Origin of the sequence: Chryseomicrobium imtechense, assembly GCF_041475995.1 — a bacterium.
In the GTDB taxonomy this organism is placed as follows: Bacteria; Bacillota; Bacilli; order Bacillales_A; family Planococcaceae; genus Chryseomicrobium; species Chryseomicrobium aureum.
Window position 1 is genome coordinate 56301 of sequence record NZ_JBGOBM010000007.1, and the last position, 57671, is coordinate 113971.

Consider the following 57671-nt stretch of genomic DNA (forward strand, 5'->3'; position numbering starts at 1 on the left):
GTGAGCTGGCTAAAGGATTTTATTATTTATTCTCTTGTTTCTCTTGTTTTTTCTTTAAATAAGCTTCGCGAATTTGATCAAGCTTCTCTTTTTTATTCGAAACAGCTGGCTTCTTACCATCTTGATATTTCGCTGCCAGTGCTTTGCTTTTCTCATCTAATTGATATTTTCCCATTTTGGTCACCTACTTTTATCTTAAAAAGAAATTACTGTATCGTTCTAGTAAACCATCTCTTGCTTGAAAAGTACAGGATGATTATCGAAATACAGAGTCAATCTTGTCTCTATCGTAATCTAATATCCAATCATTATAAGTTTCGTATATATGTAGGAGCGCCTCTTTGTTCTTAGCGATTACATCACAGCCTCTAGAATCATAAATGTGAAAAATTGTGTCATTAGTTTGATTGATAAAGAATACATCATGAAATGTATTTGGCTTAATTCCTAAATAATGATTACCAATAGCTTTTAGTAGATTCACAAACTTTATATCGTTTAGAGTGCACTCAAGATAAAAGCGATTTGTAGTAAGGTTTTCTTCGAAAACATCAAATTCTTCAGCATATACATATGGAATTGTTTGAGATTGAAGTTTGCTTAAAACAGCTTTCGACTTTATGTAGTGATTAAATACCCTTGGGACTCTTCTTCTTAATGGTACTCCAGCATAATGGGCATTCACCAAAACCAGTAATTCATCATGATTTGAGTGAAGACTTTTCATTAAAGAGATTGCGCGTGAGTATACACGATTCATATACATCTTATCGTCATCTTCTTCTGGATCGCCCAATTCAAAACGAATTCCTACAGGCCAGTTGTAAAACAGCGGAACTTTAAGTTCTAAGCTAGAAAAGTTTGTATCCAAGTAGTCATTTAGCATATTTGTATACCTCCCTCATCTCATAATCAATATGCAAAAAGTGAATTCCGAACAAGGTCATATCATGCGTTGCCGTTAAATATCCGTTTGTTTCTTCTATAACAAAATGCTCATGGAGAGGAAGTCGAAAAACATAGTTGCCAATCGCTAAATACGTTCCCGCGTCCCCTTCCCCTTTGCTTGTTAAATGCAGCTTTTCATCGAGAACGGACAACTTCAAAATTCCGTGCATGGACGACAGCGGCAAAGGCAAAGCGATATTCATATATGTGTCACCGTTTGATTGATGTTTTGAATAGATTGCGACAAAAACTGTCTCACTGCCAATCGTTCGTTTCCACACTCGCGGCTTTATTCTCCCGTCAATTGATTCATCCACCAGTCGAATTTCACCAGTCATTTCTAGTTGTGACGAAGAAAATGGGAGATTCAGCTGGCCCACCCTTCTACTCACAAATTGATAAAGAAACGCGAGTGGCTTGAACCATGTCGCCCATTTTACAGACGCAAGTAATTGAAAATCTTCTGTTCGTTCATAAAAGTCGCGAATACTAGTCGGTAAACTTCGTACATCTACATACTCATCTAGTTGATCGACTAGCCCTGGATGAGCCGCTCCGACTTCTCCGAGCTTCCCACGAACCTTACTCACTGGAAAATCGAATGGCTTCTGCTTCGATTGTGGAACGTGCATTGCCCACCCAAGTACGGTAAATGAACCAAACACGAAACAATTTAATAATCCGTGAAACGCCAACATGTCTGGAATCGTCACAATCGCTGTGCCAGTCACATTGCCATATGCGTATAAGAATGAACCTAAAATGGTGATGCAGAGCGTCAAAAATGGCAGGCGTACCAAAAGTGCCTGCAGAGATGGAAACTTCAAGAGAAATGTATAGTACGTCAAAGCATAAATCGCAGCCACATAAAGCGAGACAGAAATAATCTCAATGATGTGTGAAAACGTAATTCCGATCGCCACCGTCATCGGACCCGTCGCAATTACAAGCGCACTAATTTTATATAGCCTCGTCATTTGGATGCGTCCTAGTAACCCAACGGAAATGCTTAGTAGAAAAGCAGAGTAATGAAAATGAATGGCGGTGAGCCAATTGGTGATAGCACTAAACCCTGTATCAAATCCTGCTATATAGGCAAGGAACCACATGCCTCCGATTGCGAGGTAAACAAGTCCAGCATCGATCATCAGTTCCGCTGTGTTGGTGAACCCTCGTTTCAAAAATCGGTCGATCCCTTTCCAGGCAATTCTCAAAGTACCTACCAAATAAAGTAGCGCACAAATCAAACTGACAGTTGTACCAGGATCAAACAGCAGAACCGTTACGGCTACCATTCCAATAACGAGTAGAACCTTGTCTAGTTTAGTGAGAGTCACGACCAGTTGCACGAATGCCGGAACGAAAACTAATTGGGCCACCGTCAAATAATAGAGATATCCCGCTTGATCACTAAACAACAAACCAACGAGAAGTAAACTTCCTCCGACTACTACTAGAGGATTAATGAGCGCTTTCTGTAAATTCACCAGCATACATCATGATCCTTCCTACCAAGCTGTTATAAATCGATACATGAATGGTGTACACGTCTCGCACATCATCGTACCCTTCTAGTACGGTCACTCGTCCTTCAAATCGTTGAGGAATGGGCATTTCTTTTTTCCCGAACACGAGCTTTTGTTTCCCAGACGTGATTAGAAGAGAACCGTCTTCTGTGACTCGAAACAGAAGGTCAGAATAAAAGAGTGAGATATCCCCAAGGTAGTCTTTGACAACTTTATTTTCAAGGTCTACGGTCATTTTGGCGTTAAACTTGCGTGTCGTTTGTGGGAAGAAGAACGTTCTTTCCCAGCTGATCTCGACTTCTCCACGTTCATTGAGAAAGCTTTTGTTGGTGATAGTAAAAGGAATGTCTTTCCCGCTCTCCGGAAATAAAAAGTTAAGGGTTGCAGCAAACCGGTAAAACGGAGACAGCAGTAGTCTGCCACTTTGAATTTCCCGCATCACTCCTTCTGCAGAAAACGTCTGGTATAAAGGAAGTGCATAGCGATGCTGTAGTTTCGGATGCAGCTTTTGAAAGTCGTCACCGAGTAGAGTCGAATAAATCGTCAAACGCCTTCGCCTCTCTTTCGTTTACAACTTTTCGCAGATGGCAATTGTGCTGTTAAAAGCAAGCCAATTATTGAGACAATCCACAGAGCCCCGTTTAAAGTGATGACATTGAAGGGCGCGGTGGCTACAGATGGTTCTGCTAGGATGGCGCTAAGAGTTAGAAACGGAAATAGTACTACTTGAAGTTGAAGTAGTCGCTTTTGAAACTTTGGAACAAGCCAAAAACACGCGAGCAGAATTTCCGCTAGTCCGACCCAAACAATGGCGGTCGTTGCTTGGTTCATTGTCAATGGGGACAAAGCCATCAGCATATCAATTTCAAGAGGATGCTGCAGTAAAACTTTCGGAACGAGTCCTTGATAGAACCAAACGAACGCAAACAGAAAACAGATCGCATAAAACGCAAAAAATCGCCGGTACTGTGTTTTGGGGCTTTCCCCTACTTCAATCCAGCGCTTCAAGACATCGAAGCTTAAGGCAGTTCCCCAGCCCATGAGTGGTCGAAACACTCGATCAAACAGCTTTCCAAGTTTCCCGAACCGCACCTGATAATCGTACTGTGTTAAAAAAGTCGTCCCGTTTTCGTGCGGAATGTACTTCCAGTAGCCTTTCCCCTCAGCAATCGGAGAAATCATTTGCTCAGTACCAAAGTGAAGAGCCGACGTTTTCTCCCCACTCGCTTTTTCATGTGTTCCTTTGCTCTTACCCCACCCTATCACTTCAAGTCCAGGCATCACTTTTGTCGAATAGGTAAAGGTCTGCACGTCTTCATTCGGTAGCTTGTCGTTGTATGTAATGGATGTAAAACGCAAATCCCATTGCTCGTGCAACTTCGGATCTTGACTATATTCCCAGACTTTTTCTATATCTTCTTGAATTTCAATCTCGACGTAGATTGGTTTTGCTGGCATGGGGTTCACATCGTTTCTTGGATAGTTGATTTTAGGGAGTAAGAGATATTCCGTAATTCTGAATTAAATCTTTAAACGCTGGTCTATGATTTCCGTTTCGCCCAACTACCGCTTCTGCAGTTACTAACGAATTTAAAACCGCTTCTTCTGTGGCTTCACCAATAGCTCTGAATGCCAAGTCCAAATCCTCTTCATGGACTTGCGGGACAGCCATTAGTTTTTCGGGTTGGTAATGTGGAATTTTTGTTGCTGTGGAAAACCCTATAACTATTTCTCCGCTTCCATGCGTGATGATTGAACCTGTACGTGAAAGTCCGGTCACCGATCTTTTGATCATCCGATTTAGTTGTCTTTCGGAAACAGGTAGGTCAGTGGCCACGATAATCATAATGGAACCTTTGTCTTCTTCTTTATACGAATCTTCTATTGCTGCTTTCAGTTCCTGTCCAACAGCCTTGCCTTTTATCAGTAAGTCAGATAATATTCCAAAGTTTGATAAGACTAAGACGCCCATCGTGTACGTTCCATGACTCATGTTCATTATACGGGAAGCAGATCCTATCCCTCCCTTTAACGAATAACAGAGCATTCCAGTTCCCGCACCAACCGTCCCCTCTTCAAATTCAGAAGATGCATTTTCAAGTGCTTGACGAACATGTTCCGGTTTCACTGATTTGGCTCGTATGTCATTTAAAAACATATCATTGCATTCACCGATGACAGGATTTACTGTGCCGGTAGTCTTTCCAATCTCCGGATTTCTTTCTAGCATGTAGTCTATGAGTGTATCTGCAGCTACTCCAATACTTAATGTGTTCGTGAGCAAAATAGGCGTCTCTAACGTGCCCAATTCTGTAAGTTGAATGGTGCCCATTGTTTTCCCGAAACCATTAATCACATGACTTGAAGCTATTAATTTATTTTCAAAGATATTTTCTTGGTGAGGAATGATTGCCGTTACACCAGTTTGTACATTTTTGTCACTGAGTGTCACGTGCCCGACCGAAACGCCTGTTACATCGGTTATTTTATTTAGTGGGCCTGTCTCCAGTTGGCCAATTATTACGCCATAATCTCTGATTCGTTTTTGAGGTAGCATTTTATCTTCCTTTCTATACCATTCTTTAGTAAGTAGCGTATATGAAAAAAAGACAGCTAACAAGAGGTAGCCTCTTGCTAGATGTCCTTCTTTTTTATAAACCATTTATCACAGCCTAACAACAGGCCTACTGAAAACTTGAGATGGTGAGATTTGAACCTGCTTTCAGAAACTTTAACACTTGAGCTCACAATTCTGAAGTTAGAATTCGACTAATGTGGGTAAGGTGAGGCAAGCCTAAAGTTTATGAAGAAGTATAACAATAAGCTAATAAGTATCTTACAAATTAATAAAGTTTAAATTTCTCCAATTTTCAAACTATTATAAAGTAAGTATTTTTATATAACTTTATGTATAGGGTAAGACGCCTAAATATATACTCTTAAATTTATTTCGATAAATAGAGTTTGATTCAGATTTTAATTGTTGATTGAATTCTAATTAAAAGCAATTATAATGATTTGCATAATAATTAAATAATCATTTTAATATGACCAATTCAAGTCATTAAGGCGTTGCATAAATTCTTCACCAATATCAGGTTCAATACTTTTAATAAAATATACCTTACCATACAAATATTCCTTGAAAAATGACTTGTCAAAATTTCGAGTATATTTTAGATGATTAGATATTCCATATTTTTCACAAAAATAAATCTCTTTCTCAACATCTTTTTTAAATTTCCTTCTAATCTTGACTTTATTATTGACTAATAAACCAGTTACATATTGGGGTTGATTACTAAATTGAAACCTTTCTTTTTTCAGGTTGATTTCAAATTCATTGAAGGCAATTATTTTCTTTATCTTATCAACCAATGATTTGATATCTTCTATATTATTTGTAGAAAATGTTATATCATCAGCATATCTTGAATACATCATTTGATTTTTCTTTGCAAAACTCGATAATTCTTTATCCATATTTATACAAATAATATTTGAAAGCATTGGGCTAGTTGGTGCTCCTTGAGGCAGTCGATTTTTATATGTCATTAGCCTTGTTAGTGCATACGAAATTTCAGAACTATAGCCATTATTATAAAATAAAAAAAATACTCTGGTAGAGGTGATCGAGGGGAAAAAATCTTCTAAATCAATGTTATATACTAATTTTTTATTCACATGAATTGATGCATTATCCAAAATCCCCACAAACTGTTTAAATCCATAGCAATGATCACTAATACTGAAATTCAACAGTACATTATCTAGAATCCATCTTTGAATTTTCTTTAAATTTAAACTGGGAGAATCAATGGTTCTATATCCACCTGTTTTTTTAGATATTTTATAGCTTGTATATAGGCTCTCAGATTTAAAGACATAATAATTTACTATAGATGGATCTATACCCATTAGTTTTGCTAAATGCTTTACATCAAAAATTATAGGCAATTTATTATTATACAAACCTCTAGCATAGTTTGTGCATCTGGAGATATATTTTTCAGAATACCCTTTTGATCTCATAGTTTTTTCTAAATCTATTATATACTTCATATTAGTCTCCTAAAAACTCTAGCTTCTACTCTATAATGATTTAATCACTTAAATCATTATTTAATTTGTTTAATAAAACATAGTATCGCTTGTCGATACTAGCGATTTCGTTAATTTGAAATCGCTAGCAACAAAAAAGTGATCTCCTTTTTTGTTGCTATGCTATAAAATAACATTTATTATGACATGGGACTCCCATTCATTCTAGAAGCTAGATACCAATATTATACTTTATTTGTACTTACTATTAAACCTTTTCGGAATATAAATCTCAGACATTTCAATTTTATCCCCATTAAATATATCTACTTCTTCCATTTCATCAAACTTTACATCCGCAAGTGAATATTCATTAATCTTTTTTAAACCTTTATCAGTGAGTTTTAAATAACCATCAATATATAAATAGCCTTTTCCCAATAACATATTTATTATTTCATCTAATTGATCGTTTTGAACTCCAAAAAAACGCAGTAACTCATTATAAGAATAACTTGCATCTGCTGTATTGAAGTAATGTAACATCAAAGTCAATTTATAATCATTCATTATTATATTGTCGCTTTCTATTTCTATAATTTTGTTGTTTACGTTTTGGTTGTGAAAAACGTTTAAATAAACTCTCCCAAGGAATCTGTCCTTTATACCAAAAATTACTCACGGTATTATTAGGAATATTATGAGAAAATAGAACCAATAATTCAGACATCTCATAACCTAAAATGAATCGAGAATTAGTTCCCCACAATCTCTTTTCAATTTTAACTAATCTTTGATACTCCATTTCTGACAATACATTTATCTCTGAAATCTTGCTTACTTTATGACAATATCTTATGTCAAATTTAATATCACTGTATTTCTTTTTTAATTCTTCAATTTTTATTAAGGCCCTATCTGTAACTAAGATGAATAAAAATATTAATTCTTTGCCTTCAAAATACTTATCATTATTTTCTAAATACTTTTCAACTGTACCTGCTGTCCCAACAACATCATCAACAATTATAATGCTTTCAAATTCTTCCGCATATCTTAAATCAGTGTTTAAAGTATCTTCGTAAGGTAAAAAGTCTTCTTCCAATTCCATTTTCTTTTCAAAATTAATAATTCTAATCAAAGATATTAATTCATTAGCACCACAATATCTACCGTTATTTGGTATTAACGGTAGTATTACAGATTCCTTTAAGCCATTGTAATCCTTTTTAATACTCACTAATTGTTCTTCTAAAAGGTCTTTCATTTCCTTCTTCGAGTAAAATTTCAAATTCATAAATATCTTTTCTAATATTATTTTCTCTTGCTTAGTTTTTGCATTCTTAATCCAGTTTCCATATCTAATATCAATTTCTTTAAAATAAAATTCATCATTATATTTTTTTTTCAACTCTTTAATATGTTCGTCTATAGACATAGTTAACACCCCAACTTAATCCATAATATTGAATCTATTGTACACTATTTATGATTAATTTCTAAAACTTTATTTTTTGAAATTTGATACCACTAGTGTCGCATAAATTAGTTGAGAAAATTCAATTTTCTTTTATTCGTTGAAAAAATTAAAAACGAACAGACATACCGAAAAAGGTAGTTAACATCCATTTTTTTACTATAAACTGTGGCATTTGCAGTTAGAAGCTATTCACCCTTACGGGATTGATCCCCCTTTGATCTTTCGTAGCCAGATGTAGGCGGATTTCCAAGGTGCCGCTCGTAGCCATCGACTGATCTGTAGGTAACTCCTTGGACTGTTCGTCTCAAGCTGTGCGAGAACATGGAGGCAATAGACAATCATGGCGATATACACCTGGTTATGCACAGCCTGTTCGCTCTGTCCGTAGAACTTTTTGATGTTCAGGTGCTGTTTCATCCACTTGAAGAACAGTTCGATGGCCCACCGTGACCTATAGAGTTCCGCTAGCTCGTCTGCGTCTATATCAAAGCGATTGGTGATTAGTTCCAATGGATTCCCCTTGGAATCCAAGACTTTGATGCGTCGAAACACATTCTCTGCTCGATTTTGCGCCGTACCGATCAAGATCATCTCATCAGACAAGACCTCGGAAGCCTCTAGACACTCTAACGGTTGTATCACACGTGTGACAGCGTTCTTCCGTAGACGTGATACGAAGAAGAACCCTTCATCTGTCATGCGGTCGAACCGTTCATAGTCCAGATAACCACGATCAAAGACGTACATGCATTCTCTATCATCGACGAGGACTTCTAACTGGCCACGGTCGTGCTCCTTTGCGTTAGTGAGCACTGCCTTGTCGGGATATGAACAACCTTTTTCTAAGAATACCAGCCGCAGATGGAGCTTGACGCCTGACTTGGTCTTTCTGAACTCTGCCCATCGATGACGATTCAGATTCAGTGGCAATGTGGTCGAATCAATGATCTTTAGAGGCGTCGTCGCCTTTTGGCGAATTTCAAAATGACTCATCTTATGGATTTTCGTGACCAAGTCGAGGAAGAGTACCTGAAACACATGCGTGGGAATCTCGCTCAATCGACGTCCTAGTTGCGAGAAGCTGATCGACTCTAGAGCCGTTGCTCGTTGAAGGTCGTCTGAGAACAGCGTGTCGCTTAGAGCCCGGAGGCTCTCTGTCTCATTGAGCTGTGCGAATACAAGCAGTTTGAGAAACGATTCGAAATGTAGCTTCTTTGTATAGTGATTTAACTGATGGGCCTCGACCAGTCCTTCAATTTTTCCAGAAGAAATTGGCGAGAGCCATTGTTCAAATGATGTTTTCCGTGTAAACTTATCCATGCGATTGTCCTTTATTTTGGATTTGGATGGTTTACTACCCGAATCCATTATAGAGGATTTTTTTACGTTTAAATAAATTTACAGACAATTCCGCTTATCGGACAAGACCTACTCATTTTAATGCGACACTAGTGATTTGATACTATTAAGTAAAATTATTTAATACTACAAAAATAGAGATACTTAAAATCCAAAATAATATATATTATTTTATTAATATTTGAGTATTGGAAAATATTGTTTCAATATTAAATAATTTGATTCAATTTATAATAACGTTATTAAGAATATTTAGATATAATCATCTAACATTATTAATATTTTTTAATAAAGTACAAGTGTTGTGATAGGCATGGGATTATAACAATGGTTAATCCAATATAGTGTATCTGTATTTCCGATCGTGTGGATTGGGACTTCTAATTTCATTATCCACATAAAAATGTTGCTTTTCTTAAAGTGAGATTAGCTTTTTGGCAACTGGAGACTGAAGTAGATTTAGGCGGACCCTGTCACAGCCACAATTCTAGATCGGCAGCTGAAGAGCCACACTTCTTCGACTTCGTCTCGAACTGAGTCTCATCACCTGCCAGAATTGAGTCTAAAACAGGCACCTCACTCCCAGGTCTTTTCTTCTGGAGGAGTTTTTAGAGACAAAGAAAAAGCCTCCTAATCTCAATGAGATTAGAAGGCTTTTGTGGAAGATAATACTTCCGGTTATAAACCATTGAACCATGCCACACAAGCAAGATTCGAATGGAGACGGCGGGATTTGAACCCGCGTCCAGAAACTCCAACACTTGAGCTTCTACGCGTGTAGCTTACCTATTCAAGTTCGTCCGATCCTCTGCCGATAAGCAGGCGTTAGATGGACTAGTCCGGAAATCTCTTGCAACTGACTCAGACTGCACCAGTTACCGTATCCCACTAAAAGTGAGCTCTACATAGCCACATGGGCGATGGATACATAGAGCAGATTCACGCTATTAAGCAGCGAATGCTAAGTTGTTGTTTGTTTTGCCTGTTATTATAAGTTCCGTTGTTACAGAGCCGAGCCTCTGACGCGCCACCCAAGCTTGAACCATTCCTGTCGAATCCATAACGTCCCCGATATGGAAAAAGTGAACTTGGTTGTTCTACACTTAGTATATATCAAAGAAGGTCAAACTTCAACCAATTTACTGGTTACGCGCTTTGAAAGCACGTTCGATCTCACGTTTAGCTTCCTTCTTCTTCATATCACTCCGCTTATCGTAATCTTTCTTCCCTTTCCCTAAACCGATCAGCACTTTTGCATAGCCGTTTTTGACATACATTTTGAGAGGAACGATTGTGTAGCCGTCCCGCTTCGTTTTGCCAATCAGCTCACTGATTTGTTTTTTGTGAAGAAGAAGTTTACGCACACGCAGTGGATCATGGTTGAAACGGTTCCCTTGTTCATACGGACTGATGTGCATGTTCGAGATCCATGCTTCATTGTTGCGAATGCGAATGAAAGCATCTTTTAACTGCACACGGCCGTTTCGAATCGATTTGATTTCAGTACCTTGCAACACAAGTCCTGCTTCCAACGTATCTTCAATGAAATAGTCATGAGAAGCTTTCTTGTTTTGTGCAAGGACCTTGTCATCGTGTTTTTTTGCCATTTGACTCACCTACTGAAAGAGGAGGCTAGACGCCTCCTTATTTTTTTCGTTTCTTTTTCTTCTTTTTGGCTACATCTTCGAAGAATCGCTTCTTTTGAGATGGTTTGCCTTTTGCTTTTGGTTTGCCACTCTTTGCGTCTTTTCCACGTTTGTCCCCGCTGCGCTCTGCTGGTTTTCCAGAACGGCTTGCATGAATGACTTTCGGCGTTTGACGACGCTCACGCCCAGCTGCTTTAATCATTCCCACGACTTCAAAGTCAATGGATGACTCTTCCACTGTAACGTTTGTGACCTTTACTTTCACTTCGTCCCCTAGTCGGAACTCGCGACCCGTTCGTTCCCCACGCATAATCATCTGACGGTCATCGAAGTTGTAATAATCGTCGGATAAGTTCGTGACGTGGATCAGGCCTTCGATTGTGTTTGGAAGCTCAACGAAGATTCCGAAGTTCGTAACAGAACTCACAATCCCTTCAAACTCTTCCCCAATCTTATCGACCATAAACTGCGCTTTCTTCAATGCTTCCACATCACGTTCTGCATCAACTGCGCGGCGCTCCATTTTCGAAGCGTGTTCGGCGATGTCGCCAAGGTTTGCTTGCCAGTGCATGATCGTCGACTGAGAAAGGTCACCCTTAATCAAATACGTACGAATCAAGCGGTGAACAATTAAATCTGGGTAACGACGAATCGGCGATGTGAAGTGTGTGTAGTACTCCGTTGACAATCCAAAGTGACCTAAGCATTCCGGGTCATACTTCGCTTGTTGTAGAGAACGCAGAAGCATCGTCGAGATGACTGGCTCTTCTGGAAGCCCTTCAATCGATTCAATGATCTCTTGCAATGCTTTCGGATGAATGTCATTGCTTGAGCCTTTTACAACCAATCCGAATGATGTTAAGAATTCGAAGAAGCGTTGTAGTTTTTCAGGCTTCGGATCTTCGTGAATACGGTACATGAACGGAACATCCATCCACTTGAAGTGTTGTGCGACAGTTTCGTTCGCTGCCAGCATGAACTCTTCAATCAATTTCTCCGCAACTGTGCGGTCACGGTTGACGATTTCAGTTGGCCAGCCGTCTTCGTTGACTAAGATTTTTGCTTCTGGGAAGTCAAAATCAATTGCTCCGCGTTCTTCACGTTTCCCGCGCAACACTGCTGCAAGTTCTGCCATCAGTTCAAACATCGGTACAAGTGACTCATAGCGTGTACGCAACTCTTGGTCGTTCTCTTCCAAAATCAAGTACACATCGCGGTACGTCATACGCTCAGCCGTGTTGATGACACTCTCAAAGATCTCGTGGTTGACGACTTGACCTTTCGAATCGATTTCCATCACACACGAAAGCGTCAAACGGTCCACTTGTGGGTTCAACGAGCAAATCCCGTTTGATAAGCGGTGTGGTAGCATCGGAATCACGCGGTCTGCTAAGTAGACACTAGTTCCACGCTCTAACGCTTCTAAATCGATTGGCGAGTGCTCTGTGACATAATGGCTGACGTCCGCAATGTGAACGGACAGCTCATAGTTGCCATTTTCAAGTTTCTTCACTCCGACTGCATCATCCAAGTCTTTTGCGTCTGCGCCGTCAATCGTGACAATGACCTCTTCACGTAAATCGCGTCGTCCTTCGATGTCTGCTGGGTCTACTGTGTCGCCCGTTGACTCTGCTTGCTCGAGCACGTCTTCTGGGAACTCCGTTGGAATGCCGTGCTTATGGATGATTGATAAAATATCGACACCTGGATCATTTTTATGCCCAAGGATTTGTGATACTTTCCCGGCTGCTGAGTTTCTGCCTGAAGGCCAGTCTGTAATTTCTACGATGACTTTGTGTCCATCTGCAGCACCGAGTGTATCGCCTTTTGCGACGAAAATATCCATCGGTAGTTTTTTATCGTCCGGAATGACGAATCCAAACCCTTTGTTGTCTTGGAACGTTCCGACGATGCGGTCAAGACCACGTTTTGTGATTTTAATGATGGCTCCTTCACGACGGTCCCCCGATGAAGCCGATGACACGCGTACGAGTACCATATCTCCGTTAAACGCACCGTTGATTTCAGTCGGTGGAATGAAAATGTCATCCATGCCTTCCTCTTCCGGCGCAACGAATCCAAATCCACGTGCGTGTCCAATGAATTTCCCTGCAATCAAGTTCATTCGTTCCGGCACACCGTAGCGGTTCGAGCGTGAACGAACGATTTTGCCATTCTCTTCTAAACGTACAAGCGTCTTCACAAATTCTTTGAAGTCATGTGCATCATCCAATTGAAAATGCGCTTCTAATTCTTTCGTTGTGAGTGGCTTGTAACTATCGTCTCGCATCAACTCAACGAGCGCTTGTTCTAGTTGTTGTGTATCCATTTCTGTCCCTCCTTTGTCTTACTATTTCCTAAAAGACCCTGCCTTACTCGTGCCAATCCAATTTATTTAAAAAGGCAAGAATGTCTTCGTGCAGTTGTTCTTTTTCTGGGCCAAGTGTGATCACGTGACCTGATTGTTCATACCATTTGATTTGTTTGTCTGTCGATTCCGCCGTATCGTGAATGATGGTTGCAGAGTTCGTATCAATGACGTCATCCAATCGTCCTTGCGCGACAAATAGAGGCGCATAGACGTGATCGACGATACCCCGAACATCTTGGATCAACTGCTGAAGTTCCGGAAGAGTCTGCATCGGCGTTTGACGAATCGCTTCGATTTCTTGTTCGATGACATCCGCTTCTTTGCCTTCATACTTTTTGTATTCGCGAGCGTAGCCAAGAACTCCTTCAAACATCAGTTCTGTCGTTTTCATTGTCATCGGCGCACACATCGTGACGACACCTTTGACGGGCATTTCTGATGCGACTTTCAATGAAAAGACGCCACCTAGAGAAAGCCCTGCAACGGCAATCTCCTCATAGCCCTTCTCTTTCAATTCATTGTAGGCACCAATGACGTCTTGCCACCAATCGGCTGGACCCGTCGCAATGAGTTCTTCTGGCGGCACTCCGTGGCCTTTGTAGTGCGGCGCAATGGATGTGTAGCCATTCTTTTCTAGGAACCGTCCAAGCATTCGCACGTCAGATGAGTTCCCTGTGAATCCGTGAAGCAATAACACGGCACGTTTTCCCGCTTCAAAGAAAAACGGCTTTGGCGTTGAAATACGCATCTTGTTCCCTCCAAAAGTGAGTTGCGTTACGGGGCTGCTTTCCGAGGGCGCGGCGTGAGCCTCCTCGTCGCAGGCTCCTGCGGGGTCTCACGTTCCGACTTTACTCCCACTGGAGTCAGCCCCTTCACTCCACTCAATTTTTTCTAGAAATCCCGGAGGTCAGGTTGTCATTTCCCAGGGTGTAAGAGTTTTATCGAGACCCGGCAACGAAGCCGAAAGTGCTCTTCTTTCGGCTTACGTGGGGAGGCTCGGTGAAACTCTCCCTAGGACAATGACGACCTGACCGGAGGGATTTCCCCAAACTTGCAAAAAACGCCCAACCACACTACTTGTGGTCAGGCGATTAAAGAACATTTATAGTTTCATAACAGCAATCGTTAAAGCAAAGAATAGTACGGAAAGTACAATAGTTGCACGATGTAGGACTAATTCCATCCCACGTGCTTTTTGTTTTCCAAACAGTTGCTCTGCTCCACCAGAGATGGCTCCAGATAACCCGGCACTTTTCCCTGATTGCAATAACACAACTACGATCAATGCTAGCGATACGATGACAAGTAATGTCAATAGAAAGGCTTGCATTCACTCCACCTCCTGATAAGAACATACACAACAAGATTAATTTTATCAGACTTCTCAGGTAGTGACAAGCTGACCCGTATTATTTTTTCAAATTATAGAACGTTTCACGGCCTAAATATTCAGCTGTAGAATCCAACATATCTTCGATGCGAAGAAGTTGATTGTACTTCGCTACACGGTCTGAACGTGAAGGAGCACCTGTTTTGATTTGACCTGCGTTTGTCGCAACTGCGATGTCTGCAATTGTCACATCTTCAGATTCACCTGAACGGTGAGAGATGACTGCTGTGTAACCTGCGCGTTTTGCCATTTCGATTGCTTCAAACGTTTCCGTTAAAGTACCGATTTGGTTTACTTTGATTAGAATTGAGTTCGCGATGCCTTTTTCAATTCCATCTTTTAATTTCTTCGTGTTTGTTACGAATAGATCGTCTCCAACAAGCTGAACGTTTTTACCGATACGCTCTGTTAGAAGTTTGAATCCGTCCCAGTCGTTCTCATCAAGACCATCTTCGATTGAAACGATTGGGTACTTGTTGCAAAGCTCTTCGTAGAAATCAACCATCTCAGCAGATGTTTTCACAACACCTTCACCAGATAAGTGGTACTTGCCATCTTCTTTGTTGAACAACTCAGAAGCTGCAACGTCCATAGCAAGAAGAACTTCTTCGCCTGGCTTGTAACCTGCTTTTTCAATAGCTTCCATGATGGTTACAAGTGCTTCTTCATTTGATTTCAAGTTTGGTGCAAAACCGCCCTCGTCACCAACAGCTGTGTTCAAGCCGCGCTCTTTTAGAACCGCTTTTAGGCTGTGGAAGATTTCAGCGCCCATGCGTAGTGCTTGGCGGAATGACTCAGCGCCAACAGGCATGACCATGAATTCTTGGATGTCGACATTGTTGTCTGCGTGCTCTCCACCATTTAAGATGTTCATCATCGGTACTGGAAGTTGCTTCGCGTTGAAGCCTCCAAGGTACTGATAAAGTGGCATGTCTAGGTAGTCCGCTGCAGCGTGTGCAACAGCCATTGAAACACCAAGAATAGCGTTTGCACCCAGGTTGCCTTTATTTTCTGTTCCATCTAATTCGATTAACGCTTGGTCAATTGCTACTTGATCAAGAACTGTATAGTTTTCTTCTAATTCTTCAGCGATTACTGTGTTTACGTGTTCTACGGCTTTTTGAACACCTTTACCTAAATAACGGCTCTTGTCGCCATCACGCAGTTCTACTGCTTCGTATTCTCCAGTAGATGCGCCTGAAGGAACGATAGCGCGGCCAAATGCACCGCTTTCCGTAAATACTTCTACTTCAATTGTTGGGTTACCACGTGAATCAAGGACCTCACGAGCAAATACGTCTGTAATAATTGGCATTATCGTCTCTCCATTTCAAGTAAAGTTTTTCCTGTCATTTCAACAGGTTGTTCAATCCCCATTAAGTCTAGCATAGTTGGGGCTAAATCGGCTAAAATTCCACCGTCACGAAGCGTTATTTCGCTTCGCGTAACAATGACTGGCACGGGGTTTGTCGTATGCGCCGTCATTGGATTTCCTTCAAGTGTAGTGACTTCATCGGCATTCCCATGGTCCGCTGTAATAATCGCTTCTCCACCTTTTGCAAGGATGGCATCGACTACACGCCCTAGACATTCGTCTACTACTTCGATTGCTTTGATTGTCGGCTCTAGCATGCCGCTATGACCAACCATGTCCGGGTTCGCAAAGTTTAAGAGAATCGCGTCGAACTGATCGTTCTCAATCGCTACCACTAAAGCATCCGTCACTTCATACGCACTCATCTCAGGCTGCAGATCGTAGGTCGCAACTTTTGGTGAGTTGATCAGAATCCGGCTCTCACCAGGGAATTCTTCGTGACGACCGCCACTCATGAAGAAGGTGACGTGTGGATATTTTTCAGTTTCGGCAATACGGACCTGCAATTTGCCGTGCGCTGAAAGAACTTCTCCCACAGTGTTTTTCAAATCTTGCTTTGCGTAGGCAATCCCGCCGATCACTTCGTCGTTGTATTCCGTGAAGGAAACGAACGGCAAGTGTTCCGGGTGATGCTCTCCGCGTGGGAAGGAATCAAATGTCGGGTTTGTAAGCGCAAACCCTAATTGAATCGCACGGTCTGGTCGGAAGTTGAAGAAGATGACACCGTCGCCTTGTTGGAACACAGCTTTTGGTGCTTCTTCCGTTCCGATAACAAATGGTTTCACAAACTCATCCACAATTTTTTCACTGTATGACGCTTCAATTCCAGCAATTGCATTCGCAAATCGAGGACCTTTCCCGTCTACAATCGCGTCGTATGCAAGTTGTACACGTTCCCAGCGACGGTCACGGTCCATTGCATAATAGCGGCCACTGATCGTTGCAAATGAGCCGTAGTTCAAGTCCATCATGATGCGCTCGGTTTCTTCGACATATGGAATCGCTGTAGCAGGCCCCACATCGCGCCCATCTAAGAATCCGTGAACAAACGTCTCGGCTACACCTTGGTCTTTTGCAAGCTTCAAGAGTGCATGCAAGTGCGTGTAGTGACTGTGCACGCCACCATCTGAAAGTAATCCCATAACATGCAAGCGACCGTTTGCTGCTTTAACTTGCGCAATCAACTTTAGTAACGCTTCGTTTGTGAAGAAATCCCCATCACGAATCGACTTATTGATGCGTGTTAAGCTTTGATATACAATACGGCCTGCTCCAATATTTAAGTGCCCGACCTCCGAGTTGCCCATCTGTCCTTCCGGAAGACCAACAGCTTCACCAGAAGCCGTTAGTTCACTGTGCGGAAAGTGGTTCCAATAGCGGTCGAAATTCGGTTTCTTTGCCTGCGCAACAGCGTTTCCAGCTGTTTCATTGCGGCAAGCAAATCCGTCCAAAATAATTAAGGCAGTTGGCTTTCTCATTTCTGAGTCGCCTCCACCAGTTGTAGGAATGAATCCGCTTCAAGACTTGCGCCGCCCACTAGTGCTCCGTCAATATCGTCTTTTCCAAGTAGTTCCTCGATGTTTGCAGGCTTCACGCTTCCGCCGTACAGAATTCGTGTTGCGTTTGCTGCTTCTTCTCCGTGAAGGTCAAGAAGTGTTTCGCGAATTGCTTGGCATACTTGGTTGGCATCATCTGCAGTTGCAGTTTTGCCTGTTCCGATCGCCCAAATTGGCTCGTAAGCAACAACTGTTTTTTCTACTTCAGATTCAGTTAAGCCTTCAAATGCTTCTGCCACCTGTTTTGATACGACAGTTTCTGTTTCGCCTGCTTCACGTTGCTCTAAACTTTCACCGACACAAACGATTGGCGTTAGTCCAAGATCAAGTGCCGCTTTTGTTTTCAAGTTAACCGTTTCATCTGTCTCGTTGAAATATTGACGACGCTCTGAGTGACCGATGACAACGTGTGTCACGCCTACATCTTTCAACATGTCCCCGCTGATTTCTCCTGTGAACGCACCTTCTTTTTCTTGGTGCATGTTTTGTGCACCGATATGAATCGAAGAGCCTTTCGCAGCCTCAACTAGAGCTGGCAATTGTAAGAATGGTGCACAGATAACCGCGTCTACTTTTGATGCATCGATTGTTGCTGAAGATGCTGCATTCCAAAAGTCATGAGCCTCTTCAACCGTTTTGAACATTTTCCAGTTTCCTGCAATGACAGGTTTACGCATAGTATTGCCTCCTATTCTTTATCGTGAAGTGCTGCAACGCCCGGAAGTTCTTTGCCTTCCATGAACTCAAGTGAAGCGCCACCGCCTGTAGAAATATGGTCCATTTTGTCTGCTACATTGAACAGTTCAACTGCTGCTGCTGAGTCTCCGCCACCGATGACAGTATACCCTGCAGTTTCCGCCATAGCCTCTGCCACAGCACGTGTTCCTTTTGAGAATGGTTCCATCTCGAACACACCCATTGGTCCGTTCCAGATGATCAATTTGCTGTCTTTTATGATGCTTGCATAATGTTCAGCCGTTTTCGGACCGATATCTAGACCCATCCAGTCTGAAGGGATCGCGTCAGACGAAACTACTTTCGTTTCTGTATCCGCTGAGAATTCTTGTGCGATCACTGCATCTTGTGGAAGGTGCAACTGAACACCTTTTTGTTTAGCTTTTTCAATAAACGAGTTGGCAAGGTCGAGCTTGTCTTCTTCAAGTAAAGAAGTCCCGATCTCGTGACCTTGTGCTTTTAAGAATGTATAGGATAGTCCTCCACCAATGATCAAGTGGTCGACTTTTTCTAACAAGTTTTCAATGACGCCGATTTTATCTTTTACTTTCGCCCCACCGATGATTGCTGTGAATGGACGTTCTGGTTCAGATAATGCTTTGCCTAACACATCAAGTTCTTTTTCAAGGAGTAGTCCAGATACTGCCGGAAGGTGCTTCGCAATACCTGCTGTCGTTGCGTGTGCACGGTGTGCTGCGCCAAACGCATCATTCACGAAAACATCTGCAAGTTTCGCAAACTGTTCTGCAAGTTCCGGATCGTTCTTTTCTTCGCCTGCGTGGAAACGAACGTTTTCAAGCAACACTACGTCGCCTTCGTTCAATTTTGCAATTTCAGCTTCAACAGATTCTCCAACAGACTCCTCAAGTTTTGTTACTGGTCGGTCTAAAAGCTCGCTCAGACGTTCTCCAACAGCTGTTAGACGAAGCTCTTCGTTCACTTCACCTTTCGGACGTCCCATATGGCTCGCTAAAATAACTTTGGCCCCTTGTTCAATTAGGTGTTGAATCGTTGGTAGCGCTGCACGAATACGTGTGTCATCTGTGATTTTGCCATCTTTCGTTGGAACGTTGAAGTCGACGCGACAGAAGACGCGTTGTCCCTTTAGTTCGACGTCTTTCATTGTTTTCTTTGCTAGCATGTGAAAACCTCCCAGGTTATGGTGTGTTCAAGTTACGGGCAAATAAAAAGAGTAAGGGTAGCCCTTACTCTCTGTTACCCTCTGCTCTTATTATAGAGGTTCAAGTGCATTCCTGCACGGGATATTAAAGACCTTTAGCAGCCATGTATACAGCAAGGTCGATACAGCGAGCTGAGTAACCAGACTCGTTGTCGTACCAAGACAATACTTTCACCATGTTGTCGCCGATTGCCATTGTTGAAGCAGCATCTACGATTGATGAATGTGTGTTGCCGTTGTAGTCAGTAGAAACTAACTCAAGTTCTTGGTACTCTAAGATACCTTTCAAATCGCCTTCAGCTGCTTCTTTTAACGCAGCATTCAGTTCTTCGATTGTTACGTTTTTGTCTAACTCAGCAACGAAGTCAACTAGTGATACGTTTGGCGTTGGTACGCGAACTGCCATTCCATCGATTTTGCCTTTTAGCATTGGAAGAACTTTTCCTACAGCTGCTGCTGCACCTGTTGAAGTTGGGATCATGTTCTCTGCTGCTGCACGTGCACGACGGTAGTCGCTGTGTGGCAAGTCAAGGATGCGTTGGTCGTTTGTGTAAGAGTGAATTGTTGTCATCATTCCACGTTTGATACCGAACTTGTCGTTCAATACTTTCGCTACTGGAGATAGACAGTTTGTTGTACATGAAGCGTTTGATACGATGTTTTCGTTTGCTGCATCGTACTCTTCATGGTTAACGCCCATTACGTAAGTTGGCATGCCGCCTTCACCTGGAGCCGATACGATAACTTTTTTCGCTCCAGCATCGATGTGCGCTTGTGCTTTTTCTGGTGAACGGAAGATACCTGTTGATTCGATTACGATGTCAACACCAATCTCGCCCCATGGAAGTGCTGAAGGATCTTTCTCAGCGTATACTTTGATTTTGCGGCCATTTACTAAGAAGCCATCTTCTTCAGCTGTTACTTCTGCATTCAAAGTACCGTGCACTGTGTCAAACTTTAGAAGGTGAGCAAGCATTGCAGCGTTTGTTAAATCGTTCACTGCTACTACTTCTACTTGATCATTTGTTAGTGCCTCGCGGAAAACTTTACGTCCAATACGTCCAAAACCGTTGATTGCTAATTTGATAGTCATTAAAAATTCCTCCTATAATGTATGTTCTTTTATAAGTTGATCGGCAGCCCCTTCGTCTGTAATCAATACAGTCTGTTTGGGTGCCTGTTGAAAATATGAGTCAAGTGCATGTGCTTTTTGTGCGCCACCTGCTACAGCAACGATATGCGGTGTCTGTTCGAGTTGCTCGAGTTGAACTCCAATCGTGCGAATGCGGTGAACGACTTCACCACGTGCATTGAAATAATAACCAAATGCTTCACTGACAGCCTGCTGTTCTTTCAAAAGCTTCAATTCTTCTGAGCTCGAACTTCTGCGGCGTGCCATTTCCGTTGCGTCACCAATGCCATGAACAAGGATTGACATTTGTTCATACAAGGCCATCATTTCTTGAACGAAAGGCTCTTGGGTCATGGCTTCGTAAGCAGATTCACTTAGTCTGTCCGGAATGTATAAAGTTTTATACGAACCATTCAGTTTCTCTGCAAACAGTGCAGCGATTGTGTTCGCTTGCAGCTGTACATCCTTTCCGATTCCTCCGCGCGCTGCAACGAATTGCAACTGCTCAATCTTTGATGATTGTGGAAGATGGTCGGCAATTTTTGCAATGGTCGTTCCACCGGTCACCGCTGTAATCATACGCGGTTTCAAGTTTGCAAAAATCCATTTGGCGGCTTCATCTGCAAGAAGCAGTTGAGCCTGTTCAGAGTCATCGCTGTTTCCAGCAACGATATGAACTTCTTCAATCCCAAGAAATCGTTTAAGGGTGGTCTCTTTTTCATGTCTTCCCGACCATTCATCCACAAGGGATTTTAGTTCAACTAGAAGTTGTTGACCTGGTGGAGTGACCTCCGCCCCTTCTCGCGATACAAGGATTAACCCTTGCGCTCGAAGTAGATCAAATTCTTTTCGAACTTCACGTTCCGAAAGTTGAAGAGCTTCAGCAAGCGTACGCCTGCCAATCCCTTTTGATAAAGCGATTGTATAGAGAATTTGATAGCGCTGTTGAAGCATGTCTTTCCATTCGGGCATCAGCTCAAGCTGGGCCTTAAGAATATCCAAATCGACACCTCCTGCTCTATCTTTATGGGAACATTTTTGTCCCGATGTTCACTTTTCGTTCCCACCTGGGCAAAAAAATAATTCCTGCTCATTCATAGTACTAGATTACCCGAAAATTATCAATCCCAAACACTTTTACTATCAAAAAAAGCATCAGACGGAATCGTCCAATGCTTCGTAAAGTGTTGCGTAATCTAAGTTTCCGTACTGGATGACTTCCCCATTGTATTCCACTACAGGAATCATAATCATGTATTTTTCATGGGCTTCATCATTTTGTTCGATATCAATTTCTTCTATTCGTATCGGAAGATCTTCTGCCACCATGTCTAGCATAGCCCGACCTTCGACACATAACGGACATTGATTCCGTGTGTAGAAAGTAATTTTTTTTACCAACTTCGACCTGCACCTCCTCCTCCAGAGCTGCCTCCGCCGAAGCCACCAAAACCTCCACTGAAACCACCGCCGGAAGATTTACCGCTTCCCATGCCAGGACCAAAGATGAACGGGCCTCCTCGGCCACCGCGACCTCGAGGACCTCCTCTTCCGCCACCAATGCCATTGTTACTAAAGATCGTCACAATGATATAAAAGATCACAACAATCATAATAATAGTGAACGGAGAGATGCCTCCTTCGTTTGATGAAGGACGCGGAGGGGCAACAGATTCTCCCGTGTAATTGTATTCAGCTGCCACTTCTTCATATAAAAGTTCATAGGTGGATTGGACAGCACCTTCGATATCACCAGCCTCTAGAAAAGGTAGTGTGTATTCATCTAAAATACGTCCAATCTTCCCGTCAGGAAGACGTCCTTCAAGCCCTTGACCGACACCGATGTAAACTGCGCGGTCCCCAACTTTCGTAGGATTCATTTCAAGTAAGAAGACGAGCCCGTTGTTTTCTTCCGGACTTCCAATTCCCCATTCGCGAATCAATTCGACCGCATAGCTATTTTCATCCTGTCCTTCTAATGATTCTACTGTGACGACAACCACTTGTGCTCCCGTACCTTGATCGAGATCAAGTCCAAGTCGTTCAATATGGCGCTCCAAGTCTTCTGGAATCACATCATAGAAATCATGTACATAGGACTTCCCTGGAATGGGATCTGGAACATCTGCTAGCACAGCCATTGAAGGAAGTAGAACTAGAAATGCTAGTACAGTTACGAGTAGTTTCTTCCTCACTCACCATCACTTCCAAAGTCGACTTCTGGTGCTTCTTCCGCACCATCTTCGGCTTCAAAATATTCACGCTCATCAAATCCGAAGACTCCTGCCAGTAATGCACCAGGCATACGATTTACTTTGCGATTGTGTTGAGATACAGATTCATTATAATCTTGACGTGCTACAGAAAGACGATTCTCCGTTCCTGCCAGTTCATCCATCAGTTGACGGAAGTTTGCATCTGATTTTAAATCTGGGTAGTTTTCAACAATCACGAGTAATCGTGAAAGCGCACCTGCTAATTCGCTATCTGCTTCTGCTTGTTCATTTGGAGAGTCTGCTCCTGCAAGACGTGCACGAGCATCCGCAATTTCTGTAAGGATTTCGCGCTCTTGATCAGCGAAACCTTTGACCGTTTCTACTAAGTTCGGAATTAAGTCTACACGTCTTTGAAGTTGTGTCTCCACTTGTGCATAGGACTGGTTGACGTTTTCATTCGAGTCAACAAACCCGTTGTAACTTGGAATTAAGAGTGCTGCTAGGACTACAAAAAATCCAATAATAATGATGACGGGAATCAGCATTTTTTTCATAAGAATCCACCTTTCGTTATCTGTTTGTAGTTTCCCCTGTTTTCATGAGAAATCAAACCTTCTCTTTTTATACGAACAACTCGCGAGTTCGTTTCAGTAAATAGAAAAAACACCGCGCAAGTGGCGGTGTTTGATGACAATTAGTCTTTTTTGCTGTCGCTGCGGTCAATGATGTGATCCACAAGACCGTATTCTTTTGCACGTTCAGCAGTCATGAAGTTATCGCGATCTGTGTCTTTTGCGATGACATCGATCGGTTGACCCGTACGATCTGCAAGAATCTGGTTCAATTTTTCACGTAAGAACAAGATGCGTTTTGCAGCAATCTCGATTTCCGTCGCTTGCCCTTGTGCGCCACCAAGTGGTTGGTGAATCATTACTTCTGCATTTGGAAGAGCGTAGCGTTTTCCTTTTGTACCAGCTGCAAGTAGGAATGCTCCCATAGAAGCTGCCATACCGATACAGATTGTCTGTACGTCTGGTTTGATGAACTGCATTGTGTCGTAAATTGCCATACCAGCCGTAATACTTCCGCCTGGGCTATTGATATAAATTGAGATATCTTTTTCTGGATCTTCTGCTTCTAGGAATAATAGTTGCGCGACGATTGAGTTCGCAACGTTGTCGTCGATTCCGCTACCTAGCATGATGATGCGGTCTTTTAAAAGACGAGAGTAAATATCGTAGGCGCGTTCCCCACGGTTTGTTTGTTCAATAACTGTTGGAATTAAGTTCATCAGTCATACCTCCGATTTTTTATGAATAACTAGCTGTATGTTTATGATACACATGAAGGTCAAGAAAGGTCAAATCTGATGCACTGCTTTTTTTGCAGTTGTCTTTTGCAGTACAGAAAGCTATAATAATAAAGTCGCTTGCCCCCGTAGTTTAATGGATATGACGTAAGATTCCGGTTCTTGAGATGGGAGTTCGATTCTCTCCGGGGGCGTATATGGACACCTGATAGCTTAGGCTTTCGGGTGTTTTTTTATGTTTTAGATGTGGAGCCGACTGTTCAGAAATTGTGCGAGAAGACAGCGTGGACTGTGAAGCGCTCTTTGCTTCATAGGCCGCGATGGCTTCTCATTCTCGGTGCCTGTCACCATTTACCAGTGGTTTCCATTTAGTGCCTGTCACCCCCCTGTCACCCCCCTATCACCCCCCTATTTGGTGCCTGTCACCCTGCCCTGAGCGACCGTTCATCGGATGAGTTGGGGATTTGTTCTACCGAAATCTTAATTTCTTCTACCGAAATGAACATTTATTGTACCGAAATCAGATTTGTTCAACCGAAGTCATATTATGGAAACCATTTCAAAACCCAAACCTAATATCTTAAGTTCCTTACTAGTAAGATCTTATGACTCTTACAATCGACAAGAGTATTCTCGGTGCCTGTCATCATTTACCAGTAGTTTCCATTTGGTGCCTGTCACTCTCCCCTCACCCTGCCCTGGTAGCTAGAAATCCCGGAGGCCAGGTCGTCATTTCCCGGGCTATCTGAGTTTTTCCGAGACCCGGCAACGAAGATGAAAGTGCTCTTCTTTCATCTTACGTGGGGAGGCTCGGTGAAACTCACCCAGGAAATGGCGATCTGGGTGGAGGGATTTCCTTTCATAGAAAAAAGCATCCGCAGTTCATCGGATGCTTGCAGTTTACTCTTCAGTTATAAATTTCGATAATGTATCAATCGCAGCTTCTTTATCAGAACCCTCTGCATATAGCACGACTTCTTCCCCGCGCCCCACAGCTAGACTCATGATACCCATGATGCTTTTTGCATTGACTTTCTTGCCGTCTTTTTCAAGGAAGATCTCACTTGCAAAGCGGTTTGCCTCTTGAACAAAAAGAGCTGCTTGGCGAGCTTGTAAGCCATTTGATAATCCTACATCCATCGTCTTTTCCATCGCAACCAATTCCTCTCTATTATATCGATTCGCCACGACGCAAAGCGTCAGCGATGTCATCTAATTTGCGCAATCGATGATTCACACCTGATTTACTTACATTCCCGGTAGACACCATTTCCCCGAGTTCTTTTAACGTGACATCTTGATACTCGACACGGAGTCGTGCGATCTCACGCAACTTATCTGGAAGTTGGTCTAAACCGATAGCGTTTTCAATAAATCGGATATTTTCAACTTGGCGAAGCGCTGCGCCAATTGTTTTATTTAAGTTGGCGGTCTCACAATTGACCAAGCGATTGACACTATTGCGCATATCGCGAATAATTCGGACATCCTCAAATTTGAGCAGAGCTTGATGTGCTCCTACCAAACTCAAAAAATCTGCAATTTTCTCTGCTTCTTTTAAGTATGCCACAAATCCTTTTTTACGTTCAATTGTTTTTGCGTTCAACTCATAGCCATTCATCAATTGCACAAGTGCATCACTGTGTTCTTTGTACAATGTGTAGATTTCTAAATGGTACGACGAAGTCTCTGGATTGTTGACAGAACCACCCGCTAGAAAAGCGCCGCGAAGATAGGAACGCTTACAACACTCGTTTTTAATCAAGTCTGCATGAATTTCGTTTGAAAACTCATAGCCATCATTCATAATGTGCAGATCTCCGAGTATCTCACGCGTGCCCTCTCGGATACGTGTGATGTAGACATTGTTCTTTTTGAGCTTCATCTTCTTACGGACAAGAAGTTCTACTTTTAAGTTGTAGACTTTTTTGATCAACGTATAAATGCGACGAGCAATCGCTGCATTTTCAGTTTGAATATCCAAACTCAAATTTTTATTGCTAAATCCGAGTGTCCCGTTCATGCGAATAATCGCAGATAGTTCGGACCGTGCACAACAGGCATCAACTTCAGATTGGGTCATTTCTTTCTTTGTTTCGGATGCAAATGACAAAATCATTTCCCCCTTTCTTCGGAAATTGTCATCTCACTTTCTATAGTTAAGCGCTTCATAAACTAGCCAAAGCGCTACTTTTTCAGCATTATGGCGAACACTGCCGTCACGGACGATTGCGATGTCTCGTTTGATAACGTTTACACCGAGCGACCGTATCTTTTCAACATCTACGACAACAGGTGCCGCATGTTCTTCTGAATACGAAGTTATAACACGGTCAGGTACATCGATATCTGAAGCAAGCACAACATCAATCAGTCCGGGTCCTGTGTGATTTATAATTGCTTGCAGGTGATGAGAAGCTTTGTACTTTTCTGTCTCACCTGCTTGCGTCATCAAATTACACATATAGACGCGTAAGGCTTTCGAATTTCGAATTTCTTGTTGAATTTCAGTTACTAGCAAATTCGGTAAAATACTTGTATATAAGGAACCCGGTCCAATGACAATCAGGTCCGCTTTACGAATCGCTTGAACGGCTTCGGGAAGGGGCTCTACATCTTCTGGTGTGATCATCACACTTCGAATGGGCTTATCTACAAGCGGTATTTTGGATTCACCTGTCACAATGGAACCATCTTCATAGACGGCATGGAGTGTCACGACTTGATTGGCAGCTGGTAAAACTTTGCCGTTAATATTTAAGACGCGACTCATCTCACTCACTGCATTCCCAAAGTCTCCTGTAATATCGGTTAAAGCGGCAAGCATCAAATTACCAAGTGCATGGCCTTCTAAATCTTTGGAGTGATTGAACCGGTACTGGAACATCGCCTCTACGAGCGGCTCAACATCCGAAAGAGCAGCAATGACATTACGCACATCTCCTGGAGGTGGAATGTCATAATCTTCACGAAGTCTGCCCGAGCTTCCGCCGTCATCTGCAACTGTAACGATTGCTGTGATGTCGACAGGCAATTTTTTTAATCCACGTAGTAAGGTGGATAGACCTGTTCCGCCGCCGAGGACGACGACTTTGATGCGTTCAGTTGGCTTCGGCAACGAATGGCCCTCCTTCTCAATTATTTTACGTCTCGATGTTTGATTACTGTTGGTGCTTCTTTTTTCAAATAGTCTCCGAAGTATTCGGCTAACGTGACAGAACGGTGCTGGCCACCTGTACAACCAAAAGCAATGACTAGCTGACTTTTTCCTTCACGCTTGTAATGCGGAATCATAAATTCAAATAGATCCGTCAACTTCTCAACGAGCTTTTTTGTTTCCGACCACTTCATGACGTAGCTGGATACTTCGTGATCACGCCCTGACATCGGACGGAGCTCTTCAATATAAAATGGATTCGGTAAGAAACGCACATCGAACACTAAGTCCGCATCAATCGGCATTCCGTGTTTGAATCCGAAAGACATCACGTTGATGATGAACGGTGAGTGGGCTTCATTTGAAAATGTCCGCTCAATCTCAGCGCGCAATTCTTTTGGTTTCAAATTTGATGTATCAATGATGTGTTGAGCTCGACCCTTTAATTCTTCAAGCATCAACCGTTCTTTATTAATCCCTTCAAGAGGAAGACCCAATTTTGCAAGAGGATGTGATCGTCTTGATTCTTTGTAACGGCTTACCAGAGTTTGGTTATCCGCCTCTAAAAATAAAATACGCGGGCTGATATTGCGGCTTTCCTGCAAATGGTTGAGTGTTTGCGAAATTGGACCAAACACTTCACCGCCACGAACATCCATTACAAGTGCGATTTTAGTCAATTGTTTATCTGAATCCACAAGCAAATCTACAAATGTTGATAAAAGGTCTGGTGGTAAATTATCGATACAGTAATACCCCATATCTTCGAAGCTTTGAATCGCGACAGATTTCCCTGCCCCTGACATACCTGTGATGATGACGATATCTGTTGATGGTTGTGGTGTTTCTTCCATCATGACGGATGCACCTCCTGAGATGTTTGTAATCGATGATCCAGCAATTCAAAATCTTCTGTATAGGTGAATGTCCCGTATTGGATTCCTGGTTGCGTAGCAGCAAACACAAGATTCATCCGGTCACCTTCAGCCATTGGTAGCGTTTGAAGCGCTTCAACGGGATGCCATTCTAAAACACCTTCATGGTTTTCTTTATACGGAACTCCGTCCAAATCAAATGCGACAAGAGTCGATAAAAGCCATTCCGAGATGACGGTCTCTCCATCTTTGATCAACATGGTGTATAGACCTTTAATATGAGGATTTACTGGCGTTGTACCGGTTTCTTCGGTAAATTCGCGAATGCCTGCTTCAAAAACAGACTCTCCATGATCCGTTTTTCCGCCCGGAGCGACATACCAGTTTCGTCGAGGTTTTTTTAATAGAAGTACTTTGCCATCTTTGATGACAAGTAGATTTACAATACGCTGCATCGGCTCTCTCCATCTTTTTCTATACTATCTTATTAGTATACTATAATTTCGAATCTCTACATAAAAAAAGAGGCTGCCCCCTCGACTTATAAAGCGAGGAAACAGCCTATCAAAGAAAACCTATATAAAAAGGGGGTCAATTTATAGTTCTTAGTATACACGACTATTGTTGCATTCTGATTACAGCAGTATTAAGAAATGATTAAGATAATTGATCTTCTAATTTCTCAATATAGTGTTGAGCAGATTGTGCAGCAATCGAACCGTCACCAGTAGCTGTAACGATTTGACGTAGCATCTTTTCACGAACATCTCCAGCAGCAAAGATTCCTGGAATTTTCGTTTGCATTTTTTCGTCCGTTACGATGTAGCCCTGGGTATTCAAGATACCTAAGTTTTCAAATGGTTTTGTAAGTGGCAGCATTCCGATGTAGATGAAAATACCATCTGCTTTGAACTCGGTTTCTTCTGCACTTTCTGTAGACACGAGTGTCACAGAGCCTACTTTTCCATTTTCCTCATTGATTTCTTTGACTGTTGTGTTCCAGATGAAGTTTACTTTGTCATTTGCAAATGCGCGGTCTTGAAGAATTTTTTGTGCGCGTAATTGATCACGACGGTGAACAATTGTCACTTTGTCAGCAAAGCGTGTTAAGAATACGCCTTCTTCTACGGCAGAATCTCCGCCGCCGACTACCACTAGTTCTTTCCCTTTGAAGAAAGCCCCGTCACATACTGCACAATAGCTGACTCCACGGCCACCTAGTTCGTTTTCTCCTGGAATGCCCATTTTTTTGTATTCAGCACCGGAAGAAATGATAACTGCCTTTGCACGGTATTCTTTCCCACCGGCTTTCACAAGTTTCGTATCTCCTTCATCAATGATGCTTTCGACATCCCCATACGCGTATTGCGCACCAAATTTCTTAGCGTGATCAAACATTTTTGTCGAAAGTTCAGGGCCGAGGATCGTCTCAAAACCTGGGTAGTTTTCTACTTCTTCAGTGTTAGCCATTTGCCCACCTGGAATACCGCGCTCTAACATTAGCGTCGATAGGTTGGCACGTGATGTATATACAGCGGCTGTCATCCCAGCAGGACCGGCACCGATAATAATAACGTCATAATTGTTCGTGATTTCTGACATGATTGTTCCTCCTACATGTAAGTAATTCTATCCTTATCTCAATCTACTTGATTTGACAGTAGCATTCAACATTTCTGCCCATTAAGCGTCGTAAAAAGGAAAGAATGCCATTAGCTCGTTCACATATTTCGTAAGCGTCGGCACAGACACCTCATAATGCTCGGCAAATTGCTTTTTCGTTGCGTCTTTCGAGCGAGAAGACGCATACATATAAGCTGTAGCTGCCGCCAGTGCTTTTGTATTTTTAAACGTATAGCCCTGTTGCAACCCGCGTTCCATCATAACAAACCACATTTCATACATGTAGGCATGTTGGTAGGTCAATGGACTGTGGTGCTGATAAAACAAATCTGCGACTTTCATCGCTTGGACAAAGGATTTTTCAGCAGGAACTTTCATCGAGAATTCATGATTCAGCGAATAGCCAACGATTAATTTTTCGAATGCCGAGAGCTTCGTTACATCAATCAGTTTTGGATGCGCCACAATCGTATGCAGATGCACAGATTTCCCCATTAAATAAAGGGCAACAGCTCGAGAGGGAGCAGAGTCACTTTGTAATTTTCCGATTAAAAAGTCATACTCATTTTCTACCCCAGAAGGGTCTTCTTCTTCCTGCACCTTCCATGGCTCAAAACCTTCTTTTGTTGGATCAAGTCGAATCAATTCTAACCACGCTTGATGCGCGCGGTCTTTGCGCCCTGAAAAATACGCAGAATGAGCGAGCCAAAAGTAAAAGCTCGGGTCTTCACCAAACCCAATCTTCTGGAGCTGGCGTAAAATGCGATAGCCTTCTTCATGTTTCCCAAGAAGCGCAAATGTCGCCCCTAGTTTGAACCGCTGGTCGATTGCAATCGGCTTAATCTTTTCGAGAACAGCAAGTACTTCTTTTAATTCTTTATACGATTGTTTGTAGTGGGCAAGAACGGCCAAGTTACAAAGTGCGTGCAAGTTTCCTTGATCGACTCGCAATACTTCGTGGAGTAGTGCTGTTGCTTGTTCTTCTTCACCGATATAGAAATACGCAAGCGCTAAGTTATTAAATGCCGGCCAGAACGTATCATTTTCTGCGACAATTGTTTCAAGTAGCACAACGGCTTCTTCAAACCGACCACGCTCCATCATCTTACGCGCTTTTTCTTGCAGGAAGACCACGTCGGAAGAAGGGCCATCTTCTGATAGATCCATCCCACCTTCGACTTCCGTGAAATCCAAAATCTCAAGTGCTTCTTCTAAGTAGACTCCGTCGTCTTCCATTTGAATATAGTTGGTTGCGTAGCGGTTCGCTTCTGCAAACATGCCAAGATGCGCATGGATTTCAGCTAAAAAGAACACGATATCGGAATCGTTCGGGTCTAAGGTATGCGCTGTATAGAGATAGTCCTGTGCTTCATCGAAACTTTCAGCCTCCATGAGTAAGATGCCATACTGCATCAAAATCATCGGGTCTTCTGGACTTAACTCTACTGCGCGTTTCAAATATTTTTGAGCCTTTGCAAATTGTTCCTTCTTCAATTCACCAAGGGCTTTTTGATAGTAATATTCACCTGTCGGGATAAAACTGACAACATTTTCTGGTTGTGATTTACGTGATTTTTTCAAGAGTGTCCTCCAAGGTTTTCATCATGAAAGAACAGGAACGCGGCAATCACGTTCCTGTTACGTTTATTCTTCAGTATAGCATAATGTGGAAAGTTTTTCGCACTCTTGATTTCACTACTTCGCAGCACGCTGTTCAAGGATTTTCAACACTTCATCAAATGGTACATGCTGGTTTTGTAGCATGACAAGTAAGTGATAGATCAGGTCAGCAGCTTCCATAGAAAGTTCTTCTGCATCATTGTTTTTTGCAGCGATGACTACTTCTGTCGCTTCTTCTCCAATTTTCTTCCCAATCTTGTCGACGCCTTTTTCAAACAGATAGGTCGTGTAGGCGCCTTCTGGTCGAGATGCGTAGCGATCTTTGATGACTTCTTCCAGTGCAGCAATCGCTTGGACAGAAGGACCAGCGTCACCTTCAAGTACCGGTTCAAAGAAGCAGCTGTCTGCACCGGTATGACACGCTGGACCATTTGGAAGTACGGCTACAACAAGAGCGTCTTGATCACAATCTGCTGAGATAGAGACGACGCGCTGCGTGTTTCCGGAGGTAGCTCCTTTGTGCCACAGCTCTTGGCGGCTTCTGCTGTAGAGCCAAGTCTCTTTTGTTTCAAGGGTTTTGTTGTACGATTCCTCGTTCATGTACGCAAGGGTCAGTACTTCTTTTGTTTTTGCATGTTGGAGGACAACTGGAATCAGTCCGTTTTCGTCAAATCGAAGGTTCATTGTACCACTTCCTTTGCTTGTGCAACTGTGAATCGTCCACTGTAAATTGCTTTTCCGACAATGACGCCTGCAATCGTCGACTCTTTTGCCGCTGCTTTCACAGCACGAATATCATCAAGTGAACTAATGCCACCTGACACGATGACGTTCAATCCTGTCTCATTTGCGAGTGTTTTGGTCGCTCCTAAGTTAGGTCCTGCGAGTGTACCGTCCATCGCAATATCAGTGAAGACGATATGTTTTGCTCCCGCTTTTGCAAATCGGTTCCCCACTTCCACAGCTGTCAGCTCAGATGTTTCTAACCAACCGTGAGTTGCGACGAAACCATCTTTAGCATCGAGCCCAAGCACGATACGGTCACCACCAAATTTCGAAAGCATCTCTTCGACAAGTTCAGGCTCTTTCACTGTAAGGCTTCCGATGATTACGCGGTCAATGCCCTTGTCTAAATAGAATGCTGCATCTTCAAGAGATCGAATCCCTCCACCGATTTGAACAGAAATCCCTAGCTCTTGTTTGATTTTCACAACTTCATCTGCATGAGGTTTTGTGCCGTCTTTTGCTCCGTCAAGATCCACTAAGTGAATCCAATCAGCACCTTGCTCTACAAATGATTTCGCCATTTCAAACGGAGAGTCTCCATATATAGTCTGTTGATCATAATCGCCTTGGTAAAGACGCACACATTTGCCATCTTTCATGTCGATAGCCGGATATAGTTGAACCATTGTTGACTTCCTCCTTACGATAGAGAGCCCTTTGTAGAAGGAACTCCTGTTACACGTGGATCGATTTGTGTCGCTTCATCTAACGCTCGTGCCAATCCTTTGAAAATCGCTTCAATCATGTGGTGCGTATTGTGTCCGTAATGCACGATGACATGGACGTTCATTCGTGATTCTAATGCAAACTTCCATAAGAATTCATGCACGAGCTCGACGTCGAACGTGCCGACTTTTTCTTTTGGGAACTCTGCTCGGAACTCTAAGTGAGGGCGGTTCGACACATCAACCACCACTTGCGCTAAAGCGTCATCCATCGGGATAAAGGCACTGCCGTAGCGCTTGATTCCTTTTTTATCACCCAGTGCTTCTAGAATGACTTGCCCGAGTACGATTGCGACATCTTCTGTCGTGTGGTGATCATCGATATGCGTATCACCTTTCGCAGTAATTTTCCCATCAAACAACCCATGGCGAACAAACAGGTCGAGCATATGATCTAAAAAGCCAACACCCGTATCAATTGTCGATTGTCCTGTCCCATCGATTGCTAGTTCTACGTTTACATACGTCTCGCTCGTCTTTCGCTCTTTTTGTGCTTTACGTGTCGTCATGTTAGTTGTCCTCCAGGTCTCTTCGTATTTCAACAGCGCGCGCATGTCCCTCTAACTGTTCCATGCGAGCTAAACGGGCTACTTTTGGGTAGTTTTCTTGCCATAGCTCTTTTGAATAATAAATAACACTCATCTTTTTTTGGAAATCTTCTACACTTAGGCCACTTGAAAAACGAGCTGTGCTGTTTGTCGGAAGCACGTGATTCGTCCCTGCAAAATAATCCCCAATCGGTTCAGATGAATAGCGACCGATGAAAATGGCTCCGGCATGTCGAATCTGCTTGCTCACTTCTTCAGCGTTACGTGTCATGATTTCTAAATGTTCCGGTGCTAGCTGATTCACTGCAGCAATGGCTTGATCCATCGACTCGACAACATAGCTCGTTCCATACGCTTCAATCGAAGCCCTAGCGATTTCTTCACGCGGAAGTGTTTGCAGTTGGCGTTCAACTTCCACTGCTACTTCGTCTGCTAGTTTGTCACTTGTTGTGATGAGAATTGAGCATGCTAACGGGTCGTGTTCCGCTTGAGCGAGAAGGTCCGCTGCGACATCTGCTGCAAACGCTGTCTCATCTGCGAGCACGGCCACTTCACTCGGACCTGCGATACTGTCGATGGACACAGTGCCGAACACTTCACGTTTTGCGAGCGCTACGAAGCGGTTCCCTGGCCCTGTGATTTTGTCGACTTTCGGAATCGATTCCGTTCCGTATGCTAAAGCTGCAATGGCTTGTGCGCCACCGACTTTGTAAATTTCATCGACACCTGCAATAGCCGCTGCCACAAGCACTCCAGTAGGAATTGTTCCGTCTGCAGAAGGTGGTGTCGTGATAACAAGCTTTTTGACACCTGCGACTTTCGCTGGAATTGCGTTCATCAGAACAGAAGACGGATAAGCTGCTGTTCCACCTGGTACGTATAGCCCCGCTGCGTCCATTGGCAAAAAGCGGTAGGCAAGATAACTTTCCGCATCTAATGGATGGACGATATCTTCACGCAATTGAAGCGTATGGAAGCGACGGATATTGTCTGCTGCTTCTTCAAGGTCTTGCTTGAGTTCTGGGTCAATGTCAGCAAGTGCTTGTTGAATTTCCTCTTGAGTAACGCGTAATGTGTTGAGTTTTGCTTTGTCCCATTTTAATGTGAACTCGAAAAGCGCTTTATCACCAGACAGTTTGACTTGTTCAATGATGTCTTGCACAATTTGGCGGTCTGCTTCTGACCCTTGATCAACTGAGCGCTGAATAGAAACCTCTTGAGACCAGTTTACTTTTTTCATTCCACTTCCGCCTCCACTGCTTCTCGAAGTCGTTTCGCCATTTCTCGAATACGCTGTTGTTTGATGCGGTAGCTGACCGGATTTGCAATGAGTCGAGATGTGATATCGACAATTTTTTCGTATTCTACAAGTCCGTTTTCTTTTAATGTTCGCCCTGTCGATACGATATCGACAATGCGATCTGCAAGTCCAATCATCGGCGCAAGCTCAATCGATCCATTCAGTTCAATGATTTCGACTTGCTCTCCTTTTTCTTTGTAAAACGAAGTCGCAATCGATGGATATTTCGTTGCAACACGTGGTGCCACATCATTCATCTTCGTATCTGGAAGGCCTGCTGTTGCCATGTAACAGTAGCTGATTTTTAAGTCTACAAGCTCCATGACACTTCGTTGTTGCTCAAGGAGCACATCTTTTCCTGCCACCCCAAGATCCGCAACACCGTGTTCCACATAGACGGGAACGTCCATCGGTTTCGCTAAAATAAACCGTAGTTTTTCTTCCGGCACTTCCACAATCAGTTTACGGGAGTCTTCCATCTCTTCAGGAAGTTGATAGCCCGCTGCTGCAAGAAGTTCCAGTGCCTCTTCAAATATACGGCCTTTTGGCATCGCAATTGTTAAAAAGTCCATTACAGTTCACCTTCTGTCAAATCCGTCACTTGATCAAAGTTCTTCTCAAAACTCTCTGTGTCTTGGACGGCTTGTTTTAATTGAATCGTTACAAATTCTCCTTGTTGCTTATACTCTGCAGCCAGGTCGAGCGCTTTTGCGTACATGCTTTGAGTCGTATACAGTAAGCGACGAGTTACGGGTTCAGTTGACGTTGGCAAGATTTCAAGAAGGTGGTCGATACGAATACTAAATCCAGTCGCACCCACTTCTGTTCCAAATTGCTTCAATAAATCATCATAGCGTCCACCATTTCCTAACGGGAAGCCACTGCCTGCACCGTACACCTCGAAAACCATTCCTGTGTAGTAGTGCATGTGACTGACGACTAACGGATCCACTTGAAACACATTTTTTAATTCCGACAGTGTTTCAATCGTTTCGATGACCGATACGAATTGTTTCGTCTCATTTGTCGCAAGTTCAGGGAAGGCTTGGAGTAGGTCTTTTAAAGAAGTACCCCCGATCGCCTCTTGGAAAAACGCATAAAATGTATTTGACTCTTTATAATCTGCAGCCCAGCGGTCGATGCTGACAAAGTTTTTTTCCACTAAAAATTCTCGAACACGCTGTTGCTCTTCAGCTGATGGAATCAATGTCTCAAGTGCTTGATTGATGAGCCCAGCATGGCCAATCGTAATGGTGAAGTCTTCAAGACCCAGTTCACGCAGTAACCCTGCGGCTAGCCGCAAGATCTCGCTGTCCGCGAGTGCCGATGTATCCCCTAAAAGCTCAAGTCCTAATTGTTCAAATTCGGCTGGACGTCCGCCCTCTCGTTGTTGCGCACGGAACACTGTCGAATTGTAAGCGAGTCGCAATGGGTTTTTTTCTTTCAACAGTTTCGCAGCTGCTACTCGTGCGATTGGTGTTGTGAGGTCTGGTCGAAGAACGAGCATCTCCCCTTGGTTATCTACGAGTTTAAAAAGGGCTGCTTCATCGAGAGCACTGATTTTCCCGATAGTTTCGAAGTATTCCAGTGACGGCGTTTGAATAAACTCATAGCCGTTTTTGGTTATATAGGACATCGCTTTTGTGCGAAGGGTTTGGTGGTGTGTGTAGAGTTTTGGAAGTGTGTCCCGCATGCCAAGCGGTTTTTCGAACGGTTGTATGATTGACATCTAGATCGCCTCACTTTAAACACTTTAGTATGCTAGAGTAGTAGAGAAATGAATTATTTATTTAGTGTACGGTATGCTATAGTATTCGTCAACTGTTGGGGCTTTTCCTTTATCTATTAGATGTGGAGAACGCCACTCTAGAAACTCCGAGGAAATTAGACGTACCCATGAAGGCGTTTTTCAGCCTTTGTGGGTGCGGCTGATTCCGGAGCGTGTTTCTGGCGTTCGCAACTCGATTCCAATTAGATGTGGAGCCGACTGTTCAGAAATTGTGCAATTTTAGACGTTGAGTTCCATTACGGGGTTGCTTTCCGTGGGCGCTGCGTGAGCTTCCTCGTCGCAGGCTCCTGCGGGATCTCACGACAGACTTTGATCCCACTGGAGTCAACCCCTTCATTCCACTCAACTTTAGTTTTAGATATGGAGAACGCTGCTCTAGAAAATTCTGATACATCGTGAGATACGCGTTGACAGAAACCCAATAAAATAGGGGTACTCAACTGCCTGTTTATGTTTCATTGAAATTACAATGGTTGACTGTTTAGTGGCAACAAATCCTGGAAGCCAGGTCGTCATTTCCCGGGCCATCAGGGTTTTCCCGAGACCCGGCAACGAAGATGAAAGTGCTCTTCTTTCATCTTACGTGGGGAGGCTCGGGGAAATCCTCCCAGGAAATGACGACCTGGGTGGAAGGATTTCCAGGTATAATTCGGTAAATTGTGACAGGCACCATATGGGAGTGGTTTCCAAATGGTGACAGGCACCCACAAAAAAGTATAAAAGAAAACCCGGCCCACTCTTGGACCAGGTTGAGTTAGTTGCGTATGATTTGCATTGGGTTTCCACCGACGAACGCTCCAGCAGGAACATCTTTGTGGACCAAAGTTGCCGCTGAGACTGTGGCACCGTCCCCGATTGTGACACCAGGTAGGATGGTCGTATTTGCGCCAATTAAGACATTGTCACCAATGATGACATCTCCGAGACGGTATTCATCAATCAAATATTCATGGGCAAGAATGGTTGTGTTGTAGCCGATTATTGAGTTCCGTCCGACTTTAATTTTCTCTGGGAACATGACGTCGACCATGACCATCAGGGCAAAAGCTGACTGTTCCCCAACTTCCATCTTCAAAAATGTCCGGTAGAGCCAATTCTTCAACTTCAGTGAAGGCGAATAGCGCGTCATTTGAATGACAATGAAGTTTTTCATGACTTTAGTTAAAGGAACCGTTTTGTAAATCTGCCAAAGCGAGTTACTTTCAGTTACAGGGTAACGCGTAGTGTTTCTCATTTGTCTTCGCCATCCACAATCGTAAGAAGTTCATCCATACTATGTAGTGTAAATTTCGGCTCAAACGCAAGTAAATAATCCAATCCCTTGATAGACCAAGCAACAGCCACTGAATCTACACCAGCTGCTCGCCCCGCCATAATATCATGGAAGTTATCCCCTACCATCAGTGCTACTTCAGGAGCTACATTCAGCTTTGACAGTGCCAATTGTACAGGTTCTGGATCTGGCTTTGCATTCTTTACGTCATCTAAGCCTATAACGGCAGAGAAATACTCACGGATAGCCATTAGATTCAAAGCGCGTTCGATCATTTCGTTTCTTTTCGTCGAAACAATCGCTAACTGGATGCCTCTGGCGTGCAGCTCTTTCACTGTATCTACCACTCCAGGAAAAGCCTGCACCATCGAATCGTGGTTCTCTACATTCCATTTCCGGTAAGCGGCAATCAAGTCGTCCACTTTTGTTGGGTCTACTTGAGTAAAGGTCTCATAAAGAGGCGGTCCTAAGAAAGGAAGGATGGATTCTCTTGAATATTTCCCTGGAAATTTCTCATCCAACACAGTTTGGAATGTTTGAATGATCAATTCATTTGTATCAATCAATGTACCATCTAAATCAAATAAAACTGCTTTGTAGTGTGACATAGCTACTGCGTCACCTCTTTCTGTTGAGTGCGTTCTGCTCTCCTCCAGACATACGCGACAGCGATTGTTAAGACGAATGCTGTAATTAAACGTATTAATAGGAGTGGCAGAATAGGAATTCCTAAAGGTATAAAGATGAGTGTATCTTCTACAATGGCGTGACACGCAACTAGGAAGATAAATACGAGTGTTGCGTCTTTTTTGCTGACCCCGTCTTCTTGCACGGCTTGAATCATAACGCCTGCACCATAAGCAAGCCCGATCACTAGACCCGCTACGAGCGTAGAGGATGCATTTGGTTGTACACCTAAAACGCGTGTGAGCGGTCCCATGCGGTCACTAAGTTTTTGCATATAGCCTTTCTCGCGTAAAAACTGAATGACAATCATGAGTGGAATAACGATGAGTGCTAATTGGAACACACCGATCGCCGCTTTTTGTAAAGCAAGGAGCACGATTTCTCCCCATCCTTCTGGAACGGCAGTTTTTGCTTGAATGACCCCATATTGAGCCGTCTCACTTCCACCTTTCCATAGCCAATTAATCAATACAGCGGAAATGATGGCAAGCCCGAAACGGACAACTAAGACGACCCAAAGTTTGACACCGACTCGCAGTGCCACACCCGTCTCAATGAAGATGTTATGGGAAAAAGATAGCATAACGGCTAATATAAATACTTCTTTAACCGTCAGCTCTAAAGATAAGATCCCTGCGATTCCTGCATACAAATTCAATGCATTCCCCAGAACAAGTGGGATGGCTGCTTCACCAGGTAAACCAATCAGACGCATGAAAGGCGCAATCAATTCTGTTACCCAAGGAAGTACCGGGGTGAACTGCAAGATAGTTAAAATAAACGTGATGGGAAAGATGATTTTCCCGAGTGTCCAAGCTGTCTTCAGTCCTGCTTGCGCACCGCGTTTCCAAATCCCCACGAGCATGGCCTTCTTTCTTAATCTTGATAGCGTACTTTCACTTTTAACACAAAACGACGATATACAAATACAATGATTGCGACAACAATCGTTACAAGGGAAACGACCTGTGCCGTTCTCAAATCTCCCACTAAATAAAGACTATCTGTACGAAGCCCTTCAATAAAGAAGCGACCAACAGAGTACCATGTTAAGTAGAACAAGAACATTTCACCGCGCAACAGATTCACTTTGCGAAGGACGATCAAAATGACGACCCCCGTCAAGTTCCAGATAGATTCATACAAAAATGTCGGATGATAATACGTTCCACGAATGTTCATCTGTTCGATGATCCAGTTCGGAATGTATAAACTTTCTAAGAAACTGCGCGTCACTTCACCACCATGCGCTTCTTGATTGATGAAGTTGCCCCAGCGCCCAACCGTTTGCCCAATTAAAATACTTGGTGCGACAATGTCGGTTACTTTCAGGAACGAATCTTTCCGCTTTCTTGTGAAGAAGTACGCTGTTAAGAACGATGCAATCAACGCACCGTGAATCGCGATTCCACCTTCCCAAATTTTAAAAGCGTCCAGTGGATTGTCTGCGTAGTTTTCCCACTTGAAAATAACGTAGTAAATACGTGCTCCGATGATTGCGAGTGGAATTGCCCACAGCAATAGATCAGTTAAATATTCTTGATGGAAGCCACGCTTGACCATCTCTTTTTGCGCTACTAAAAATGCAACGACGATTCCGAGCGCAATAATAACGCCATACCAACGAATTGACAACGGTCCGAGTTGAAACGCAACTGGATCGATGGCAAGTAAAACACTATCCCACATGCAAAGTTCCTGCTTTCTATTTAGAATTGATGACGGAATCTAGGCGGTTTGCAAAATCTTCTGCCGCGTTCATCCCCATTTTTTTCAATCTGTGATTCATGGCGGCCACTTCAATAATAACCGCTAAGTTTCTACCTGGTCGGACAGGAACCGTCAATTTCGTAATTTCCGAATCAATGATTGGCATTTTTTCTTCTTCTATCCCGAGACGATCATAATTTTTTGCCCCGTCCCATAGTTCCAGTTCAATAACGAGAGTGACTCGCTTTTGACTACGGACTGCCGAAGCCCCGAACAACGTCATAATGTCGATGATACCAAGTCCGCGAATTTCTAGCAGATGTTCAATCAATTTAGGCGCTGATCCGATCAGTACGCCCTCGCCTTCTTGACGAATCTCCACACAATCATCTGCCACGAGTCGGTGACCACGTTTGACAAGTTCTAGAGCCGTCTCACTTTTCCCGACGCCGGATTTCCCGATGATGAGAACACCAACACCGTGGATGTCGACCAACACACCATGAACGGCTGTCATCGGTGCAAGTTCCCGTTCTAAAAAGTTTGTCAGCTGACTATAAAAGCGCGTCGTCGGAATATGCGTTTTAAATACTGGCACTGATTTTTCATTAGAAGCTGCAAGAAGTTCTTCTGGCACTTCATGATTGTGCGCCACGATAATGGCAGGTGTATCTGCAGCACAGAGCTTCAGCATACGCTGCTGTTTTTCATTTGGCTCGAGTAGTTCAAAAAATGAGAGCTCGGTCTTTCCTAATAGTTGGACGCGTGAAGACGGATAATGTGTAAAATAGCCCGCCATCTCAAGTCCTGGCCGTGAGATATCAATAATCGAAATGTGTCGTCCAATTCCTTCTTCCCCACTAACGAGTGTAAGCGGAAATTGTTCGAGCAAATCTTTTGCGGTGACGTGGGCCATACGGTTCCCCCTTTTCAAAAACATATCTCTTATTGTAGCACGACTTCTCGAGGGAATTGTATCCTTCCGCCCTCCTTTTCTCTATTTATTCTGAAAAGGAGGAGAAGTCAATGTGTATAGTTTTGGACCCAGGTCATGGCCCTTTCACTGCTGGTAAGCGTTCACCGGATGGTAGATTGCGGGAGTATCATGTCAATGTAGCGATTGCAAAATTTGTTCAGCAAGAATTAGAGGGAATTGTGACATGTCACTTCACCACGAACGGAGATAGGGACGTCCCTTTATGGGAAAGGTCGCAGTTTGCCAATCAGTTGAAAGCCAGTTTGTTTGTGTCAATTCACGCAAATGCGTATGGGTCGACCTGGAACGCTGTTTCTGGAATTGAAACCTATATTGCCCCACGAGCGAGCAAGAAATCTCATCTTGTTGCTAAGGCTGTGCAGGCTCAGTTAGTGAAGAAGACGGGACGCTTGGATCGAGGTGTGAAAACAGGGAATTTCCATGTACTAACACGCACTACTATGCCAGCTATCTTGGTAGAGGTGGGTTTTATGACAAATCGAGTGGAGTGTGAGTTGTTGTTGTCGGAGGAGTACCAGCGGAAGTGTGCGAAAGGGATTGCTGCGGGGATTCGAAGTGTACTTTAGAAGAAAGGGGTGACAGGCACCATTTGGGAACTGATGGTAAATGGTGCCTGTCACCTCCATGTAGCATCCACAAAAAAAAGCCTTGCCGCGATGGCAAGGCTTTTCCTATGAATTAGCGATTCTCTGGATCATGCGTATTTGATGAATCGAATGCATCATTTAACGCTTCCGTTGTCGATGTATCTTCTGTAGAAGTCGTCGCTGCAGGAGCGGGTGCATGTGATTCTTCTGTTGTTGTATAGCGAACAACAACAGTACCTGTCTTCGCTTCCCCTGATACGTAGAGAGGTGCTTGATCGTCATCTGTTGCTTTTGTGAACGAAACTTTCTTCATCATAAATTGTTCCGAATGATTCGTCTGCGTCACATCTGCAAGTTGGACATCTAGCTGCCCTAGTTGTGTAGAGGCTTCACCTTTAAGTGGTAAGTGACGTGGAACGTATAATTCCACATTACCGGCTAACGCGGAACCTTCTAATTTACGCGGTGACTGATGCTTAGTCGTCAATACAAGATTTCCGTTGACGCTCGTCGCTTCAAGGTCACGAATTTTTCCTTCTACGTAAATACGGCCGTTCACTGCTTCTACTTCTACTGCTTCCCCGTTTACATCCTTCAATTGAACAGCACCATTGACAGTTTCAATGTCCACTTCCTCAATTTCCATGTGGTGGAGCGAAACTTTGCCGTTTGTCGTCTTCACTTTAATATGTTTCGCATCAAACGATCCAGCCGTTAAATCGCCGTTGAATAAACGAACGGTTAATTGCTCGTAGTGATGTTTCGGGACTTTCAAGGTAAGGTGAGCAGCAATCGTCTTCATATCGCTAAATACACGTAAGCGCCCATCTTCTTCTTTAAATACAAAGTCGGAGTGTAATTTTTGACGTAACTCTTCTTCCGGCATAGAACGGTATGACTTTACTGTCACATCTCCTGTAACATGCGCTTCGTCTGTCGGATAAATTTCCACTTTCCCATTTGCGATGTCTACTGTAATCGAACGAAGTGATTCCGGGTGAAGCGTATAAGAATCTTTAATCGTCACAGCGTCTCCAAATGGATTGTCGAAATCAAATTGCCGAAGCTTTTCGACCGTCCCTTGCATCATCTGCATGACACGCTCACCTACTACAGTAAAATCACGCTTTGCATCTTCAATGAAATCACGGTTACGATTCGTCGTTTCTTTTGTGTCTTGTTTGAAGCTCGTATGTGTCTGTTCTTGTTGTTTCGATAAAGCATCCAGCAGTCCCATTGCCTCTTGTGCAGTAATTTGTCCGTTTTCTAGCATATCCAATATACGTTTACGTTCATCTTGCATGGTGTGGCCTCCTCTTTCTACTGGTATTCTTTCTTCCTACAGTATCTCATACGTCTGGCAAACAAAAAAGTTTCATCCCTTGGCTTTATTTAGCTTTTGTAGCTGTCTTCACAGAAGCTTCCATACGCGCTTTGTCACGCTCAAGCACCGGTTTTAAATAACGGCCTGTATACGATTCAGGAACTTCACATATTTCTTCAGGGGTTCCAGTAGCTACAAGAGTACCACCTTTGTCTCCGCCTTCTGGACCGAGATCGATCATGTAATCTGCCGTCTTGATAACATCCAAATTATGCTCGATAACCAACACAGTTTCCCCGTTGTCTACGAGACGTTGCAATACGACAAGTAAACGAGCGATATCATCTACATGTAGTCCAGTTGTTGGTTCATCCAAAATATAGAAGCTTTTTCCTGTAGAGCGTTTATGCAATTCACTTGCAAGTTTCACACGTTGCGCTTCCCCACCAGAAAGTGTTGTTGCTGGCTGACCCAATGTCATATAGCCAAGTCCGACATCGACAATCGTTTGGAGTTTACGATGGATTTTCGGATGATTTTCAAAGAATAGAACCGCATCTTCAATTGTCATCTCTAAAATATCTGAGATGTTTTTCCCTTTGTATTTCACTTCCAAAGTCTCACGGTTGTAACGTTTTCCATGACATACTTCACACGGCACATAGACGTCTGGTAAGAAGTGCATCTCAATTTTTAAAATCCCGTCTCCGCGGCAGGCTTCACAGCGACCGCCTTTCACGTTGAAACTGAAGCGCCCTTTTTTATAGCCGCGCACTTTCGCTTCATTCGTCGCAGCAAACACATCCCGAATATCATCAAACACGCCTGTGTACGTTGCCGGATTGGAACGAGGCGTTCTCCCAATCGGAGACTGATCAATATCTATGATTTTTTCAAGTTGTTCGATTCCAGTGACTCCTTTACTCGCACCCGGTTTTGTTTTTGCACGATTAATTTTTTGTGCGAGTGATTTATAAAGGATTTCATTGATCAATGTACTCTTTCCAGACCCGGAAACGCCTGTGACTGCTGTGAATAAACCAAGTGGAATGTCGACAGAGACACCTTTCAAATTGTTTTCCGTTGCTTCATGAATCGTTAATTTCCGACCATCTGATTCTCGGCGTTCCACTGGCACGGGGATGAACTTCTTACCACTCAAATAGTGGCCCGTGAGTGATTTTTTACTCTTCATCACTTGTTTAGGAGTTCCAGCAGCAACAATCTCTCCGCCGTGCACACCAGCTCCTGGACCTATATCAATGAGATAATCCGCCGCCATCATTGTATCTTCATCATGTTCAACGACAATTAATGTGTTCCCGATATCTCGCATGCTTTGAAGCGTCCCGATGAGTCGGTCATTATCGCGTTGGTGAAGGCCGATTGATGGCTCATCTAAAATGTATAGAACACCGGTTAAACGCGAACCGATCTGTGTCGCCAAACGAATACGTTGCGCTTCTCCACCAGAAAGGGTTCCAGCAGCGCGGTTAAGCGTTAAATAATCCAGTCCCACATTGATTAAGAAACCTAGACGCTCTTCGATCTCACGTAAAATAAGGCGGGCGATCTGCATATCTTTTTCAGAAAGGTTCAAACCGTTGAAAAACGCTTGTGCTTCTTCAATCGAATACTCACTGACTTCCCCGATATGCAAGCTTTCTACTTTTACCGCTCGAGACTCTTCCTTCAAGCGGTACCCACTACATGTCGGACATGCATGTTCTGCCATATATTTTTCCATTTGCTCACGAATATAGTCGGACGATGTATCTTTGTAGCGGCGTTCAACATTTGCAAGTACTCCTTCAAAGTAAATCATGTTATCGCGCACTTGCCCGAATTCATTTACGTAGCGGAAGCGAATCTTCTCTTTCCCGGAACCGTTCATGATTTTATCCCACTGGTCTTTAGGCAAATCTTTAACCGGCTTTTTCATGGAAATTTTATAGTGTTTCGCCACAGCTTCTAATAATTTTGGATAGTAGTTCGAACTCGTCGGCTGCCAGGCAACAATTGCCCCGTCCGCTAATGATAAGGACATATCCGGAACAACTAGTTCTTGATCCACTTCTAATTTCATCCCCAACCCATCACAGTCTGGACAAGCTCCAAATGGACTGTTAAACGAGAACATACGCGGCTCTAATTCACCGATTGAGAATCCACAGTACGGGCATGCGTGATGCTCAGAAAACAATAACTCCTCTTCTCCGATGACATCGATAATGACATTCCCTTCTGCCAAACGTAGTGCCGCTTCTAATGAATCACTTAGTCGAGGTTCCACACCTTCTTTGATAACGATACGGTCAATCACGACAGAAATTGTGTGCTTTTTATTTTTGTCTAACTCAATATTGTCATCTAGATCTACCAAGTCTTCATTGATACGAACTCGGACATACCCCTGTTTTCGCAAGTCTTCAAACAATTTCACATGTGTCCCCTTACGTCCGGAAACAACAGGTGCGAGCACTTGAAGCTTCGTTCGTTCTGGATATTCCATTATGCGGTCCACCATCTGTTCGATTGTTTGAGAGGTAATTTCGATTCCGTGGTTTGGACAGATCGGTTTTCCTACTCGTGCATACAATAGGCGTAGATAATCATTGATTTCTGTTACCGTCCCTACTGTAGAGCGAGGATTACGACTCGTAGTTTTTTGATCGATTGAAATCGCGGGAGAAAGACCCTCAATCGTATCGACGTCCGGCTTATCCATCTGGCCTAAAAATTGACGCGCATAAGCAGACAGGGACTCTACATAGCGTCTCTGTCCTTCTGCATAAATCGTATCAAATGCGAGAGAAGATTTACCGGAACCCGACAATCCGGTCATCACGACCAGTTTGTCACGAGGAATGGTCAAACTCACATTTTTTAAGTTATGGGCACGTGCCCCTTCTATTCGAATCTCTTGGTGCTTCATTTAGCTTCCTCCCTCTAACTTTAATTCGAGAAGTGCATCCCGAAGCTCTGCTGCTCGCTCAAAGTTAAGTGCGCGTGCAGCATCTTTCATTTCTTTTTCAATGCTCATGATGAGCGTCTCGCGTTCTTCTTTCGTCAACTTCTTACCAGAAACAAGTTGTTGTGCGTAGCTTTCCACTTCTTCCGTCTCTTGCGTCGCACGAATTACTTCACGCACTTTTTTCGCAATCGTCGTTGGTGTGATGCCATGCTTTTCGTTGTACGCCATCTGAATCTCACGACGACGTTTGGTCTCATCGATGGCTTTTTGCATGGAATCTGTGATTTTGTCGGCATACATAATCACTTCACCATTCGAGTTACGAGCTGCACGCCCGATCGTCTGAATGAGTGAACGTTCCGAGCGCAGGAAGCCTTCTTTATCTGCATCAAGAATCGCTACTAACGAAACTTCTGGAATATCTAGACCTTCTCGTAACAAGTTGATTCCAATCAACACGTCATATGTTCCCAGTCGAAGCTCGCGAATGATTTCTATCCGCTCTAGCGTCTTGATTTCAGAGTGAAGGTATTGCACTTTAATTTGCAGCTCTTTTAAATAATCCGCAAGATCTTCTGACATCTTCTTCGTCAATGTTGTAATCAACACACGTTCGTTTCGTTCTGCTCGCACATTGATTTCATGAATCAAATCATCAATCTGTCCGGTGATCGGACGGATATGAATGACAGGATCAAGTAAACCAGTCGGACGAATAATTTGTTCAACCATTTCTGGTGTATGGTCAAGTTCATACGGGCCTGGTGTGGCCGACACATAAATTGCTTGATGAATGCGTTCTTCATACTCCTCAAACTTTAACGGACGGTTGTCGAGTGCGGAAGGTAATCGGAAACCGTGTTCGACTAACACAGATTTACGCGCTTGGTCACCGTTGTACATGCCGCGCACTTGTGGCAAGGACACGTGACTTTCATCGACAATAAGTAAGAAGTCATCTGGAAAATAATCGAGCAAAGTATACGGAGTGGCACCCGGTTCACGCAATGTCAAATGACGAGAGTAGTTTTCAATACCCGAGCAGAAGCCCATTTCACGCATCATCTCTAAATCATAGTTCGTGCGTTGTTCTAGGCGTTGCGCTTCTAGTAATTTATCTTCAGCACGTAATTTCTTCAGTTGTTCTTCAAGTTCGCGCTCAATATTTTCAATAGCAATCTTCATTTTCTCTTCACGCGTAACGAAGTGGGATGCTGGGAAAATAGCCACGTGATCTCGTTCTGCTACAATTTCACCGGTCAATGCGTCTACTTCTCGAATGCGATCAATTTCGTCTCCAAAAAACTCAACACGAATACACTTCTCATCTCGAGAAGCGGGGAAAATTTCTACCACGTCACCTCGCACACGGAATGTTCCTCGAATAAAATTCACATCGTTGCGCTCGTACTGGACATCTACAAGGCGACGCAGCAGTTGGTTGCGTTCAATCTCCATACCCGTTCGAAGAGATACAACCATTTCTTTGTATTCTTCCGGATTCCCTAAACCATAAATACACGAAACCGATGCAATGATGATGACATCTTTTCGTTCAAAAAGAGAGGATGTAGCAGAGTGGCGAAGTTTATCAATTTCATCGTTTATGCTTGAATCTTTTTCAATATACGTATCGGTTTGGGGTACATACGCTTCCGGTTGATAGTAGTCATAATAGCTGACGAAGTATTCGACTGCATTGTTTGGAAAGAATTCTTTGAACTCACTATAAAGTTGACCAGCAAGCGTTTTATTATGTGCCATCACTAAAGTGGGGCGATTAATTTCTTTGATCACGTTAGAGACCGTAAATGTTTTCCCTGTGCCTGTTGCACCGAGTAATGTCTGATGCCGTTTTCCTTCTTTGACGCCAGCGATCAGTTCTCGGATTGCGGTTATTTGATCTCCTGCTGGTTCATAAGGAGCTTGCAAGTCAAAAAGGGTCTGTTCCGCCATTTCACTACACTTCCTTCTATATAAAATCTCTCCGTATCTTCGTTTCTCTCATGATACCCTTTTTACAAAGAGTTAAAAACGAACGTATGTTTTTATAGTAGACTTTCTATAGCGATTTCGCAATCATTTACTCTTTTTGAAAACACAAAAAAACTGCCAAGTCGGCAGTTTTTTCATTCGGCTTTATGTAGCTCATTGAGTTGACCCGTATACAGCATAAATTTCTCTTGATCCCCCGCGTCGAGCGCTTCATCGATTAGCAACTCGAGTCTCTCTAGAAGTTGCTCGCGGTGAATATGGTCTAAGAACATATCCAGATAGATTTCTTGTAGCAGCGCGGCCGATGTATTCTCTGTTCCCGTGTCTGACATAGCTTTTAGAAAATCTGTGTATGAATAGTACTTGTCCATAATATTCACCTCTTTTGATTTCTATTATAGCAAGACTTTCTTTTTTTGCAATAACTTTTTAGAAAATTCAAATTAAACAAACTACATTATTTATTTTAAATAATCAATCAATAGCTATTGTCTAATTTCCAATTAACGGTATAATAGGAAGTATTCTAATGCGAAGGGGCTATACTATTTGAAAGCAAAACGAGTAGCTAAAGACACCTACTTAACTTTGGATACAGCCATGGTACGACCTGTATTCAATGAGTTTAGTATTCAGGCGGAAGTAGTCACGTTGAGTGGGACTTCTACCATTTTTGCAACAGATTGTTTTACATTAGTGCGAAACACGTGTGAGTTTTGTGGAAATTCGATTGGGAAGGCAATTAAAGATTCTCATGAATTGGTGGGGCAATATCATAAAGTTCCGATTGTTATTGAAAATATTAAAGGTGAACCCTTTGTTCTTATTCCACTTATGTCGCCACGCTCTCCCTTGAACACTTGGATTTCTCTACATGCAATTGAAATGCATAAAAAATCTACAGTTGCTGCTGGCTTTACGGACATCCACTTCACAAATGGAAAAGTTATTACGGTGAATGCGTCCTTTTCTACATTGAACCGCCAACTGGTTTTAGCAAATGCAATCCGCAGTGGATTTTTAAAAAGATTAGAAAGCAGAGAACAGTTTTTCACCCATCCTGTTCAGCTGACAACGCCTAAGTAAGTTCTTACATATTCTTCAACTTGGTTGCGGAGTCGCACATTTAAGTAGCGTCTATGCTCTTCGTAACCTTGGTGATAGAAAATAAACTCCGTAAACAATTCATCACCTTTTCCACGCACTACTTTTACTCCTTCTTTTCGAATGATTTCATGAACTTCTTTCAACTCTTGTTGTACTTGTTTATCCGCACGTTCTAAAAGTTCTAGGTAGGGCCGAGGTAATTTAAAACCAGCCTTAGCAATTATTTCTCGATCTTTCGCAAATACAGTCATTACCATAGGCAAGTAAATCAGTTTTTCCAATTGATTGACCAGCTCTTCTGATCCTACTGGCATCTTCCTCACCCCTTTAATAGAACACTTGTTCTTATTTATCTATTTTACATCGAAAAATAAAAAAAGCAACTTCTAGATGAAATTTTTCATCAGAAGCTGCTCATTTTTATTTTGTAAATTTTAAAAGGTTTAAGATTGGACGATAATTCTTTCCAGCAAGACCAATGATTTCGACAAACAGTTCAATGATTACCAACATGACCGCTACCAGAAGAAGTGCTCCCCAGATTGTAGCTTGGGAGAAAATTAAAGCTGTCACACCAAAAAGTGCAGCAATTGAGTAAATGATTAAAACCGTCTGACGATGTGTGAATCCAACGTTAAGAAGGCAGTGATGCAAATGCGATTTATCCGCTGCTGAGAGCGGTTGTTTTTCGCGAAGCCTACGAATGATTGCAAAGAATGTGTCGGATACTGGTACACCGAGCATAATGATCGGGATGATCAAAGCGAACATCGTGACACCCTTAAATCCAAGAAGTGCAAATACGGAAATCATGTAGCCTAGGAATAAAGCTCCCGTGTCTCCCATAAAAATCCGTGCAGGATAGAAATTGAATACTAAGAATCCAAGAGTGCTCGCTGCAAGAATCGCTGTTGCACTAGCAACAAAAGGATTCCCAATAATAATTGCCATTGCAGACAAAGTGATGAGTGCAATAGTTGAAACTCCCGCCGCTAAGCCGTCTAAGCCATCAATTAAATTTACAGCATTTGTAATGGCAACAATCCATAGAATCGTAAGTGGAATAGAAAAGTAACCAAACTCAAGTGTTCCACCGAAAGGCAAGTTAATAAATTCAACTTGGATGTCACCAAAAACAACAATAACTGCTGCTGCTGAAAGTTGTCCTAAAATTTTTGCTTTCGCAGTAATTTCAAGCATGTCATCTAACATGCCGGTAATAATTATAATGGTTGCACCAATCAATAGTGCTTTATCAAATTCGCCATCTGGGCGGTAAACTAAATAAGTAAGTATAAATGATAAATAAATGGCAAGTCCACCAAGCCTTGGCATAATGCGTGCGTGAACTTTGCGGTAATTAGGACGATCCACAGCACCTATCCGATAAGCCAGACGCTTAACAAACGGTGTAAAAACAACGGATGCGACAAATGCCAAAACCAATGCATAGGCTAGCATGCCTTTCCTCCTCTTTCTTTAATCAATAAGATAATTATGAATTAATGTTAATAAATAGACGTATAGAATGTACTAGATGTTTCACATGTAATTAGCAAACTCCATGAAAGTATATAGGAAAGGGTTTTTATTGTCAAAAGACCGAATACTTACACTAAACTTTATATACTTAGTAATTCATTTTAAGTTTAATGATAGCCATCTTCCTAATTTTCAGAATCATCGTTTTCAATTGCGATATATGATATACTTTCTTTAATTTGAATAGATAGGGGAATCGCCATGTTAAGAGATTTTTTTATCGCTTTATCTGAAAACCAAACGTTAAATGCTGCAGCAAAACGCTACGGTTTAAAAATGGGCGCACAACACGTAGTAGCAGGTACTACAGTAGAAGAAACTATTGAAAGCATTAAGAAATTAAATGCAATGGGTATTTCAGCAACTGTAGACAATTTAGGTGAATTTGTTTTTGAACGTGAAGAAGCACTTGCTGCAAAAGCGCAAATTTTAGAAGTGATTGATGCAATCAACGAACACCAAGTAGACGCACATATTTCTTTAAAGCCTTCACAACTTGGTCTAGATATTGATTATGATTTTGCATTAGAAAATCTTTATGAAATCGTCGAGCGTGCGAGCAAAACCGATATGTTTATCAACATCGACATGGAATCCAATAAGCATCTTCAACCGTCATTTGACATTTTAGATGAGCTATCAAAAGAATTCACAAATGTGGGTACTGTGATTCAGGCGTACTTCTTCCGTGCTGAAGAAGATATTCAAAAGTATAAAAACTTCCGTCTACGCATTGTAAAAGGTGCTTATAAAGAGCCTGCTGAAGTTGCGTATCAGACGAAAGAAGAAATCGATGCGAACTATATCGAATTGATCGAGTATCACTTATTACACGGGAAATTCACATCCATCGCAACACATGATCACAATGTCATCAATCATGTGAAACAGTTTGTAAAAGAGAACAATATCTCAACTGACAAATTTGAGTTCCAGATGCTTTACGGCTTCCGTACAGACATGCAAAAAGAATTAGCACAAGAAGGCTATAACTTCTGTGTGTATGTGCCTTTTGGTCAAGACTGGTACGGCTACTTCATGCGTCGTCTTGCAGAGCGTCCACAAAATATGAATCTCGTCGTGAAGCAAGTATTCACGAAAGACACGAACAAAATGATTGGGCTTGCAGCTGCTGCATTTGCAGTTGGGCGTCTATCGAAGCGTAAAAAGAAGTAAGAGTATTTTAGATGTGGAGCCGACTGTTCAGAAATTGTGCGAGAAGACAGCGTGGGCTGTGAAGCGTTCTTTGCTTCATAGACCGCGATGGCTTCTTGCGGGATTTCTAGGAGGCGCAACTCGATTCCAATAAGAAGTAGAAAACGCCACACGCGAGGTTAGTATTTCCTCATGTGTGGCTTTTTTTGAATGCTATGTTAGAAACGCTAAATGTGAGGACAGCAAGTTTGGATAAATTTATTTAGTTAGCAGAGCCTGGAAGTAAGGCCGTCATTTCCCGGGATATCAGAGTTTTACCGAGACCCGGCAACGAAGCTGAAAGTGCTCTTCTTTCAGCTTACGTGGGGAGGCTCGGTGAAACTCTCCCAGGAAATGGCGGTCTTGCTGTAGGGCTTCCTAATAAAAAGGTGACAGGCACCATTTGGAATCGACTTCCAAATGGTGCCTGTCACCTGTTCTTACCTGTTCTTTAATTAAAACTCAATCGTCCACCCAAATGGGTCTGGTTGTTCCCCTGTCTGAATTCCCGTCAATGTATCATAAAGCCGAGCAGACACTTCTCCTGTTTGGCCATTATTCACATAAAACAATTCATTCTGCCAACGGAACTCGCCAATTGGTGAAATCACCGCTGCTGTTCCCGTCCCCCATGCTTCTTCCAATTTACCTGTACGATGTGCATCCCGAACTTCTTCCATCGAAATACGCTTTTCAATCACAGGCACTTCCCAGTAGCGAAGGATATCGATGATGGACCGGCGCGTGATGCCATCTAAAATGCTTCCATTTAGAGCAGGCGTGTATACTTTTCCATCGATTTTGAAAAACACGTTCATGCTTCCTACTTCTTCGATATACTTTCGTTCGACTCCATCTAACCACATGACTTGAGCATAGCCTTCTGCTGCGGCTGCTTCTTGGGCTTTTAAGCTCGCCGCATAATTTCCGGCTGTCTTCGCAGTTCCTGTACCGCCAGCTACGGCCCGTACATATTGATTCTCTACAAGAATTTTAACAGGAGCGATTCCTTCTTTATAATAAGAGCCCACTGGGGAAAGGATGATCATGAATTGGTACTTTTGTGAAGGTGCCACACCTAAATAGGCTTCCGTTGCGATCATGAAAGGACGAATATACAAACTCGTTCCTGGGGCTGTTGGAATCCACTCTTTCTCAAGTTGAAGGAGTTCCATCAACGCATCAAGCATTGCATCTGGGTCAACTGCCGGCATAGACATACGTGCACAAGACTCATTCATCCGTTCAAAGTTTAACCGCGGGCGGAACAATCGGATTTTGCCCGTAGAAGATTTGTACGCTTTTAATCCTTCGAAAACTGTCTGACCGTAATGAAGAACAATGGCAGAAGGGTCTAAAACAAGCGGTTGATAGGGCTGTATGCGGAAATCATGCCAGCCATGCCCCGCGCTGTAATCCGCAACAAACATATGGTCTGTAAATGTGCGACCGAAAATGAGTTGCTGATCCGGCACTTTTGCTTTTCTATCATGTGAGATTGACTTTTCAACTTGAACAACCATTCAACATACTCCCCTTCGACTTTTTGCAATATCCTGCAATATATTATATGTTATTATACGCTCATTTCCAGAAAAGAAAAGCTATTTTTCGAAATTTCTCATAATAAAAGTCCCCTTCAGTAGAAGGAGACCCACTAATCTTTTATTGGCGACCGTAGTTCATACGCTCATAACGTCCACGAATAAATTGATAAATTCCATAAAGTATAAAGCCCGCTGCTACAATTGCGAGTAAGAACATGCCATAAGGTTGAGACGCCAACTCATCAAAGGCCCCTCCCACTCCTTTAGATTCATCAGGATTATGTGTCCATGCAGTACGTAAAAAGAAGAAACCGATCATCGCTAACACTAAACCTCGTGCAATCAGTCCGACTCTTCCTGCCTTTTCAGCAGCAGATTTCTCCTTTGCATCCATCTCATGCGTTTTTAGTTGTTCCATAAACTTGAGAAGTGCGCCACTTTGCAATTCGTAAAGCCCATAAAGCATAATAATGACCCCAACCAATCCTACGAGCCACACTCCAAATGGCTGCTCCATCAATCTAGCCGAAATCTCTTGTTCCGACTCTCCTCCACCTGAAGAGGATTTTTGTCGCATTGCGAGTAAGATTGCTCCGATTGCTAAATTCCCATAAATACTAGCACTCACAAAATAGCCAATTCTCTTCACAATCCCTTTTGCGTCCTTCCCTTCTCCCTGTGGGTCTTTGATTGCTTTAATCAAATTCCAAGCAATATACCCAAATAACCCAATTCCTATTATCCATAGCAATAGTCTTCCAAATGGCAAAGTTGCAACTGACTCGACAGCTCCTGTAGTTCCTGTTGTTTCTCCACCGGTTCCAAAAGCTGCGAGAAGGGCGAGTATACCAATGATGATAAAGACGATTCCTTTTGTCATGTACCCGACTCGGCTAAAGCGCCGAATCCAAGGTTTAGTTTCTTCCATATGTAAGCCCTCCTCACCTGTTTGCTTACCTATTCCCTGCATGGTATAAAAGAGAAACCTGTTATACTAAATTTTAAAGGAGGAAATCTATGAAAAAATGGTTATTTCGACTAAATGATAGTATCTGGTTTACTCCGACCCTATTTACGTTCTTCTCTGCATTGCTTGCTATCGCTACCGTATTGATCGATACGCTCTATATCGAGGAACTGGTGGAAGAACTGCCCTACTTCATGCTGACTTCCGTTGACTTGGCACAAACGATTTTAGGTACAATTGCAGGCGCATTGTTAACGATGACGACGATTACCTTTTCTACAATCATGGTTGTATTGACTACATACTCCAGTCAGTTTTCCCCACGTGTGTTGAAGAATTTTATAACAGACAAAGTGACGATGCGCGTTCTAGGAATTTTCATGGGAGGCTTTGTATACTCTATTCTTTCTCTACTCTTTATGCGAGAAGCTTCTATTGATCATAATGTTATTTCAGCTACAGTAGGCGTAGTGTTCGCTGTCATTTGTTTAGCATTTTTTGCTTATTTCATTCATAGTGTAGCCACATCGATCCAAGTCAGTAACTTAGTAGCAGATTTAGCAGCAGATACGCATGCTGTATTTGAAAAGAATGAAAAGCTTTATTCACGTTATTCGTATGTCAGATTAGCTGAAAAACCGGTTCATAAAGTGGAAGAGACGCATCTCATTTCTTCGGATGCTGTCGGCTACATTCGAATGATTGAGATAGACGCGCTTATGAAATGTGCTAGTTCAAACAAAGTGAAACTTGAAATTCTAAAGCCGATTGGTTCGTTCGTGACGAAAAATGAGCCCCTTTTAAAAGTTGAAGGTACTGAAAAAGTGATTGATTCTATAGCCGAGTATTTTGTGATTGGGCCGGAACCTTCAGCGAATCAAGATGTAAGTTATGCTATCCAAAAGATAGTGGAGATTGCTTTACGTGCGATTTCACCCGGAATCAACGATCCAAACACGGCGATCCTTTGCATTCACCATTTAAGCGGGTTGCTTCCGCAGGCACTTGAAGAAGCTGCTTCTTATGTCCACTTTTCATCTGAAGAAGGAAGCGTAGTACTTCCTCACAAATCGAACCGTGACTTATTGTTTCAAACGTTTTCAGGTCTTGCGCATTATGGGCGCGAAGATATAAATGTTTTGCTGGCATGTTTAGAAGCGTTACAAGTGATTCAAGATGAAGCTCTTCGAAATGAAATGGTCCACTACATGATTGGTCATTTTAATGAAGACTGTTTAGAACCTTTTGATCAGGAAAGAGTCACTAAGTTTGTTCAAGTGAACTAAATCGTCACATTACAAAAAACACAAAAAAGTAACTTCTCTAAATCAATCCAGAGAAGTTACTTTTTTTCGTAGCTTTATTTTCCTTCGATTTTTGCGGAAATAATTCCACAAACAGTACCAAGAAGGGCCCCAGCGGCAACCTCAACAGGTTGATGTCCTAAAAGCTCTTTTAGTTCTTTTTCACGTTCAATATATTCATAACTTGGAAACTCTCCTGAGATTTTAGAAAATTGGTCTTCCAAATCATTTACAAGTTGGGCAATCTCTCCTGTATGTCTCCGAATACCTTGTGCGTCGTACATAACAATGATCCCAAATGTGACGGATAATGCAGTTTCAGTGTGGCGAAACCCTTTATTCGCAGCTACATAGGAGGCAAGTGCAGAAACTCCTGCTGAGTGAGAGCTTGGCATCCCACCTGTCGAAATTGCCTTTTTCACGTCCCAATTACCTGTTACTTTTTTATGTGTTAAAATCTTTAATCCTTGTGCTAATCCAATCGCTCCAATCGCGGTTAAGATGCCACGATTCATTCGATAGTCTGGTTTTGGTGTTTTCATTCAAAGGCCTCCAGTTTTAAAATTCATTTTTCTTACTATACCCGACCTCCTCTAATGACTAAACGGTTTTCACACATAAAAAAAGAGGCGCATGGCCTCTTTTGATTAGTCGTCTAAATCGTCGTCATCTTCTGTATCCTTTTCGAACTTCAGAATTTCTCCTGTGAATGCATCGATATCAAATTCGTATTCTACATTTCCATCGCGTACTTCAATTTCGTAATAGTTATCATCGCGTTCAGCGCCTGTCACTGTTCCAGTCACTTCATTCAGTGCGATAGCAATTGCTTCTTCCATAGTTAGCGCATCTTCAGTATTCGCCACTTGAGCTGTTCCACCGGATTGCACAGAAGTGGATTGTGTTTGTGAACGATTGGAATCATCATCGTCACGGTCACGCTCAAAGTCAAAGACATCTCCACTCACCGCATCGATATCAAATTCATATTCGTATGTGCCATCTTTCATTTCAACATCAAAGTGAACACGTCGGTCATCTGAATCAAGTGAGATTTCTACAACTTCTCCTTCTACACGTTCGTTTGCGATTTTCAGTGCTTCTTCTTGCGTGATGTATTCGGCATTCGCTGGTTGTTGATTGACTGGAATGTAGTCAGTTAAGTCATCTCGATCATCGGCGAGTGCGACACCTCCTACGACTAGTGCTCCTGTTGCGGCTGGGATAAGTAACCATTTGTTAAATTTCATTTTGTAACGCCTCCTCTTTTTTGGTTACTCTTATCATATCCAGTGAAGATGAGAGGTTTATGTGAGGAACATTAGAATTTGATGAGAATCTTTAAAATGTGGAGCCGACTGTTTAGAAAATGGGTGCTGTAAGAAGTTGAGTTCCACTGCGGGGCTGCTTTCCGTGGGCGCTGCGTGAGCTTCCTCGTCGCATACTCCTGCGGGATCTCACGGCAGACTGTAATCCCACTGGAGTCAACCCCTCCATTCCACTCAACTTCTATTGGGTGCCTAGCACCTATTGGAGAACGATTGCAAATCCACTTTACTAAAATCGTCGTCCTAGATTGTGTGTGAATCCACACCAAATCGGGCCTTGCGTTAGCACAGCCCGGCAGTAATTATATGTGTTAGTGCAAAACAAATTGACATGATTACTAAATAGAGGCGGAGCCGACTCAAAGAAGTTGCAAGGAACTACTTCCTGCAAAGAAGCACTTGAACAAATTAGGTTCAGCTGGAGATGATTATGGAAGGACAAACTAAG

General features: G+C 42.8%; 56 protein-coding genes, 1 tRNA gene and 1 other RNA gene. 5 read left to right on the forward strand and 53 right to left on the reverse strand.

Annotated features, from left to right (window positions below; genetic code table 11):
• Positions 1 to 22 precede the first annotated feature (22 nt).
• The 25 genes from AB5N96_RS08610 to clpP form a co-directional block, all read right to left on the reverse strand.
• The gene (locus tag AB5N96_RS08610; protein ID WP_204591951.1) at positions 23 to 175 is read right to left on the reverse strand and encodes an alcohol dehydrogenase; all 153 of its coding nucleotides are present in this window, start codon (positions 173 to 175) and stop codon (positions 23 to 25) included.
• A gap of 81 nt (positions 176 to 256) precedes the next feature.
• Positions 257 to 886 (reverse strand): DUF3885 domain-containing protein, encoded by a 630-nt coding sequence (locus tag AB5N96_RS08615; protein WP_499705267.1) that lies wholly within the window; start codon positions 884 to 886, stop codon positions 257 to 259.
• Positions 876 to 2441 carry a YndJ family protein gene (locus tag AB5N96_RS08620; RefSeq protein ID WP_499705268.1) on the reverse strand — a complete coding sequence of 522 codons (1566 nt, stop codon included), beginning with the start codon at positions 2439 to 2441 and terminating at the stop codon, positions 876 to 878. Before AB5N96_RS08620 ends, AB5N96_RS08615 begins: the two co-directional genes overlap by 11 nt.
• Positions 2410 to 3021 (reverse strand): DUF4166 domain-containing protein, encoded by a 612-nt coding sequence (locus AB5N96_RS08625; protein ID WP_499705269.1) that lies wholly within the window; start codon positions 3019 to 3021, stop codon positions 2410 to 2412. Before AB5N96_RS08625 ends, AB5N96_RS08620 begins: the two co-directional genes overlap by 32 nt.
• On the reverse strand, positions 3018 to 3932 hold the full coding sequence (locus AB5N96_RS08630) for a DoxX-like family protein (protein WP_499705270.1): 915 nt from the start codon (positions 3930 to 3932) through the stop codon (positions 3018 to 3020). Before AB5N96_RS08630 ends, AB5N96_RS08625 begins: the two co-directional genes overlap by 4 nt.
• 31 nt (positions 3933 to 3963) lie before the next feature.
• Complete coding sequence (locus AB5N96_RS08635) at positions 3964 to 5031, reverse strand: DmpA family aminopeptidase (RefSeq protein ID WP_499705306.1); 1068 nt, start codon at positions 5029 to 5031, stop codon at positions 3964 to 3966.
• Positions 5032 to 5516: 485 nt separating this feature from the next.
• The gene (locus tag AB5N96_RS08640; protein WP_499705271.1) at positions 5517 to 6536 is read right to left on the reverse strand and encodes a retron St85 family RNA-directed DNA polymerase; all 1020 of its coding nucleotides are present in this window, start codon (positions 6534 to 6536) and stop codon (positions 5517 to 5519) included.
• A 231-nt stretch (positions 6537 to 6767) separates the two neighbouring features.
• Positions 6768 to 7085: a hypothetical protein gene (locus AB5N96_RS08645; RefSeq protein ID WP_499705272.1), complete on the reverse strand. Its 318-nt coding sequence runs from the start codon at positions 7083 to 7085 to the stop codon at positions 6768 to 6770.
• A complete protein-coding gene (locus AB5N96_RS08650) occupies positions 7078 to 7953 on the reverse strand; it encodes a phosphoribosyltransferase-like protein (RefSeq protein ID WP_499705274.1) in 876 nt (291 codons plus the stop codon). The genes AB5N96_RS08645 and AB5N96_RS08650 overlap by 8 nt, the downstream gene beginning before the upstream one ends.
• 237 nt (positions 7954 to 8190) lie before the next feature.
• A complete protein-coding gene (locus AB5N96_RS08655; protein WP_392454494.1) occupies positions 8191 to 9315 on the reverse strand; it encodes an IS4 family transposase in 1125 nt (374 codons plus the stop codon).
• A 754-nt stretch (positions 9316 to 10069) separates the two neighbouring features.
• Positions 10070 to 10424: a transfer-messenger RNA gene (gene ssrA, locus AB5N96_RS08660) on the reverse strand.
• Between the two features lie 69 nt (positions 10425 to 10493).
• Positions 10494 to 10961, reverse strand: a complete 468-nt coding sequence (smpB, locus tag AB5N96_RS08665) for an SsrA-binding protein SmpB (protein ID WP_499705275.1) — start codon at positions 10959 to 10961, stop codon at positions 10494 to 10496.
• Between the two features lie 37 nt (positions 10962 to 10998).
• Entirely contained in the window at positions 10999 to 13329 is a 2331-nt protein-coding gene (gene rnr / locus AB5N96_RS08670) for a ribonuclease R (RefSeq protein WP_499705276.1), read from the reverse strand.
• Between the two features lie 43 nt (positions 13330 to 13372).
• Positions 13373 to 14119 carry an alpha/beta hydrolase gene (locus AB5N96_RS08675; RefSeq protein ID WP_499705277.1) on the reverse strand — a complete coding sequence of 249 codons (747 nt, stop codon included), beginning with the start codon at positions 14117 to 14119 and terminating at the stop codon, positions 13373 to 13375.
• Between the two features lie 354 nt (positions 14120 to 14473).
• Complete coding sequence (secG, locus tag AB5N96_RS08680) at positions 14474 to 14701, reverse strand: preprotein translocase subunit SecG (RefSeq protein WP_204590929.1); 228 nt, start codon at positions 14699 to 14701, stop codon at positions 14474 to 14476.
• Positions 14702 to 14780: 79 nt separating this feature from the next.
• Entirely contained in the window at positions 14781 to 16076 is a 1296-nt protein-coding gene (gene eno, locus AB5N96_RS08685; protein WP_392454282.1) for a phosphopyruvate hydratase, read from the reverse strand.
• Positions 16076 to 17614, reverse strand: coding sequence for a 2,3-bisphosphoglycerate-independent phosphoglycerate mutase (gene gpmI / locus AB5N96_RS08690; protein ID WP_499705278.1), 1539 nt, complete (start codon positions 17612 to 17614; stop codon positions 16076 to 16078). Before gpmI ends, eno begins: the two co-directional genes overlap by 1 nt.
• Positions 17611 to 18369: a triose-phosphate isomerase gene (gene tpiA / locus AB5N96_RS08695; protein ID WP_392454285.1), complete on the reverse strand. Its 759-nt coding sequence runs from the start codon at positions 18367 to 18369 to the stop codon at positions 17611 to 17613. The genes gpmI and tpiA overlap by 4 nt, the downstream gene beginning before the upstream one ends.
• Before the next feature lie 11 nt (positions 18370 to 18380).
• Entirely contained in the window at positions 18381 to 19568 is a 1188-nt protein-coding gene (locus AB5N96_RS08700; protein ID WP_392454287.1) for a phosphoglycerate kinase, read from the reverse strand.
• A 124-nt stretch (positions 19569 to 19692) separates the two neighbouring features.
• The gene (gene gap / locus AB5N96_RS08705) at positions 19693 to 20700 is read right to left on the reverse strand and encodes a type I glyceraldehyde-3-phosphate dehydrogenase (protein WP_204590939.1); all 1008 of its coding nucleotides are present in this window, start codon (positions 20698 to 20700) and stop codon (positions 19693 to 19695) included.
• A gap of 12 nt (positions 20701 to 20712) precedes the next feature.
• Positions 20713 to 21741, reverse strand: coding sequence for a sugar-binding transcriptional regulator (locus AB5N96_RS08710; protein ID WP_499705279.1), 1029 nt, complete (start codon positions 21739 to 21741; stop codon positions 20713 to 20715).
• A 153-nt stretch (positions 21742 to 21894) separates the two neighbouring features.
• Positions 21895 to 22140, reverse strand: coding sequence for a glutaredoxin family protein (locus AB5N96_RS08715; protein WP_499705280.1), 246 nt, complete (start codon positions 22138 to 22140; stop codon positions 21895 to 21897).
• Complete coding sequence (locus AB5N96_RS08720; RefSeq protein ID WP_499705281.1) at positions 22134 to 22934, reverse strand: TPM domain-containing protein; 801 nt, start codon at positions 22932 to 22934, stop codon at positions 22134 to 22136. The genes AB5N96_RS08715 and AB5N96_RS08720 overlap by 7 nt, the downstream gene beginning before the upstream one ends.
• Complete coding sequence (locus tag AB5N96_RS08725; protein WP_499705282.1) at positions 22931 to 23509, reverse strand: LemA family protein; 579 nt, start codon at positions 23507 to 23509, stop codon at positions 22931 to 22933. Before AB5N96_RS08725 ends, AB5N96_RS08720 begins: the two co-directional genes overlap by 4 nt.
• A gap of 140 nt (positions 23510 to 23649) precedes the next feature.
• The gene (gene clpP / locus AB5N96_RS08730; protein ID WP_204590947.1) at positions 23650 to 24246 is read right to left on the reverse strand and encodes an ATP-dependent Clp endopeptidase proteolytic subunit ClpP; all 597 of its coding nucleotides are present in this window, start codon (positions 24244 to 24246) and stop codon (positions 23650 to 23652) included.
• Positions 24247 to 24386: 140 nt separating this feature from the next.
• On the opposite strand from clpP, the gene AB5N96_RS08735 reads away from it, so the two are divergent.
• Positions 24387 to 24458: transfer RNA gene (locus AB5N96_RS08735), tRNA-Arg, on the forward strand.
• 706 nt (positions 24459 to 25164) lie between these two features.
• On the opposite strand, the gene AB5N96_RS08740 is transcribed toward AB5N96_RS08735, so the two are convergent.
• The 18 genes from AB5N96_RS08740 to hprK form a co-directional block, all read right to left on the reverse strand.
• Complete coding sequence (locus AB5N96_RS08740) at positions 25165 to 25416, reverse strand: HPr family phosphocarrier protein (RefSeq protein ID WP_204590949.1); 252 nt, start codon at positions 25414 to 25416, stop codon at positions 25165 to 25167.
• Positions 25417 to 25435: 19 nt separating this feature from the next.
• On the reverse strand, positions 25436 to 26377 hold the full coding sequence (gene whiA / locus AB5N96_RS08745) for a DNA-binding protein WhiA (protein ID WP_204590950.1): 942 nt from the start codon (positions 26375 to 26377) through the stop codon (positions 25436 to 25438).
• Positions 26378 to 26410: 33 nt separating this feature from the next.
• The gene (gene mgfK / locus AB5N96_RS08750; protein ID WP_499705283.1) at positions 26411 to 27382 is read right to left on the reverse strand and encodes a gluconeogenesis morphogenetic factor MgfK; all 972 of its coding nucleotides are present in this window, start codon (positions 27380 to 27382) and stop codon (positions 26411 to 26413) included.
• Positions 27383 to 27402: 20 nt separating this feature from the next.
• On the reverse strand, positions 27403 to 28275 hold the full coding sequence (gene rapZ, locus AB5N96_RS08755) for an RNase adapter RapZ (RefSeq protein WP_204591011.1): 873 nt from the start codon (positions 28273 to 28275) through the stop codon (positions 27403 to 27405).
• Positions 28275 to 28751, reverse strand: a complete 477-nt coding sequence (locus tag AB5N96_RS08760) for an NUDIX domain-containing protein (RefSeq protein WP_392454298.1) — start codon at positions 28749 to 28751, stop codon at positions 28275 to 28277. The genes rapZ and AB5N96_RS08760 overlap by 1 nt, the downstream gene beginning before the upstream one ends.
• 202 nt (positions 28752 to 28953) lie before the next feature.
• Entirely contained in the window at positions 28954 to 29898 is a 945-nt protein-coding gene (gene trxB / locus AB5N96_RS08765; protein ID WP_204590956.1) for a thioredoxin-disulfide reductase, read from the reverse strand.
• An 81-nt stretch (positions 29899 to 29979) separates the two neighbouring features.
• On the reverse strand, positions 29980 to 31500 hold the full coding sequence (locus AB5N96_RS08770; RefSeq protein WP_499705284.1) for a tetratricopeptide repeat protein: 1521 nt from the start codon (positions 31498 to 31500) through the stop codon (positions 29980 to 29982).
• Positions 31501 to 31614: 114 nt separating this feature from the next.
• Positions 31615 to 32223, reverse strand: a complete 609-nt coding sequence (hisIE, locus tag AB5N96_RS08775) for a bifunctional phosphoribosyl-AMP cyclohydrolase/phosphoribosyl-ATP diphosphatase HisIE (protein WP_204590958.1) — start codon at positions 32221 to 32223, stop codon at positions 31615 to 31617.
• Positions 32220 to 32951, reverse strand: coding sequence for a 1-(5-phosphoribosyl)-5-[(5-phosphoribosylamino)methylideneamino]imidazole-4-carboxamide isomerase (gene hisA, locus AB5N96_RS08780; RefSeq protein WP_499705285.1), 732 nt, complete (start codon positions 32949 to 32951; stop codon positions 32220 to 32222). The genes hisIE and hisA overlap by 4 nt, the downstream gene beginning before the upstream one ends.
• A gap of 14 nt (positions 32952 to 32965) precedes the next feature.
• Positions 32966 to 33559 (reverse strand): imidazoleglycerol-phosphate dehydratase HisB, encoded by a 594-nt coding sequence (gene hisB, locus AB5N96_RS08785; protein WP_499705286.1) that lies wholly within the window; start codon positions 33557 to 33559, stop codon positions 32966 to 32968.
• A gap of 1 nt (position 33560) precedes the next feature.
• Positions 33561 to 34838, reverse strand: coding sequence for a histidinol dehydrogenase (gene hisD, locus AB5N96_RS08790; RefSeq protein WP_499705287.1), 1278 nt, complete (start codon positions 34836 to 34838; stop codon positions 33561 to 33563).
• Positions 34835 to 35470 (reverse strand): ATP phosphoribosyltransferase, encoded by a 636-nt coding sequence (gene hisG / locus AB5N96_RS08795; protein WP_204590963.1) that lies wholly within the window; start codon positions 35468 to 35470, stop codon positions 34835 to 34837. Before hisG ends, hisD begins: the two co-directional genes overlap by 4 nt.
• Entirely contained in the window at positions 35470 to 36627 is a 1158-nt protein-coding gene (locus AB5N96_RS08800; protein ID WP_499705288.1) for an ATP phosphoribosyltransferase regulatory subunit, read from the reverse strand. The genes hisG and AB5N96_RS08800 overlap by 1 nt, the downstream gene beginning before the upstream one ends.
• Positions 36628 to 37441: 814 nt before the next feature.
• Positions 37442 to 37921, reverse strand: coding sequence for an acyltransferase (locus AB5N96_RS08805; protein ID WP_204590967.1), 480 nt, complete (start codon positions 37919 to 37921; stop codon positions 37442 to 37444).
• Positions 37918 to 38568, reverse strand: coding sequence for a pyrophosphatase PpaX (gene ppaX, locus AB5N96_RS08810; protein WP_204590968.1), 651 nt, complete (start codon positions 38566 to 38568; stop codon positions 37918 to 37920). The genes AB5N96_RS08805 and ppaX overlap by 4 nt, the downstream gene beginning before the upstream one ends.
• Positions 38569 to 38570: 2 nt before the next feature.
• Positions 38571 to 39512, reverse strand: coding sequence for a nucleoside recognition domain-containing protein (locus AB5N96_RS08815; RefSeq protein WP_204590970.1), 942 nt, complete (start codon positions 39510 to 39512; stop codon positions 38571 to 38573).
• An 11-nt stretch (positions 39513 to 39523) separates the two neighbouring features.
• Complete coding sequence (gene lgt, locus AB5N96_RS08820; RefSeq protein ID WP_204590972.1) at positions 39524 to 40336, reverse strand: prolipoprotein diacylglyceryl transferase; 813 nt, start codon at positions 40334 to 40336, stop codon at positions 39524 to 39526.
• Between the two features lie 16 nt (positions 40337 to 40352).
• A complete protein-coding gene (gene hprK, locus AB5N96_RS08825; protein ID WP_499705290.1) occupies positions 40353 to 41273 on the reverse strand; it encodes an HPr(Ser) kinase/phosphatase in 921 nt (306 codons plus the stop codon).
• Positions 41274 to 41383: 110 nt separating this feature from the next.
• Between hprK and AB5N96_RS08830 the strand changes: the two genes are divergently transcribed.
• Positions 41384 to 41920 carry an N-acetylmuramoyl-L-alanine amidase family protein gene (locus tag AB5N96_RS08830; RefSeq protein ID WP_499705291.1) on the forward strand — a complete coding sequence of 179 codons (537 nt, stop codon included), beginning with the start codon at positions 41384 to 41386 and terminating at the stop codon, positions 41918 to 41920.
• Between the two features lie 112 nt (positions 41921 to 42032).
• Here AB5N96_RS08830 and AB5N96_RS08835 read toward each other — a convergent pair whose 3' ends face one another.
• The 4 genes from AB5N96_RS08835 to AB5N96_RS08850 all read right to left on the reverse strand — a co-directional run bounded on the left by AB5N96_RS08835 (position 42033) and on the right by AB5N96_RS08850 (position 48605).
• On the reverse strand, positions 42033 to 43244 hold the full coding sequence (locus AB5N96_RS08835) for a DUF4097 family beta strand repeat-containing protein (RefSeq protein WP_499705292.1): 1212 nt from the start codon (positions 43242 to 43244) through the stop codon (positions 42033 to 42035).
• Positions 43245 to 43329: 85 nt separating this feature from the next.
• The gene (uvrA, locus tag AB5N96_RS08840; RefSeq protein ID WP_499705293.1) at positions 43330 to 46200 is read right to left on the reverse strand and encodes an excinuclease ABC subunit UvrA; all 2871 of its coding nucleotides are present in this window, start codon (positions 46198 to 46200) and stop codon (positions 43330 to 43332) included.
• Positions 46201 to 48195, reverse strand: a complete 1995-nt coding sequence (gene uvrB / locus AB5N96_RS08845; protein WP_204590982.1) for an excinuclease ABC subunit UvrB — start codon at positions 48193 to 48195, stop codon at positions 46201 to 46203. It lies immediately after the preceding gene.
• Positions 48196 to 48368: 173 nt separating this feature from the next.
• Positions 48369 to 48605, reverse strand: coding sequence for an IDEAL domain-containing protein (locus AB5N96_RS08850; RefSeq protein ID WP_204590984.1), 237 nt, complete (start codon positions 48603 to 48605; stop codon positions 48369 to 48371).
• 178 nt (positions 48606 to 48783) lie between these two features.
• On the opposite strand from AB5N96_RS08850, the gene AB5N96_RS08855 reads away from it, so the two are divergent.
• Complete coding sequence (locus tag AB5N96_RS08855) at positions 48784 to 49320, forward strand: competence protein ComK (protein WP_392454320.1); 537 nt, start codon at positions 48784 to 48786, stop codon at positions 49318 to 49320.
• Here the strand turns inward: AB5N96_RS08855 and AB5N96_RS08860 are convergent.
• Both AB5N96_RS08860 and AB5N96_RS08865 read right to left on the reverse strand, forming a co-directional pair.
• Positions 49299 to 49655 carry a YhjD family protein gene (locus tag AB5N96_RS08860; protein WP_204590988.1) on the reverse strand — a complete coding sequence of 119 codons (357 nt, stop codon included), beginning with the start codon at positions 49653 to 49655 and terminating at the stop codon, positions 49299 to 49301. The two genes, AB5N96_RS08855 and AB5N96_RS08860, sit on opposite strands and share 22 nt — an antisense overlap.
• A gap of 106 nt (positions 49656 to 49761) precedes the next feature.
• Positions 49762 to 50802 carry a glycosyltransferase family 4 protein gene (locus tag AB5N96_RS08865; RefSeq protein ID WP_204590990.1) on the reverse strand — a complete coding sequence of 347 codons (1041 nt, stop codon included), beginning with the start codon at positions 50800 to 50802 and terminating at the stop codon, positions 49762 to 49764.
• Positions 50803 to 51084: 282 nt separating this feature from the next.
• Here AB5N96_RS08865 and AB5N96_RS08870 point away from each other — a divergent pair, with 282 nt between their 5' ends.
• The gene (locus AB5N96_RS08870; protein ID WP_204590993.1) at positions 51085 to 52059 is read left to right on the forward strand and encodes a proline dehydrogenase family protein; all 975 of its coding nucleotides are present in this window, start codon (positions 51085 to 51087) and stop codon (positions 52057 to 52059) included.
• 473 nt (positions 52060 to 52532) lie between these two features.
• Here AB5N96_RS08870 and AB5N96_RS08875 read toward each other — a convergent pair whose 3' ends face one another.
• Together AB5N96_RS08875 and AB5N96_RS08880 are read right to left on the reverse strand one after the other, a co-directional pair.
• The gene (locus tag AB5N96_RS08875) at positions 52533 to 53600 is read right to left on the reverse strand and encodes a branched-chain amino acid aminotransferase (protein ID WP_499705294.1); all 1068 of its coding nucleotides are present in this window, start codon (positions 53598 to 53600) and stop codon (positions 52533 to 52535) included.
• Positions 53601 to 53742: 142 nt separating this feature from the next.
• Positions 53743 to 54552 (reverse strand): DUF1206 domain-containing protein, encoded by an 810-nt coding sequence (locus AB5N96_RS08880; protein ID WP_499705295.1) that lies wholly within the window; start codon positions 54550 to 54552, stop codon positions 53743 to 53745.
• A gap of 89 nt (positions 54553 to 54641) precedes the next feature.
• Here AB5N96_RS08880 and AB5N96_RS08885 point away from each other — a divergent pair, with 89 nt between their 5' ends.
• Positions 54642 to 55877 (forward strand): DUF2254 domain-containing protein, encoded by a 1236-nt coding sequence (locus AB5N96_RS08885; protein ID WP_499705296.1) that lies wholly within the window; start codon positions 54642 to 54644, stop codon positions 55875 to 55877.
• 74 nt (positions 55878 to 55951) lie between these two features.
• Here the strand turns inward: AB5N96_RS08885 and AB5N96_RS08890 are convergent, their stop codons facing one another.
• Together AB5N96_RS08890 and AB5N96_RS08895 are read right to left on the reverse strand one after the other, a co-directional pair.
• Positions 55952 to 56437, reverse strand: coding sequence for a divergent PAP2 family protein (locus tag AB5N96_RS08890; RefSeq protein ID WP_239584952.1), 486 nt, complete (start codon positions 56435 to 56437; stop codon positions 55952 to 55954).
• A gap of 105 nt (positions 56438 to 56542) precedes the next feature.
• Positions 56543 to 57145: a PepSY domain-containing protein gene (locus tag AB5N96_RS08895; protein WP_499705297.1), complete on the reverse strand. Its 603-nt coding sequence runs from the start codon at positions 57143 to 57145 to the stop codon at positions 56543 to 56545.
• Between the last annotated feature and the right edge of the window lie 526 nt (positions 57146 to 57671).

Excerpts from the sequence above, each read along its gene's own strand:
- AB5N96_RS08835 (WP_499705292.1), bottom strand. The coding sequence starts at position 43,244 with ATGCAAGATGAACGTAAACGTATATTGGATATGCTAGAAAACGGACAA.
- AB5N96_RS08635 (WP_499705306.1), bottom strand. The coding sequence starts at position 5,031 with ATGCTACCTCAAAAACGAATCAGAGATTATGGCGTAATAATTGGCCAA.
- AB5N96_RS08630 (WP_499705270.1), bottom strand. The coding sequence starts at position 3,932 with ATGCCAGCAAAACCAATCTACGTCGAGATTGAAATTCAAGAAGATATA.
- AB5N96_RS08885 (WP_499705296.1), top strand. The coding sequence starts at position 54,642 with ATGAAAAAATGGTTATTTCGACTAAATGATAGTATCTGGTTTACTCCG.
- AB5N96_RS08620 (WP_499705268.1), bottom strand. The coding sequence starts at position 2,441 with ATGCTGGTGAATTTACAGAAAGCGCTCATTAATCCTCTAGTAGTAGTC.
- AB5N96_RS08870 (WP_204590993.1), top strand. The coding sequence starts at position 51,085 with ATGTTAAGAGATTTTTTTATCGCTTTATCTGAAAACCAAACGTTAAAT.
- uvrB (WP_204590982.1), bottom strand. The coding sequence starts at position 48,195 with ATGGCGGAACAGACCCTTTTTGACTTGCAAGCTCCTTATGAACCAGCA.
- tpiA (WP_392454285.1), bottom strand. The coding sequence starts at position 18,369 with ATGCGTAAACCTGTCATTGCAGGAAACTGGAAAATGTTCAAAACGGTT.
- AB5N96_RS08675 (WP_499705277.1), bottom strand. The coding sequence starts at position 14,119 with ATGCGTATTTCAACGCCAAAGCCGTTTTTCTTTGAAGCGGGAAAACGT.
- AB5N96_RS08890 (WP_239584952.1), bottom strand. The coding sequence starts at position 56,437 with ATGAAAACACCAAAACCAGACTATCGAATGAATCGTGGCATCTTAACC.
- hisIE (WP_204590958.1), bottom strand. The coding sequence starts at position 32,223 with ATGAACCTTCGATTTGACGAAAACGGACTGATTCCAGTTGTCCTCCAA.
- AB5N96_RS08740 (WP_204590949.1), bottom strand. The coding sequence starts at position 25,416 with ATGGAAAAGACGATGGATGTAGGATTATCAAATGGCTTACAAGCTCGC.
- smpB (WP_499705275.1), bottom strand. The coding sequence starts at position 10,961 with ATGGCAAAAAAACACGATGACAAGGTCCTTGCACAAAACAAGAAAGCT.
- uvrA (WP_499705293.1), bottom strand. The coding sequence starts at position 46,200 with ATGAAGCACCAAGAGATTCGAATAGAAGGGGCACGTGCCCATAACTTA.
- AB5N96_RS08645 (WP_499705272.1), bottom strand. The coding sequence starts at position 7,085 with ATGAATGATTATAAATTGACTTTGATGTTACATTACTTCAATACAGCA.
- AB5N96_RS08875 (WP_499705294.1), bottom strand. The coding sequence starts at position 53,600 with ATGGTTGTTCAAGTTGAAAAGTCAATCTCACATGATAGAAAAGCAAAA.
- AB5N96_RS08615 (WP_499705267.1), bottom strand. The coding sequence starts at position 886 with ATGCTAAATGACTACTTGGATACAAACTTTTCTAGCTTAGAACTTAAA.
- ppaX (WP_204590968.1), bottom strand. The coding sequence starts at position 38,568 with ATGTCACACTACAAAGCAGTTTTATTTGATTTAGATGGTACATTGATT.
- clpP (WP_204590947.1), bottom strand. The coding sequence starts at position 24,246 with ATGAACTTAATTCCAACAGTTATTGAACAAACAAACCGTGGGGAACGC.
- AB5N96_RS08805 (WP_204590967.1), bottom strand. The coding sequence starts at position 37,921 with ATGAGAAACACTACGCGTTACCCTGTAACTGAAAGTAACTCGCTTTGG.
- AB5N96_RS08760 (WP_392454298.1), bottom strand. The coding sequence starts at position 28,751 with ATGCAGCGTATTGTAAATCTACTTGTCATCAAAGATGGCAAAGTACTT.
- hisD (WP_499705287.1), bottom strand. The coding sequence starts at position 34,838 with ATGAAAAAAGTAAACTGGTCTCAAGAGGTTTCTATTCAGCGCTCAGTT.
- hprK (WP_499705290.1), bottom strand. The coding sequence starts at position 41,273 with ATGGCCCACGTCACCGCAAAAGATTTGCTCGAACAATTTCCGCTTACA.
- eno (WP_392454282.1), bottom strand. The coding sequence starts at position 16,076 with ATGCCAATTATTACAGACGTATTTGCTCGTGAGGTCCTTGATTCACGT.
- gpmI (WP_499705278.1), bottom strand. The coding sequence starts at position 17,614 with ATGAGAAAGCCAACTGCCTTAATTATTTTGGACGGATTTGCTTGCCGC.
- secG (WP_204590929.1), bottom strand. The coding sequence starts at position 14,701 with ATGCAAGCCTTTCTATTGACATTACTTGTCATCGTATCGCTAGCATTG.
- AB5N96_RS08725 (WP_499705282.1), bottom strand. The coding sequence starts at position 23,509 with ATGAAAAAAATGCTGATTCCCGTCATCATTATTATTGGATTTTTTGTA.
- AB5N96_RS08655 (WP_392454494.1), bottom strand. The coding sequence starts at position 9,315 with ATGGATAAGTTTACACGGAAAACATCATTTGAACAATGGCTCTCGCCA.
- trxB (WP_204590956.1), bottom strand. The coding sequence starts at position 29,898 with ATGTCAGAAATCACGAACAATTATGACGTTATTATTATCGGTGCCGGT.
- AB5N96_RS08650 (WP_499705274.1), bottom strand. The coding sequence starts at position 7,953 with ATGTCTATAGACGAACATATTAAAGAGTTGAAAAAAAAATATAATGAT.
- AB5N96_RS08865 (WP_204590990.1), bottom strand. The coding sequence starts at position 50,802 with ATGCTAGCCTATGCATTGGTTTTGGCATTTGTCGCATCCGTTGTTTTT.
- hisG (WP_204590963.1), bottom strand. The coding sequence starts at position 35,470 with ATGGACTTTTTAACAATTGCGATGCCAAAAGGCCGTATATTTGAAGAG.
- AB5N96_RS08850 (WP_204590984.1), bottom strand. The coding sequence starts at position 48,605 with ATGGACAAGTACTATTCATACACAGATTTTCTAAAAGCTATGTCAGAC.
- AB5N96_RS08895 (WP_499705297.1), bottom strand. The coding sequence starts at position 57,145 with ATGAAATTTAACAAATGGTTACTTATCCCAGCCGCAACAGGAGCACTA.
- lgt (WP_204590972.1), bottom strand. The coding sequence starts at position 40,336 with ATGTGGGATAGTGTTTTACTTGCCATCGATCCAGTTGCGTTTCAACTC.
- AB5N96_RS08860 (WP_204590988.1), bottom strand. The coding sequence starts at position 49,655 with ATGCCAGTAGGATCAGAAGAGCTGGTCAATCAATTGGAAAAACTGATT.
- rnr (WP_499705276.1), bottom strand. The coding sequence starts at position 13,329 with ATGGATACACAACAACTAGAACAAGCGCTCGTTGAGTTGATGCGAGAC.
- hisB (WP_499705286.1), bottom strand. The coding sequence starts at position 33,559 with ATGACGACACGTAAAGCACAAAAAGAGCGAAAGACGAGCGAGACGTAT.
- gap (WP_204590939.1), bottom strand. The coding sequence starts at position 20,700 with ATGACTATCAAATTAGCAATCAACGGTTTTGGACGTATTGGACGTAAA.
- AB5N96_RS08880 (WP_499705295.1), bottom strand. The coding sequence starts at position 54,552 with ATGGAAGAAACTAAACCTTGGATTCGGCGCTTTAGCCGAGTCGGGTAC.
- AB5N96_RS08815 (WP_204590970.1), bottom strand. The coding sequence starts at position 39,512 with ATGCTCGTGGGGATTTGGAAACGCGGTGCGCAAGCAGGACTGAAGACA.
- AB5N96_RS08610 (WP_204591951.1), bottom strand. The coding sequence starts at position 175 with ATGGGAAAATATCAATTAGATGAGAAAAGCAAAGCACTGGCAGCGAAA.
- hisA (WP_499705285.1), bottom strand. The coding sequence starts at position 32,951 with ATGGTTCAACTATATCCGGCTATCGACATGAAAGATGGCAAATGTGTG.
- AB5N96_RS08800 (WP_499705288.1), bottom strand. The coding sequence starts at position 36,627 with ATGTCAATCATACAACCGTTCGAAAAACCGCTTGGCATGCGGGACACA.
- rapZ (WP_204591011.1), bottom strand. The coding sequence starts at position 28,275 with ATGGAAGAAACACCACAACCATCAACAGATATCGTCATCATCACAGGT.
- AB5N96_RS08830 (WP_499705291.1), top strand. The coding sequence starts at position 41,384 with ATGTGTATAGTTTTGGACCCAGGTCATGGCCCTTTCACTGCTGGTAAG.
- AB5N96_RS08700 (WP_392454287.1), bottom strand. The coding sequence starts at position 19,568 with ATGCTAGCAAAGAAAACAATGAAAGACGTCGAACTAAAGGGACAACGC.
- AB5N96_RS08640 (WP_499705271.1), bottom strand. The coding sequence starts at position 6,536 with ATGAAGTATATAATAGATTTAGAAAAAACTATGAGATCAAAAGGGTAT.